General features: G+C 62.4%; 50 protein-coding genes and 3 riboswitches (1 of these 53 cut by a window edge). Of the genes, 13 read left to right on the top strand and 37 right to left on the bottom strand.

Annotation, left to right across the window (positions count from 1 at the left end):
- Positions 1-589 carry the 3' portion of an alpha/beta hydrolase gene (locus tag EPK99_RS23950; protein WP_128445616.1) on the top strand. Its footprint begins 332 nt before the window's first position, so the window shows 589 of its 921 coding nt (coding positions 333-921); its start codon lies beyond the left edge, outside the window; its stop codon occupies positions 587-589.
- Here the strand turns inward: EPK99_RS23950 and msrA are convergent.
- The 8 genes from msrA to cobA all read right to left on the bottom strand — a co-directional run bounded on the left by msrA (position 586) and on the right by cobA (position 10,959).
- Complete coding sequence (msrA, locus tag EPK99_RS23945; protein ID WP_128445615.1) at positions 586-1,281, bottom strand: peptide-methionine (S)-S-oxide reductase MsrA; 696 nt, start codon at positions 1,279-1,281, stop codon at positions 586-588. The two genes, EPK99_RS23950 and msrA, sit on opposite strands and share 4 nt — an antisense overlap.
- 77 nt (positions 1,282-1,358) lie before the next feature.
- A complete protein-coding gene (locus tag EPK99_RS23940; protein ID WP_128445614.1) occupies positions 1,359-3,359 on the bottom strand; it encodes a CocE/NonD family hydrolase in 2,001 nt (666 codons plus the stop codon).
- 25 nt (positions 3,360-3,384) lie between these two features.
- On the bottom strand, positions 3,385-5,028 hold the full coding sequence (locus EPK99_RS23935) for an ABC transporter ATP-binding protein (protein WP_128445613.1): 1,644 nt from the start codon (positions 5,026-5,028) through the stop codon (positions 3,385-3,387).
- Positions 5,021-5,848 (bottom strand): ABC transporter permease, encoded by an 828-nt coding sequence (locus EPK99_RS23930; RefSeq protein ID WP_128445612.1) that lies wholly within the window; start codon positions 5,846-5,848, stop codon positions 5,021-5,023. The genes EPK99_RS23935 and EPK99_RS23930 overlap by 8 nt, the downstream gene beginning before the upstream one ends.
- Entirely contained in the window at positions 5,845-6,867 is a 1,023-nt protein-coding gene (locus EPK99_RS23925; protein ID WP_128445611.1) for an ABC transporter permease, read from the bottom strand. Before EPK99_RS23925 ends, EPK99_RS23930 begins: the two co-directional genes overlap by 4 nt.
- A gap of 92 nt (positions 6,868-6,959) precedes the next feature.
- Positions 6,960-8,549, bottom strand: coding sequence for an ABC transporter substrate-binding protein (locus tag EPK99_RS23920; RefSeq protein ID WP_128445610.1), 1,590 nt, complete (start codon positions 8,547-8,549; stop codon positions 6,960-6,962).
- 314 nt (positions 8,550-8,863) lie between these two features.
- Positions 8,864-10,177, bottom strand: a complete 1,314-nt coding sequence (locus EPK99_RS23915; protein WP_128445609.1) for a cobyrinic acid a,c-diamide synthase CobB — start codon at positions 10,175-10,177, stop codon at positions 8,864-8,866.
- Positions 10,174-10,959 carry a uroporphyrinogen-III C-methyltransferase gene (gene cobA, locus EPK99_RS23910; protein WP_128445608.1) on the bottom strand — a complete coding sequence of 262 codons (786 nt, stop codon included), beginning with the start codon at positions 10,957-10,959 and terminating at the stop codon, positions 10,174-10,176. Before cobA ends, EPK99_RS23915 begins: the two co-directional genes overlap by 4 nt.
- Positions 10,960-11,018: 59 nt before the next feature.
- Here cobA and EPK99_RS23905 point away from each other — a divergent pair, with 59 nt between their 5' ends.
- Positions 11,019-12,140: a cobalt-precorrin-5B (C(1))-methyltransferase gene (locus EPK99_RS23905; RefSeq protein ID WP_164901885.1), complete on the top strand. Its 1,122-nt coding sequence runs from the start codon at positions 11,019-11,021 to the stop codon at positions 12,138-12,140.
- On the opposite strand, the gene cobM is transcribed toward EPK99_RS23905, so the two are convergent.
- The 3 genes from cobM to cbiE are packed head-to-tail and all read right to left on the bottom strand — an operon-like array spanning position 12,104 to position 14,546.
- The gene (gene cobM, locus EPK99_RS23900; protein ID WP_128445606.1) at positions 12,104-12,898 is read right to left on the bottom strand and encodes a precorrin-4 C(11)-methyltransferase; all 795 of its coding nucleotides are present in this window, start codon (positions 12,896-12,898) and stop codon (positions 12,104-12,106) included. The two genes, EPK99_RS23905 and cobM, sit on opposite strands and share 37 nt — an antisense overlap.
- Positions 12,895-13,281: a cobalamin biosynthesis protein gene (locus tag EPK99_RS23895; RefSeq protein WP_164901878.1), complete on the bottom strand. Its 387-nt coding sequence runs from the start codon at positions 13,279-13,281 to the stop codon at positions 12,895-12,897. Before EPK99_RS23895 ends, cobM begins: the two co-directional genes overlap by 4 nt.
- The gene (gene cbiE, locus EPK99_RS23890) at positions 13,278-14,546 is read right to left on the bottom strand and encodes a precorrin-6y C5,15-methyltransferase (decarboxylating) subunit CbiE (RefSeq protein ID WP_245582557.1); all 1,269 of its coding nucleotides are present in this window, start codon (positions 14,544-14,546) and stop codon (positions 13,278-13,280) included. Before cbiE ends, EPK99_RS23895 begins: the two co-directional genes overlap by 4 nt.
- A gap of 1 nt (position 14,547) precedes the next feature.
- On the opposite strand from cbiE, the gene EPK99_RS23885 reads away from it, so the two are divergent.
- Positions 14,548-15,336 (top strand): cobalt-precorrin-6A reductase, encoded by a 789-nt coding sequence (locus tag EPK99_RS23885; protein ID WP_128445603.1) that lies wholly within the window; start codon positions 14,548-14,550, stop codon positions 15,334-15,336.
- Here the strand turns inward: EPK99_RS23885 and EPK99_RS23880 are convergent.
- From EPK99_RS23880 to EPK99_RS23850, 7 genes are read right to left on the bottom strand one after another with little or no spacing between them, the layout of a single operon-like run.
- Positions 15,303-16,064: a precorrin-3B C(17)-methyltransferase gene (locus EPK99_RS23880; protein ID WP_128445602.1), complete on the bottom strand. Its 762-nt coding sequence runs from the start codon at positions 16,062-16,064 to the stop codon at positions 15,303-15,305. The genes EPK99_RS23885 and EPK99_RS23880 overlap by 34 nt on opposite strands.
- Entirely contained in the window at positions 16,061-16,900 is an 840-nt protein-coding gene (locus EPK99_RS23875) for a precorrin-2 C(20)-methyltransferase (RefSeq protein ID WP_128445601.1), read from the bottom strand. The genes EPK99_RS23880 and EPK99_RS23875 overlap by 4 nt, the downstream gene beginning before the upstream one ends.
- Positions 16,867-17,496: a precorrin-8X methylmutase gene (locus EPK99_RS23870; protein WP_128445600.1), complete on the bottom strand. Its 630-nt coding sequence runs from the start codon at positions 17,494-17,496 to the stop codon at positions 16,867-16,869. Before EPK99_RS23870 ends, EPK99_RS23875 begins: the two co-directional genes overlap by 34 nt.
- Positions 17,493-18,809: a precorrin-3B synthase gene (gene cobG / locus EPK99_RS23865; RefSeq protein WP_128445599.1), complete on the bottom strand. Its 1,317-nt coding sequence runs from the start codon at positions 18,807-18,809 to the stop codon at positions 17,493-17,495. Before cobG ends, EPK99_RS23870 begins: the two co-directional genes overlap by 4 nt.
- Positions 18,806-22,093, bottom strand: coding sequence for a cobaltochelatase subunit CobN (gene cobN, locus EPK99_RS23860; protein WP_128445598.1), 3,288 nt, complete (start codon positions 22,091-22,093; stop codon positions 18,806-18,808). The genes cobG and cobN overlap by 4 nt, the downstream gene beginning before the upstream one ends.
- A 13-nt stretch (positions 22,094-22,106) precedes the next feature.
- Positions 22,107-23,162, bottom strand: coding sequence for a cobalamin biosynthesis protein CobW (gene cobW / locus EPK99_RS23855; protein WP_128445597.1), 1,056 nt, complete (start codon positions 23,160-23,162; stop codon positions 22,107-22,109).
- Positions 23,159-23,560: a DUF1636 family protein gene (locus EPK99_RS23850; protein WP_164901877.1), complete on the bottom strand. Its 402-nt coding sequence runs from the start codon at positions 23,558-23,560 to the stop codon at positions 23,159-23,161. The genes cobW and EPK99_RS23850 overlap by 4 nt, the downstream gene beginning before the upstream one ends.
- A gap of 103 nt (positions 23,561-23,663) precedes the next feature.
- A riboswitch (cobalamin riboswitch) is annotated at positions 23,664-23,870 on the bottom strand.
- Positions 23,871-23,926: 56 nt separating this feature from the next.
- Positions 23,927-24,140, top strand: a riboswitch (cobalamin riboswitch).
- 34 nt (positions 24,141-24,174) lie between these two features.
- Here EPK99_RS23850 and EPK99_RS23845 point away from each other — a divergent pair.
- The 4 genes from EPK99_RS23845 to EPK99_RS23830 are packed head-to-tail and all read left to right on the top strand — an operon-like array spanning position 24,175 to position 27,209.
- Entirely contained in the window at positions 24,175-24,351 is a 177-nt protein-coding gene (locus tag EPK99_RS23845) for a CbtB domain-containing protein (RefSeq protein ID WP_128445595.1), read from the top strand.
- A gap of 13 nt (positions 24,352-24,364) precedes the next feature.
- Positions 24,365-25,138: a CbtA family protein gene (locus EPK99_RS23840; protein ID WP_128445594.1), complete on the top strand. Its 774-nt coding sequence runs from the start codon at positions 24,365-24,367 to the stop codon at positions 25,136-25,138.
- Positions 25,135-25,749 (top strand): cob(I)yrinic acid a,c-diamide adenosyltransferase, encoded by a 615-nt coding sequence (gene cobO, locus EPK99_RS23835; RefSeq protein ID WP_128445593.1) that lies wholly within the window; start codon positions 25,135-25,137, stop codon positions 25,747-25,749. Before EPK99_RS23840 ends, cobO begins: the two co-directional genes overlap by 4 nt.
- A 2-nt stretch (positions 25,750-25,751) precedes the next feature.
- Positions 25,752-27,209 (top strand): cobyric acid synthase, encoded by a 1,458-nt coding sequence (locus EPK99_RS23830; RefSeq protein WP_128445592.1) that lies wholly within the window; start codon positions 25,752-25,754, stop codon positions 27,207-27,209.
- Here the strand turns inward: EPK99_RS23830 and cbiB are convergent.
- The gene (cbiB, locus tag EPK99_RS23825; RefSeq protein ID WP_128445591.1) at positions 27,193-28,161 is read right to left on the bottom strand and encodes an adenosylcobinamide-phosphate synthase CbiB; all 969 of its coding nucleotides are present in this window, start codon (positions 28,159-28,161) and stop codon (positions 27,193-27,195) included. The two genes, EPK99_RS23830 and cbiB, sit on opposite strands and share 17 nt — an antisense overlap.
- A gap of 8 nt (positions 28,162-28,169) precedes the next feature.
- On the opposite strand from cbiB, the gene cobD reads away from it, so the two are divergent.
- Positions 28,170-29,204: a threonine-phosphate decarboxylase CobD gene (gene cobD, locus EPK99_RS23820; RefSeq protein WP_128445590.1), complete on the top strand. Its 1,035-nt coding sequence runs from the start codon at positions 28,170-28,172 to the stop codon at positions 29,202-29,204.
- Here the strand turns inward: cobD and EPK99_RS23815 are convergent.
- From EPK99_RS23815 to EPK99_RS23805, 3 genes are all read right to left on the bottom strand, one after another.
- Entirely contained in the window at positions 29,197-30,192 is a 996-nt protein-coding gene (locus EPK99_RS23815; protein WP_128445589.1) for a P1 family peptidase, read from the bottom strand. The two genes, cobD and EPK99_RS23815, sit on opposite strands and share 8 nt — an antisense overlap.
- A 10-nt stretch (positions 30,193-30,202) precedes the next feature.
- Positions 30,203-31,744 (bottom strand): L-piperidine-6-carboxylate dehydrogenase, encoded by a 1,542-nt coding sequence (gene amaB, locus EPK99_RS23810; RefSeq protein ID WP_128445588.1) that lies wholly within the window; start codon positions 31,742-31,744, stop codon positions 30,203-30,205.
- A 69-nt stretch (positions 31,745-31,813) separates the two neighbouring features.
- Positions 31,814-33,097 carry an NAD(P)/FAD-dependent oxidoreductase gene (locus tag EPK99_RS23805; protein WP_128445587.1) on the bottom strand — a complete coding sequence of 428 codons (1,284 nt, stop codon included), beginning with the start codon at positions 33,095-33,097 and terminating at the stop codon, positions 31,814-31,816.
- 98 nt (positions 33,098-33,195) lie between these two features.
- Here EPK99_RS23805 and EPK99_RS23800 point away from each other — a divergent pair, with 98 nt between their 5' ends.
- Both EPK99_RS23800 and EPK99_RS23795 read left to right on the top strand, forming a co-directional pair.
- Positions 33,196-34,104, top strand: a complete 909-nt coding sequence (locus EPK99_RS23800; protein ID WP_128445586.1) for a LysR family transcriptional regulator — start codon at positions 33,196-33,198, stop codon at positions 34,102-34,104.
- 66 nt (positions 34,105-34,170) lie between these two features.
- Positions 34,171-34,407 carry an Lrp/AsnC ligand binding domain-containing protein gene (locus EPK99_RS23795; protein ID WP_128445585.1) on the top strand — a complete coding sequence of 79 codons (237 nt, stop codon included), beginning with the start codon at positions 34,171-34,173 and terminating at the stop codon, positions 34,405-34,407.
- A 68-nt stretch (positions 34,408-34,475) separates the two neighbouring features.
- On the opposite strand, the gene EPK99_RS23790 is transcribed toward EPK99_RS23795, so the two are convergent.
- Positions 34,476-34,673, bottom strand: a complete 198-nt coding sequence (locus tag EPK99_RS23790; RefSeq protein ID WP_128445584.1) for a hypothetical protein — start codon at positions 34,671-34,673, stop codon at positions 34,476-34,478.
- Positions 34,674-35,187: 514 nt separating this feature from the next.
- Positions 35,188-36,072, bottom strand: a complete 885-nt coding sequence (purU, locus tag EPK99_RS23785) for a formyltetrahydrofolate deformylase (protein WP_128445716.1) — start codon at positions 36,070-36,072, stop codon at positions 35,188-35,190.
- A 345-nt stretch (positions 36,073-36,417) separates the two neighbouring features.
- On the opposite strand from purU, the gene EPK99_RS23780 reads away from it, so the two are divergent.
- The gene (locus EPK99_RS23780; RefSeq protein WP_128445583.1) at positions 36,418-37,425 is read left to right on the top strand and encodes a glycoside hydrolase family 5 protein; all 1,008 of its coding nucleotides are present in this window, start codon (positions 36,418-36,420) and stop codon (positions 37,423-37,425) included.
- Positions 37,426-37,430: 5 nt separating this feature from the next.
- On the opposite strand, the gene EPK99_RS23775 is transcribed toward EPK99_RS23780, so the two are convergent.
- From EPK99_RS23775 to EPK99_RS23755, 5 genes are read right to left on the bottom strand one after another with little or no spacing between them, the layout of a single operon-like run.
- Complete coding sequence (locus EPK99_RS23775) at positions 37,431-39,857, bottom strand: glycoside hydrolase family 2 protein (RefSeq protein WP_128445582.1); 2,427 nt, start codon at positions 39,855-39,857, stop codon at positions 37,431-37,433.
- Positions 39,854-40,849, bottom strand: coding sequence for a DUF1839 family protein (locus EPK99_RS23770; RefSeq protein WP_128445581.1), 996 nt, complete (start codon positions 40,847-40,849; stop codon positions 39,854-39,856). Before EPK99_RS23770 ends, EPK99_RS23775 begins: the two co-directional genes overlap by 4 nt.
- Before the next feature lie 4 nt (positions 40,850-40,853).
- Positions 40,854-41,765, bottom strand: coding sequence for an amino acid--[acyl-carrier-protein] ligase (locus EPK99_RS23765; protein WP_128445580.1), 912 nt, complete (start codon positions 41,763-41,765; stop codon positions 40,854-40,856).
- A 40-nt stretch (positions 41,766-41,805) separates the two neighbouring features.
- The gene (locus EPK99_RS23760) at positions 41,806-42,987 is read right to left on the bottom strand and encodes an acyl-CoA dehydrogenase family protein (protein ID WP_128445579.1); all 1,182 of its coding nucleotides are present in this window, start codon (positions 42,985-42,987) and stop codon (positions 41,806-41,808) included.
- The gene (locus EPK99_RS23755; protein ID WP_128445578.1) at positions 42,987-43,238 is read right to left on the bottom strand and encodes an acyl carrier protein; all 252 of its coding nucleotides are present in this window, start codon (positions 43,236-43,238) and stop codon (positions 42,987-42,989) included. The genes EPK99_RS23760 and EPK99_RS23755 overlap by 1 nt, the downstream gene beginning before the upstream one ends.
- Before the next feature lie 175 nt (positions 43,239-43,413).
- A riboswitch (TPP riboswitch) is annotated at positions 43,414-43,544 on the top strand.
- Positions 43,545-43,637: 93 nt separating this feature from the next.
- Here EPK99_RS23755 and thiC point away from each other — a divergent pair.
- Complete coding sequence (gene thiC, locus EPK99_RS23750) at positions 43,638-45,449, top strand: phosphomethylpyrimidine synthase ThiC (protein ID WP_128445577.1); 1,812 nt, start codon at positions 43,638-43,640, stop codon at positions 45,447-45,449.
- 195 nt (positions 45,450-45,644) lie between these two features.
- Here thiC and EPK99_RS23745 read toward each other — a convergent pair whose 3' ends face one another.
- Together EPK99_RS23745 and epmA are read right to left on the bottom strand one after the other, a co-directional pair.
- Positions 45,645-46,694, bottom strand: a complete 1,050-nt coding sequence (locus tag EPK99_RS23745) for a lysine-2,3-aminomutase-like protein (protein WP_128445576.1) — start codon at positions 46,692-46,694, stop codon at positions 45,645-45,647.
- Positions 46,691-47,761: an EF-P lysine aminoacylase EpmA gene (gene epmA, locus EPK99_RS23740; RefSeq protein ID WP_128445575.1), complete on the bottom strand. Its 1,071-nt coding sequence runs from the start codon at positions 47,759-47,761 to the stop codon at positions 46,691-46,693. The genes EPK99_RS23745 and epmA overlap by 4 nt, the downstream gene beginning before the upstream one ends.
- Positions 47,762-47,937: 176 nt before the next feature.
- Here epmA and efp point away from each other — a divergent pair, with 176 nt between their 5' ends.
- A complete protein-coding gene (gene efp, locus EPK99_RS23735; protein ID WP_128445574.1) occupies positions 47,938-48,507 on the top strand; it encodes an elongation factor P in 570 nt (189 codons plus the stop codon).
- A gap of 141 nt (positions 48,508-48,648) precedes the next feature.
- On the opposite strand, the gene EPK99_RS23730 is transcribed toward efp, so the two are convergent.
- From EPK99_RS23730 to EPK99_RS25545, 6 genes are all read right to left on the bottom strand, one after another.
- On the bottom strand, positions 48,649-50,094 hold the full coding sequence (locus tag EPK99_RS23730; protein ID WP_128445573.1) for an efflux transporter outer membrane subunit: 1,446 nt from the start codon (positions 50,092-50,094) through the stop codon (positions 48,649-48,651).
- 103 nt (positions 50,095-50,197) lie between these two features.
- Complete coding sequence (locus EPK99_RS23725) at positions 50,198-53,308, bottom strand: efflux RND transporter permease subunit (protein WP_128445572.1); 3,111 nt, start codon at positions 53,306-53,308, stop codon at positions 50,198-50,200.
- A 44-nt stretch (positions 53,309-53,352) separates the two neighbouring features.
- Positions 53,353-54,564 carry an efflux RND transporter periplasmic adaptor subunit gene (locus tag EPK99_RS23720; RefSeq protein WP_128445571.1) on the bottom strand — a complete coding sequence of 404 codons (1,212 nt, stop codon included), beginning with the start codon at positions 54,562-54,564 and terminating at the stop codon, positions 53,353-53,355.
- A 155-nt stretch (positions 54,565-54,719) separates the two neighbouring features.
- Complete coding sequence (locus tag EPK99_RS23715; RefSeq protein ID WP_164901876.1) at positions 54,720-55,322, bottom strand: TetR/AcrR family transcriptional regulator; 603 nt, start codon at positions 55,320-55,322, stop codon at positions 54,720-54,722.
- Positions 55,323-55,360: 38 nt separating this feature from the next.
- Positions 55,361-56,311: a phosphoribosylaminoimidazolesuccinocarboxamide synthase gene (locus EPK99_RS23710; RefSeq protein WP_128445569.1), complete on the bottom strand. Its 951-nt coding sequence runs from the start codon at positions 56,309-56,311 to the stop codon at positions 55,361-55,363.
- A gap of 276 nt (positions 56,312-56,587) precedes the next feature.
- Positions 56,588-56,818: hypothetical protein (locus tag EPK99_RS25545; protein WP_205909136.1), on the bottom strand; the 231-nt coding region annotated here is incomplete at its 5' end.

Here is a 56,818-nt window from a genome sequence, read left to right as displayed (position 1 = left end):
TGCTCGGCTTGTTGCGGTCGATTACCCGCTCGCGCCGGAGCATGTCTGGCCGGCCCAGACGAATGACTGCTTTGCCGTCCTCAAGCAGCTGCTGGCCGATGGAAGCAAGGTCGTGCTGGTCGGCGACAGTGCCGGTGGCAACCTGGCGGCCGGGCTTGCTCTGCGGGCGCGGGAGGAGGGACTTGAAGGCGTGGTGGGTCAGGTCCTCATCTATCCCCCGCTCGGCGGCGATCTGCGAACCGGGTCCTACCAGGAAATGGCGCATGCGCCGGGGCTTTCGACGGCCGATGTTGCCTATTACCGCGACATCCTCAAGGCGCCGGCGGACGAGCTGATTGCGCATCCGCTCATGGCAGCTACGCTCGATGGACTGCCACCCGCATACATCACTGTCGCGCATTTCGACCCCTTGCGCGACGACGGTCATCTCTATGCGCAGCGGTTGAGGCAGGCGGGTGTCGAAGTTAGCCTGCGCGAAGAGCCGCAAATGGTGCATGCCTGGCTGCGCGCCCGGCACATGAGCGACGGCGCGAGGGAAGCATTTGCCGTCCTCTGCGACGCCGTCCGTAGCTTCGCCAGAAAAGCCTAAGTCTTGGCCTTGGAGACCAGCACAGGCTGTGCCTTGAAATCGGATGGGAAGATCGCCTTGAGACTGTCGATCTTCGGCATGTCGTTATAGACGATATAAGGATAGTCCGGGTTGAGTGTCAGGAAATCCTGATGATAGGCCTCGGCCGGGTAAAAGCCGTGCAATGCCGAAATCTTCGTCACGATCGGTTCTGGAAAAGTCTTCGTGCCGTCGAGCTGAGCCAGATAGGCGTCTGCCACCTTTTTCTGTTCGTCGCTGGCAACGAAGATGGCCGAGCGATACTGCGTTCCGCGGTCGGGACCCTGATAGTTCAGCTGGGTCGGATTATGGGCCACAGAGAAGAAGATCTGCAAAAGGCGGCCGTAGGTCACTTCCTTCGGATCGAAGGTAACCTTCACCGACTCGGCATGTCCGGTCTTGCCGGAGCTCACCGTTTCGTAGCTTGCGGTCTCCTTTGCTCCACCGGCATAGCCGGAGACGGCGCTGGTCACGCCCCTGACGTGCTGAAAGACGCCCTGAACGCCCCAGAAGCAACCGCCGGCAAAAACGGCAGTTTCGGGGCCGGTATGCGCTGCTTCATCGACTGCCGGCGCGGGGATGCGGACCGCCCGCTCCGCCGCCAGCGCCAGTGGCGCAGATAAAAGCACTCCGCCCAAGGCAAAGCACAGTCCCAACCGCTTCGATATCGTCATGGCAAGTTCCTCCATTGCCATGACTGTCGTCCCGCAAGACGTTAGCGTCAATTCACATCGGCGTGGCGGGCCGCTTCTCACATCAGATCGCGAGCGATCGCCTTGTCGAAACTCTTCTCGAAGATCTGCCGTTCTCCGTCATAGGCTGTCACGTTGGCGCTGATCAGCCAGTCCGTTGCGGTGCAGGCGATGTTGGCAGTCGAAATCGTCCGTACAAACCAGTCGCCACGCTGCATGTCGCAGGTCCAAATGCTGGTTCCGGTCATGGAGAGCGGATCATCCGGCTTGATCGTCCAGGTTTCCTCACGTCGCTGCCGGGTTGCAAGACCCGTACCCGGATGCTCGGAAAGCCCTGTGTCTTCGACGACAATATAGCTTGTTGTGTTGGCGGCGAGATCGCGGGTCACGCTGCGGCGGGTCTCCGATGGCGCCAGCTCGTTATATTTCGGCAGAGGATCAGGATTGTCGGGCTGCTTCATCTCGAAGCGTTCGTGTTCGCCGAGTAGCGGCAGGGCAAGTCCCAGCGAGGAAATGTCGATGGTGACGCCCGGATCGACCGGCGGCGGCAGGACCATAGGCCAATAGGCGGTCGATAAGGACAGGCGCAGGCGGTGGCCTTCGCCGAAGCGATAGCCGCAGGCGTCGAGCTCCAGGCGGATGGACACGGTTTCTCCCGGCACGAGCGGTTGCGGATCGGCATTGCCATCGCGATGGGCAAGATTGATCACGCCGAAGGAAACCCGCGTTGCCGAGCCGTCCGGATGGATATCGACGATGCGGGCGCACAGATTGGCGAGTTCGGCATCCGCCCGCAGGGTCAGCGTCAGCTCAGGGCGTCCGAGGTAGGTCTTGGGTTCGGTCAGCGGAGGGGTCTGGAAGACGAGAGAGCCGCCATCGTCCCCGCGCTGGTCGCCCGCCAGCTCCGCATCCGGCTTCAGCGTGAACCATTCGCCTGCGGCTGTGCCGGTATCGAGCGGCGATTTGAGATAGATTTCGTGCGGCGGCGCATAGGGGGTCGGCATGCCGACCAGAAGCGCGCCGAACTGATCGACGTAGAAGCTTTCGCTTTGCGGCGGGCTCCAGCGGGTCTTGGAGACCCAGAAACCGGGATCGGTGTCGCGACGCAGAGCTGGCTTCGGTCCATCCAGGATGTAGGCTCGCACCTGAGGCAGGTTATCGATGCCGTTTTGCTCGTCGCGCAGCCAACGGTTCCAGAAGGCGATCGCCTCGCCCAGGAAATCGGCGCGCGGTTTTGGCCAGGCAAAATGCGGGTACTTGTGCACCCATGGGCCGATCAGAGCCTTTGCCTTGTCGCCCAAGCCTTCGGCGGTCAGCAGCGGTGTATTGCGGTAGCCGTCAGCCCAGCCGGCGATGACAAGCGCCGGAATCTCGATCGCCGAATAGTCCTCACAGATGGAACCGTGCTTCCAGAAATCGTCGCGGCGCTGGTGTGATAGCCATTCCTCCATGAAGAACGGTTCGGCTTCGAGCCGCTCCATCCACATGTCAATCCAGCGCTCGCCAACGATTTCGGGATACGGCGCCCGAGACTGGTAGGCGAGCATGGTTGCCGCCCAGGAGAGTTGGGCCGACAGGTGGCAGCCGTTCTTGTAGTGGATGTCGTCATTATAGCGGTCGGTGGTCGAGGCGATAGAGATCACCGCCTTCAGTGACGGCGGGCGGAGGGCCGCCACCTGCAGCGAATTGAACCCGCCCCAGGAAATGCCCATCATGCCGACCTTGCCGTTCGACCAGGGCTGCTCGGCAATCCAGGCGATCAACTCGTAGGCATTGGCGAGCTCGAGTTCCGTGTATTCACCGTCGATCACGCCGTCCGATTCGCCCGAGCCGCGAATGTCGACGCGGACGCCGGCAATGCCCGCCGCAGCAAAGGCGGGATAGGTGGATTCGTCACGGGGGCTCGTCCCGTCGCGCTTGCGATAGGGCAGGAACTCGAACACGGCCGGGACCGGATCAGTCTGCGCATCGTCCGGCATCCAGATGCGGGCGGCAAGCCGGGTGCCGTCCTTCAGCCTGATCCACTGGTTATCGATGACGGTGAAGGCGCGGTCGGTCATTTCAGATGCACTCTCGGTATGGATTTCAGTTTCCCGCACTTTCCATGCGGCGGGTGGTGAGGACCTGCTCCAGCCAGCCCAGCTTCATTTCCGGAACCGATTTGAGCAGCAGATCCGTGTAGTCGTCAAAGGGGGGAGATAGCGCCTGCGATTTCGGACCGAAGCGGACGAGCCGCCCACGGTGCATGACGGCGACCGAATCGGCGATAGCGCGGACAATGGCAATGTCGTGGGTGATGAAGACATAGGAGAGCTGCTGCTCTTCCTGCAGCCGTGCCAGCAGCTTGAGGATGCCCTCCGCCACCAGCGGGTCAAGCGCAGAGGTCGGTTCGTCGCAGAGGATCAGCTCGGGCCGGGCAGCCAGCGCCCGGGCAATCGCAACACGCTGCTTCTGACCGCCGGAAAGCTCGGCCGGGTAACGATTGACGAAGCCCGTACCCATCTCGATCTGCTCGAGAAGTTCCTTGACGCGGGCAGTCTTCGCCGCTCCACGTAGCCCGTCATAGAAGGTCAGTGGGCGGCCGATGATGTCGCGCACCGTCTGGCGCGGGTTCATGGCCGTGTCCGCCATCTGGTAGATCAGCTGGATGCGGCGCAACTCGTCGCGGCTGCGGTTCTTCAGCGCCGGTGTCAGCGGCTTCCCCTCGAAGGTGATCCTTCCATCGCTCGGTGGCAGAAGACCGGTGATGACGCGGGCGAGCGTGGATTTACCCGAGCCGGATTCGCCGACGATGGCCAGTGTCTGCCCCTTGCACAGGTGCAGGGAAACGTCATGCAGCACCTTGAAGCCGTTCGAATATTGCGCGCTGACATTCTCGACCTTCAGCAGCGCCTGGCTCTGATCAGGTGCTTCCTCGCGGATCGCCTGGCGCACATTGACGAGCGCCCGCGTGTATTCCTGCGTCGGGGCCTCGATGATCTGCTGGACCGGGCCGTATTCGATTGTCTTGCCGTAGCGCAGCACCATGATGTCATCGGAGATTTGCGCGACGACAGCCAGATCGTGCGTGATATAGAGCGCCGCCGTATGCGTCGCCTCGATCGCATGCTTGATGGCGGCCAGCACGTCGATCTGCGTGGTCACGTCCAGCGCGGTCGTCGGCTCATCGAAGACGATGAGTTCCGGATTGGAACACAGCGCCATGGCTGTCATTGCACGTTGCAGCTGACCGCCGGAGACTTGGTGCGGGAAGCGGTTGCCGAACGTTTCGGGGTTCGGCAGGCCCAATACGCCGAACAGATAGAGCGCCCGCTTGCGGGCCTCGTCCTTGGTCATCAGGCCGTGCTTGACCGAAGCCTCGATCACCTGGTCGCCCAGCTTGTGGGCCGGGTTGAATGCGGCGGCCGCCGATTGAGCCACATAGCAGACGCGGGCACCGCGGACCTTGCGGATGCCGCCCCTGTCGAGGGAAAGGATGTTGGTGCCGTTGAGGTTCACCTCGCCGCCGGTAATCTCGGCGCCGCCGCGACCGTAGGCGAGAGCTGAAAGGCCGATGGTGGACTTGCCGGCGCCGGATTCGCCGATCAGCCCGAGGACCTTGCCCTTTTCGAGATCGAAGGAAACGCCATCGACGATGGTGATGCGCTTCGGCGCTTCGCCGGGCGGATAGCTGGTGGCCTCGATCTTAAGATTGCGGACGGAGAGAAGGCCGGAAGAAAGATCAGGCATCGCCGCGCCCTCCCTTGAGGCTGGAGGTTCGCTTCAGCAACCAGTCGACCACCAGGTTCACGCAGATGCAGAGTGCGGCGATGGCGGTGCCGGGCACCAGGGCTGCTGCGATACCGAAGATGATGCCGTCCTTGTTGTCCTTGACCATGCCGCCCCAGTCTGCGGTCGGTGGTTGAATACCGAGGCCGAGGAAGGAAAGCGTGGACAGGAAGAGGATCGCGAAGGCGAAACGCAGGCCGAATTCCGCCAGCAGCGGCGAGAGCGTATTGGGCAGGATCTCGCGGAAGATGATCCAGGTCGTCCCTTCGCCGCGAAGCCTAGCCGCTTCGACGAATTCCATAACGGCGACATCGAGAGCCACTGCTCGTCCAAGGCGATAGACGCGGGTGGAATCCAGCACCGCCATGACGAGGATCAGGATCAGGATATGCTGCGGCAGGACGGCGAGCACGACGAGCGCGAAGATCAGCGTCGGGATCGACATCATCAGGTCGTTGAAGCGCGAAAACACCGTGTCGATCAGGCCGCCGGAGACGGCCGCAATAAAGCTCAGAACGATGCCAAGCGAAAAGGAGACGAGGGTCGCGGCAAATGCCACGAACAGCGTGGTCCGGGCGCCGAAGATCAGCCGCGACAGGATATCGCGTCCGAGATTGTCGAGGCCGAAGAAGAACTGCGCATCCGCTTCCTGCCAGACGCCCCCGACCACTTCCGTTTCCCCATAGGGTGCAACCCAGGGAGCGAAGAGCGCGCAGAAGATCGCAAGCAGGATGCCAAATATGCCGACCCAGGCGGTGATGGGGATATCTCTCAGCCTCATCTCGGATGCCTCAGGCGCGGGTTGGCGACAATGGCGAGGATGTCCGCCACCATGTTGAGGAGGATGTAGACCGCTGCGAAGATGAGGCCGCAGGCCTGAACCACCGGCATGTCGCGCACGGTGACGGCGTCCACCATGTATTGACCCATGCCGGGATAGACGAAGACGACTTCGACCACCACAACGCCCACCACGAGATAAGCGAGATTGAGTGCCACCACGTTGATAATGGGAGCGAGCGCATTGGGTGCCGCATGCTTGACGATGGCGCGAGCGGCGGAGAGGCCCTTGAGTTCGGCTGTCTCCATATAGGCGGAAGACATGACGGAGAGGATGGCGGCGCGGGTCATTCGCATCATGTGGGCGAGCACGACGAGAACGAGGGTCGCCGTCGGCAGGGCAATGGTCTGGATACGCTCGGCCAAGCCCATTCCGTCGTAAACCGTCGCCGGAAAGGTGGCGATGCCGAAATCGACCGCGAAATAGAGGATCAGCAGGTAGCCGATGAAGAATTCCGGCAGAGAAATCGCGGCCAGCGACAGGACGTTGATGATCTTGTCCGGCATGCGGTTGCGGAAATGCACCGACAGCATGCCGAGCCCCACCGCCAGCGGCACGGCGATGATCGCCGCGAAGCCCGCCAGGAAGAGCGAATTTCCAAGCCGCTTGCCGACCTGTTCGGAGACCGAATTACGGCTTGCCCAGGATGTGCCGAAATCGCCTTGTAGCGCGCCGCCTAGCCAGGAGACGTACCGGGTGACGAGAGGTCGATCGAGGCCAAGCTCGCTGCGGATGTTCGCTACGGCCTGGGGTGTCGCCGACTGCCCGAGATAGGTGGTCGCAAAATCGCCGGGCAGGGCTTCCACGCCTCCGAAGATCAGCACGGAAACGGCAAAAAGCAGCAGGACCGATAGCAGCAGGCGCTCGGCGATCAGGGCGAGAAGCGGAAAACGCGCCTTCAACCTGAGGCCGGACGGGCTAGGGGCTTCCGCGGGCTTTATCTCTGTCGGATTGGACATTGGGGCATGATCCACCTGTCTGAACGGAGAGACGGACCGCGGACGTATGATCCGCGGTCCAGTTCATCGGGAGCTGTGCTCCTGTTCAGGCGTCAGGCGTCCAGCCAGACGCGGGTGGCGACATAGCCGTTCGACATGTCGTTGCCGATATCGCTGACGTAACCCTTCAGCTTCTTGGTGCCGGCGTTCACGAAGTCGTTGAACATGGGCAGGATGGTGCCGCCTTCGTCACGCACCAGTATCGCCATGTCGCGATACATGTCCTTGCGCTTCTTCTCGTCCAGCTCGCCGCGGGCAGAGATCAGAAGCTTGTCGAACTTCTCGTTCTTGAACTTCGTGTCGTTCCAGTCGGCGGTGGAGAGATAAGCACCCGAATAGAACTGGTCTTGGGTCGCCCGGCTGCCCCAGTAGGAAGCGGAGAAGGGCTGTACGTTCCAGACGTTCGACCAATAGCCGTCGCCCGGCTCGCGCTTGATCTCGATTTCGATGCCGGCTTTCTTGGCACTCTGCTGGAAGAGCACGGAGGCGTCCACGGCGCCCGGGAAGGCGACTTCCGAGGTGCGTAGCAGGACGGAGCCGCTATGGCCGGACTTCTTGTAGTGGAACTTCGCCTTTTCAGGATCGTATTTGCGCTGCTCGAGGCCTTCGGGGAAGAGCGCATAGGTGTCGTTGATGGGGAAGTCGTTGCCGACCTTACCGTAACCACCCAGGATGCGCTTGACCATTTCTTCGCGGTCGATGGCGTATTTCAGGGCCATGCGCAGATCGTTATTGTCGAACGGCGCCTTGTCACAGTGCATGATGAAGACATAGTGGCCGCCGCCGGCCGTCGTCAGCAACTGGACGTTGGGAGAGCGCGTCAGCAGCGGAACGGTCTTCGGATCGACGCGGTTGATGAAGTGTACCTGGCCGGAGGACAGGGCGGCAATGCGCGCCGTGGCATCGTTCATGGTGACGATCTCGACCGTATCCACGAAGCCGCGATCGGAGCGCCAGTCGTTCGGGTTCTTCTCGAAGGTCATGCGAACGCCGGGCTCGAAGCTTTTGACCTTGTAGGCGCCCGTGCCGACGCCGGCTGTCGGCTTGTCGACGCCGCCGTTCGGCTGGATGACGAGGTGATAGTCGGTGAAGATCGCGGGAAGATCGGCATTGCCCGAGTCAAGCGTCACGACGAGGTCGCCGCCCTTGTTCTCGATCGAGGTGATCGACTTCAGAACGCCGGCGGCGCCGGATTCGGTCTTGCTGTCGCTGTGGCGCTTCAGGGTCGCAACCACGTCGTCCGTGGTCATTTCCTTGCCGTCGTGGAACTGCACACCCTTGCGGATCTTGAATGTCCAGATCTTGGCGTCGGGCGAGGTGGCCCAGGATTCGGCCAGCGCCGGCATTGGAGCGCGGGTCTGCGGATGGGTCTCGACCAGCGTATCGCCCCAGGTGCGCACAGCGGCAAACATGACCTGCGAGGTGGCCTTGGCCGGATCGATTGAATCGGTTGCCGCGCCGCCTTCGAGGCCAAGCTTGAGCGCGCCGCCCTTTTTGGGCGTCTGCGCTGCTGCGCTGGTGGCGAAAAGTTCGCCCGCTGCCGAGATGGTTACGCCTGCGGCCACTGCGCGGCCCATGAACTCGCGCCGGTTCATGCCGCCCGCGGTCACCTTGCCGGCTAGATATTTCGTGAAATCGTTCATTCCCCTGTTCCTTATCGTTGAATGTCATTGCGTTTTTCGAGCGCCGGGCGGTTTCCTCTTCCGCTTGTCCGTTGCTCGCCTGTCATACGGGAATGCCCCGGTTGCTGCCGGTTCTCCGTCCTTTCAAGACGCGATAGGGCCATCCGCTCTCAGGCGTTTTCTTTTGAAACGGCCGTCTCTGATATCTTCAAGGATTAGGGGTCGGATCGTCAACAGGCGCTGCATCCTGAGCGACATAAAGTGATACCTATGCGACGGTTTTCGAATCATCTCCCCAGGCAGCCTCTTTGCGGCCACCGTATTATCGGCTTCGTTCAGTCGCGGGCGATCGCGTGAAAGAAGCTGCCGCTGACAAGGTCACGGCGCCCGCCCGAGGGACCTATATCACGACCGGCTCCATCCGCGATCATGGCGACCGGCTCGTCCCAGCCAAGTGACACGATACTGGCATAGTGGAATTCATGGCCGCGGATGATCTCGCCAGCACTGCCCAGTCCGCAGTGGGCTTGAAGTGTCACTCGACGGTAGCCGAGGTTCATCCGGCGCTTGGCAAAGCTGGTGGCGTGAGAGAGGAGGCCGGTCATGGCATGGGTCACGCCCTCGGCGTCCTCCAGGCTTTCGCCCAGCACCATGTAGCCGCCGCATTCCCCATGAACCGGTTTCGTCCGCGAGAAAGCCTCTAGCCCTGCCTTGAAGTTTTGAGCCGCCGCCAGCTTTCCGGCGTGCAGTTCGGGATAGCCGCCCGGCAGCCAGCAGACATCGCAGTCGGCCGGCGGCGCTTCGTCCGCAAGTGGCGAGAAGGGTACAAGTTCAGCCCCCATCTCCCGCCATTGGCGCTTGAGATGCGGGTAGAGGAAGGTGAAAGCGGAATCCTCGGCCAGCGCGATCCGCTGGCCAGGCGGCGGCAGCGCCTTTTCCAGCGAGCCTGCCTGAAGGTCGAAGGGCTGTGCGGCGGCAAGGATAGCATCGAGGTCGAGCGAGCGCTCCATGGCATCCGCAAGCCTTTCAATATGGGCATCCATTTCCGGATGCTCGCTGGCCTGGACGAGTCCGAGATGGCGTTCCGGCAAACCGAGCGAAGGATCGCGCAGAACTGTGCCGACCACCGGCAAACCGATCGCCTCTATGGCATCGCCGGAAAGCTTGCGGTGCCGTTCGCTGCCGGCCCGGTTGAGGATGCAAGCGGCGATCTTGACGCCCGGATCGTAGTGCATGAAGCCGCAGGCGACAGCGGCGGCCGTCTGGCTCTGCCCCGATACATCGAGCACGAGCAGCACCGGCACGCCGAAAAGGCGCGCGAGATCGGATGCTGCGCCAGACCGGTTCGGCTCCCCCAGGATGCCGTCGAACAGGCCCATGGCGCTTTCGATCAGCACCAGATCCGCATCCTGCGCCTGCTCGCGTGCCATGTGCCGCAAAAGGTCCGGCGCCATGGCCCAGCTGTCGAGGTTGATCCCTGGAAGCCCGGCGGCGACCTCGTGGAAGCCGGGGTCGATATAGTCCGGGCCTGTCTTGATGCCGCGCACCTTCACGCCGCGCCGCCGAAATGCTCGCAGCAGGCCGATGGTCACGCTCGTCTTGCCGGAGCCGGAGCGCGGCGCGCCGATGATGAGGGCGCGGGCGCTCATGCGCCGGTTCCGGAAAGAATGGCCTGCATTGAAACGATCCTGCCGATCACGATCAGCGCCGGTGCTGTGAAATTCTGACGCGTGACTTCAGCCTCGACTGTGTCGAGCGTGGCCGTCATCGACCGCTCCTGGGGCGTGCTGGCCGCCATCAGGACTGCGACAGGCGTGCTGGGCGGGAGGCCACCCTCCATCAAGAGGCCCGCAATCGTTCCGATCGTGCTGACGCCCATATAGACGATGATGGGCTCACCGGTCTTCGCCAGGGCCTTCCAGTCGAGATCGTTGGGCGTGCCGGCGGCATGGCCTGTCGCGAAGGTGACGGAGCGACTGAGCCCCCGCATAGTGGCGGGAATATTGGCAGCTGCAAGGGCCGCCAGCGCCGAGGTCATGCCCGGCAGGGCGCGGAAGGGGATGCTAGCCTTGACGAGTGCCTCTGCCTCTTCGCCGCCGCGGCCGAAGATAAAGGGGTCGCCGCCTTTCAGCCGCAGAACCCGCTTTCCAGCCCGCGCCAGCTCGATCAGCTTGGCGGTAATATCCTCCTGCGCCACTGAAGGTCGGCCGCCCCGCTTGCCGACGAAGACGAGGTCACTGGTCGCGGCAAGCGACAGGACCGAGTCCGAGACCAGCGCGTCATGGACGATGACGTCAGCCTTGGTCAGCGCGTCCACCACTTCAAGCGTCAGATACCGTGGATGACCGGGGCCGGCGCCGGCAAGCCAGACATGACCCGGTTCAAAGGAAGGGGCATCGACGAGGGCATGGAGAGTATCGGTCAACTGCATACGCAAACCTTTTGCCGACCGTAGCCGGCCGGGCTATAGAGACCGCCATGGAAGCGGCCATCGAACAAGAAAGCAAGACCCTGCGCCGTGGCTGGACCACGGGAACCTGTGCTGCGGCGGCCAGCAAAGCGGCCTGCCTGGCGCTCCTTTCCGGCAGATTTCCTTCCATGGTCGAGGTGACGCTGCCCGGTGGGCAGCGTCCGGCTTTTGCGCTTGCCATGGAAGAGATGGGCGAGGGTTACGCCACGGCAGGCATCGTCAAGGATGCTGGAGACGACCCCGACGTGACCCATGGGGCGCTGATCATGAGCCGCGTTCAACGCGGCGTGCCGGGAAGCGGCATCGTCTTCAAGGCCGGTCTCGGCGTCGGCACGGTCACGCGGCCGGGGTTGCCGCTGCCGCCGGGCGAACCGGCAATCAATCCGGTGCCGCGCAAGATGATTGCGCAGGCCATCGCAGAGGTTGCTGGCAGCGAGTATGATTTCGAGGTGGAGATTTCCGTCGCGGACGGCGAGAAGATCGCCGAAAAGACACTCAACGGCCGGCTCGGCATCATGGGTGGCATTTCTATCCTCGGCACGACCGGCATCGTCATCCCGTTTTCCTGCGCTGCCTGGATCCACTCCATCTGGCGCGGCATCGATGTCGCCCGTGCAGCAGGTCTCATCCATATTGCCGGTTCCACCGGCAGCACCTCGGAAACAGCCGTCGAACTGCATCATGGTTTGCCGGAAATCGCCCTCATCGACATGGGCGATTTCGTCGGCGGCATGCTCAAATATCTGCGCGACCACCCCATACCAAAGGTCACGATTGCGGGCGGCGTCGCCAAGATGACCAAGCTCGCCCAGGGCATGCTCGACGTCCATTCCAAGCGCGGGCTTGCCGACCTCGATGCCTTGGCCAGGCTTGCGGCGGAAGCCGGCGCCGGGCCGGATTTGGTTCAGCGGATCGCGGCTGCAAACACGGTCATGGAAGCCTTCGGGATCGCTCATGAGGATGGTCTGGCGCTGGGCGATCGCATTGCGGCGCTTGCCTGGCAGACGGCGGCCAAGGTGCTTTCGGACCCACTGATCGCACTGGAGATCCTCGTCTTCGACCGCGAGGGCCGGCTCATCGGTCGTACCGAATTTACGCCGTCCAGTCATTCTGGATCCTTGCCCGGGTCAGATGTCATCTGATCGTAGCCGGGCCGGAAGCGGCGAACATAGTCGGCATTGTATAGCTGGCTTTCCACAAAATCCGAGACGCCGAGCCCCTTGCCGACAAAGATCAGCGCCGTACGCTCGACGGGCTCCTCGGCAAGCTTCGCTTCGATTGTCTCAAGCGTGCCGCGGATGATGCGCTCTTCCGGCCAGGAGGCGCGCACGACGATCGCGACGGGGCAGTCCGCTCCGTAAAGCGGCGTCAGTTCCTCCACGATGCGGCCCAGCGCATGGATCGCCAGGTGGATTGCAAGCGTCGCGCCGGTTCGGCCGAAAGCCGTCAGCGTCTCCCCATCCGGCATCTTGGAGGCCCGGCCGGACACCCGGGTCAGGATCAGGCTTTGCGCGACCTCGGGAATGGTCAGTTCGCGCCTAAGCGCAGCTGCGGCAGCGGCAAAGGAAGGCACGCCCGGCGTCAGGGTGTAATCGATACCGTGCTTTTCCAGGCGGCGGATTTGTTCTGCCACTGCGCTCCAGACGGAAAGATCGCCTGAATGCAGACGCGCCACATCCTTGCCAGCCTGATGAGCTGTGACATATTCCGCCTCGATCTCGTCCAGGGACAGGGAACCGGTATCAATGATGCAGGCATCGGGCGGGCAATAGTCCAGCAACTCCTTCGGCATGATCGAGCCCGCATAGAGGCAGACCGGCGAGCGGGCGAGGATATCGCGTCCGCGCACGGTGATCAGGTCCGCCGCCCCCGGCCCGGCGCCGATGAAGTGAACGGTCATGGCTGCTGCCTGGCTTGAGCCAGGGCGCAGGTTGCCCCCTGGCTGATCAGCCGCGGCACGATGATTTCCGAGTTTTCGCCGGCGGCGGCCAATGCTGCGGCTTCCGAGAGGCTGGAGGAAAGCGTCTTTGCCAGGCTGTGCCGGGAGACGGTCTTGGTCCGGGGCTCCGCTTGCATCAGGGCATCATCGCTGATGATGTGAAGCGCCAGTTCCAGCTTGTCGGCCAGTTGAAGAATGCCTGGCTCCTCCCGCTTGATTTCCCCGGTCGCGAGTGCGGCAATGGATTCACGTGAAATACGGGCCGCATCGCAGGCGGCGTCGAGCGCGGAAAGAAGCTCCTTCAGCGTGCTGCCCTTGCGGCATCCAAGGCCTGCAATAATCATGATGTCTGTCCCTCTTTTACCCAATTCCATTGTGTCACCGGCATGGCCGGTCGCCAGCCCTGCATCGTCCCGACGGGTGCTGCCCGGGAGATGTCGATGCGGACAAGGTTGCCGCCAAGCTTCGCCTGTGCAGCCAGTAGAACTGCTTCCATGTCCAGCGTGACGGCGTTGGCGACAAGACGCCCGCCGGGCGTCAGCGCCCGTATTGCCGCGTCGAGCACGCCCGTTTCGCTGCCGCCGCCGCCGATAAAGATCGCATCCGGCTGCGGCAGGCCGATCAGCGCTGTCGGGGCCTGCCCTTGCACCAGAACGAGGCCCGGCACGCCGAAGGCTGCCGCATTGCGGCGGATACGGGCGGCGCGCTCGCGATTGGCCTCGATCGCAATCGCCTTCATCGAAGGGTCGGATAGCATCCATTCGATCCCTATCGAGCCCGAACCTGCGCCGATATCCCACAGCAGTTTGCCGCGGCGCGGGCTGAGCGAGGAGAGCGTCAGGGCGCGGATCTCGCGCTTGGTGATCTGCCCGTCATGCTCGAAGAGGGCATCGTCCAGGCCGAACCCACGCGGGACGATGCGGGCTCCGGCTCCGGCCATGACTTCGACGGCGACGAGGTTCACCACATGAATATCCGGCAGTGCAAATTCTTCCGCCGTTCCCGACCGGATGCGCTCGGCATTACCGCCCAGCGCTTCCAGCACCGTTAGGCGCGAGGACCCGAAGCCGATCGACGCCAGAAGTGCCGCCAGCTCCGCCGGCCCTTTTTCATCCGAGGTCAATGCAAGGATGCGCCGACCCGGATGCAGGAGTGGGCGGATGAGATCGAGCGGCCGGCCATGCAGTGACACGGTCTCGATATCCTGCAGGGGCCAGCCCAGCCTCGATGCCGCCAGCGAGAAGGCCGAGGGCGCCGGATAGGCAGTAAATTCGTTGGACGTAACATGTCGAGAGAGCGTAACGCCGACGCCGAAGAAGAAGGGGTCGCCCGAGGCAAGAACGCAGACCCTTCTTCCGCGCAGCGCCACGACGTCGTTCATGGCGGAATCAAACGGTGTCGGCCAGGGCCTCGCCTCGCCTCTTATCAGTGGCGCTGCCAGTTCCAGGTGCCTTTTGCCGCCGAAGACGAACGAAGCGGCGGAAATGGCCTCCCGCGCGTTCTCGCCCAATCCCGCCATGCCATCTTCGCCCAATCCGACAATGGACAGCCAGCGGCTTTCCGCTACACCTTTGGCGTTTGATTCAGGAGGCCCAACGTCAGGAGACATTGTGAAACACTCCATTCTCATTCTGGGCGGTACGGCCGAGGCCCGCGTTCTGGCGGGACGGCTGGCCGACGATACCCGCTTCGCGACGGAGCTTTCGCTTGCCGGCCGTACGAAGGCGCCGGCCGAGCAGCCCGTGCCCGTTCGCGTAGGGGGCTTTGGTGGCGTCGAAGGACTGGCACGTTATCTCAAGAAGAAGGCAATCTCGCTGCTGATCGACGCCACCCACCCCTATGCGGCGCAGATGTCGCGCAATGCCGCCGAGGCAGCGAGGGCTGCTGGCGTTCCGCTGCTGGCGCTGCGCCGTCGCCCATGGGTACGGCAGGAGGGGGACCGCTGGACCGAAGTGGATAACGTTGCAGAGGCGGTTACAGCTGTGGGTCCGTATCCTCGGAATGTCTTCCTGACGCTCGGGCGGCAGGAATTGCTGCCTTTCGAGGCCGCGCCGCATCATCATTACCTGATCCGCAGCGTCGATCCCGTCTTCCCGCCGCTCGAAGTGCCGCATGCCATATACCTGACGGCGCGCGGTCCATTTGCCGAAGCTGACGAAAGCCGGCTGCTGCAGGAGTACGGCATCGAGGTCATCGTCGCAAAGAACAGCGGCGGGCCGGCGAGCTATGGCAAGATCGCCGCCGCCCGCGCGCTCGGCATCGAGGTGGTGCTGATCAGCCGACCGGCTCTGCCCGAGGTGCACTCTGCCGAGACTGTCGATGATCTGCTCGTTATGCTCGACCTTGAGCTTGACGATTGGCTCCATCATGAGTCGCCCTTGAAGGAGCGCGGCGAATAGACGATCGGCCGCTGGCCGGGATGTTCCACCAGGCGGGTTTCCGCGGTTCCGACAATGACGCAGGTCGCCATATCGGCCATGTCTCCCTGCGCTTCGGCCAGGAGAACCACCCGGATCGACTCATCGGGACGTCCGGCCGCGCGGCCAAAAATCACCGGCACCGTAGCTGGCAGGTGCTTGCGCAGCAGGTCGAATGCTTCGCCCAGCTGATGCGGCCGCGCCTTGCTGATCGGGTTGTAGAAAGCCATGACGAAACCGGCTTCGGCAGCGGCCACCAGCCGTTTTTCGATCACAGCCCACGGCTTCAGATTATTGGAAAGGGAAATGGCGCAGAAATCATGGCCGAGAGGCGCGCCCGCTTTGGCGGCGACGGCCAGCATGGCCGTCACGCCCGGAACCACCGAGAGCTCGATATCGCGCCATTCTGCCGGGCCTTCATCGATCGCCTCGCACACGGCCGCAGCCATGGCGAAGATGCCAGGATCGCCGCCGGAGACGACGCAGACCTTGCCGCCTTTTGCAGCCATGTCCAATGCCGCTCTGGCGCGCGCCAGTTCCTCACGGTTGTCGGAGGCATGGCGGCGCTGGTCCGGCCTGAGGTTAAGCCGGTCTATATACGGGAAATAGCCGAAGAAGTCCTCTGCAGCCGTAACTGCGGCCATCGCCTCGGGCGTTATCTGGTCGGGATTGCCGGGGCCAAGGCCGACGACGGTCAGCGACCCGGTCATTTCCCAAGTTCCAGTTCAGTCGGCTCGACCTGTTTTCCAAGCGCCGGCCTGTCCGCATCGATCTCAGGCGGCCGTGTTTTCCAGCCGGGAACAAGCACGAGAGAGAAGTAGGGTGCCGGGCTTTCGTCGCGCTCCTCCAGCTTCAGCGCGGCGCCATTCGCCATGGTGCCACGCTCCACGTAGAGCGCGCCTGACAGTTTGCCGACGGCTGTAAGCGCACGGCGGATCTTCGGCAGGTTGCGGCCGACCTTCATGATGACGGCACCGTCTGTGTTTGACAGCCGCTCGACGAGCTTGTCCTCCGGCAGCGTGCCGGGCAGGACACTTAATATATCGTCGCCTTGCACCAGCGGCAGGCCGGTCATCGACCAGCAACCGGACATGGCGGTGACGCCGGCAATGACTTCGGCCTGGTAGCGGTTGGCGAGGCGCACATGCAGGTGCATGTATGAGCCGTAGAAGAGGGGATCGCCCTCGCTCAGCACGGCGACATTCCTGCCTGCGTCGAGATGTGCAGCGATCTCGTCGGCCGAACGGTCGAAGAAGTCCGCGATCGGACCCTTGTAGTCCGGCTCGTCCTTCTGCATCTCCACCGTCACCGGATAGACCAGCGGCAGTTCCGCCGTCCCTGGTCTGACATGCGCCTCGACTATGGTGCGGCCGTTGCCGCGGGAGCCTTTCTTGCAGAAGAAGGCGATGACGTCCGCCTCCTGGACGGCGCGCACGGCCTTCAGCGTCAGCAGTTCCGGATCGCCCGGTCCCGTGCCGACGCCCATGAGCTTGCCCTTGACGATCGACGTGTTCAAAGCCCCGCCCTCGCCACCGCGTTGATGCATGCTGCCGTCATGGCCGAGCCGCCCATGCGGCCGCATACCACCGCATAGGGAATGCCATGCGCAGATTCCATCAGCGCTTCCTTGGATTCGGCAGCGCCCACGAACCCGACGGGCATGCCGATGATTGCAGCCGGCCGCGGCGCTCCTGCATCAAGCATTTCCAGAAGGCGAAAGAGAGCTGTCGGTGCATTGCCGATTGCCACCAGAGAGCCCTCCATTTCGTCCCACAGATCGAGTGCTGCGGCGGAGCGCGTGTTGCCGATCGTCTTTGCCAGCTCGAATGTGCGGCTGTCGCGAAGGGTGCAGATGACCTTGTTGGCTGTCGGCAGCCGTGCATGGGTCACGCCGTGCGCCACCATCTGGGCATCGCAATAGATCGGCTTGCCGGCATGCAGCGCGCCACGCGCCTTGGCAACGAAATCCTTTGAAAAGCGGAAATGCTGTGCCGCCTTCACAAGGCCGCAAGCATGGATCATGCGGATGGCGAGGTCGGCCTGCTCATCGGAGAAGGACGACAGGTCTGCCTCCTCGCGGATGATGGCGAAAGATTTCCGGTAGATGGAGTCGCCGTCATGGATGTAGTCGTAAGCGGTCATGATTGTCCTGTAGCGGCTGCCAGCCGAGTCGGCCCGAGCCGGGCTATGCAGGCAGCAGAGGTTTCGCCCGCGCGTTTTTCCGATGTTACAAGATCGGAAAGGCGGCGAAGCATGGCGTTGGTATCGGCAAACGTAATGGAAGCAAAGGGCGCGTCGCCGGCTTTTCCCTGGGTGACGAGCGAGATGCTATCGACTGTGCCGCAGAGGGCCAGCGCAGAGGACTGCGGGTGAGCGCAGCCCTTGGGGCAGCCGGAAACGTGAAGCTTGAACGAGCCGTCCAGCAGGCCGGCGCAGTCAGCGGCTGTTGTTTCGGCGATTGCATGGGTCTCGATCATTCCGGAGCGGCAGGCCGGGCTGCCGGGGCAGGCGGCGATATGACTGCGCGGATCCTGAGGAGCCGTGATGAAGCCGCGGCCGGCGGCAAATTCCAGCAGGGCCCGGCAGCCGTGCTCCGAGCCGAGGAAGAGCAGCGAATGGTCGAGCGAAGGCCTGACGGACGGGATGCCGTTCCGTACAGCTTCCTGGCACAGCGCGATCATTTGCTCCGCCCTGACTTGGCTGAAGGCTGGGCCGATGCCGGCCGCGAACAGATCTTCCGAAACATCTAAGAAGCCGAAAGGCGATATGGGCGGCGGTTCCAGCCCGTTCGTGGCCAGGCCGTCTGTCAGATCCCGCCCGCGCACGGTCGGCCCCAGGCTGCCAAGTCGGCGCAGCACGACAAGGGTCTCTAAAACCGCCTGTCGTGCAGGGAGGCTGCCCAGCACAAAACCGGACCGCTCTGTGCCACCCAAGAGGATTTTCCACCATCCGGCCAAGTCGTCGGGAACAAGCCTTATGTCGGCGAGAAGCTCGGACAAGCGTAGGCGACCATGGCCATCGACGACGACGGACATTTTCGGGGCAAGGCCCGCAATCGGCTTCACGCCATGACGGATCGCTTCGGCGAGCGGCCGCGGATCGGCAATCTCTGTTTCGTCCAGCCCGGCAAAAGGCGGCACCTCGACGGCAAGGCCGTCGCGCAAGGGCAGGTTCAGCGCCCGGACATCCGCTTCCAGCAAGGGCGCGGTCACGTTCATCAGGCCGCGGACCTGAAGATTGCCGCGGGCGGAAATGTCCACCATCCCGTTGCCGTGCTTCAGTGCCAGCCGGCATATTTCCGCCAGTTGGAGTGGCGTTACGGCATCCGTCAGGGCTATGCGGGCGAGCAGTCCGTCGCCGGTCATCATCGGTTCGGAGAGGGCAGGGCAGGCACCCCGGCGCATGCCTTCGACGGAAGGGGCAGGCAAAACGCGTCCGATGGAGCGGGTCGTCATGCGGCCTCCTTCCCGAGCATTTCCAGCTCGGCATGGATGGCGTTGCGGCGCGGGTGCCAAAGCCCTCGGCGGAGCGCGGAGCGGAAGCGCTCGCCCATATAGCGCGCGCCCTCCGGGTTCTGTGACAGCAGGAAGTCGCGCACTGCCTCGTTGCCAAGATAGGCATCGTAGGTGGCTTCGATCAGCGATTGAGGAATCGTATGGGTGGTCTCGGCAAAGCCAATCAGCCGATCGACCGCCTCCACCAGTTCGGCTGCGCCGCGCGGCCCATGGCGCATCTGGCCCGCGATAAAACGCGGATTGACCGCTCTGGCCCGCACGACACGGGTCACGGCTTCCGAAATGGAACGCGCCTTCGGCTTTTGCGGATCGGTCGTGTCGAGCGCGATCAGGTCCGCCTTGCCGCCAAGTGCTGCAAGTGCCGCCGAAAAGCCGCCGATGAAGCCCACATCGGCCGAACCATCCAGCAGGTCGCGACCGGGGTCGTCGCCGGTGTGGACGAGGAGATCCGCGTCGCCGACCCGATCGGCAAAGGCGCCGGGAAGATGGCTCGCCTCGCCGTCAGCGCCGCCGAAGGCATGGCTTGTCGCATTCAGATAAAGACGGCCGAGTTCCTCGCGTTCCCCCCAGCTACCATCGGCAAGCTTATCCTCTATGCCGGAGCCATAGGTGCCCGGTGCAGACCCGAAGATGCGGGCAGGCACATGGCCGAGGTCGCGTGCCTGCTCGGCCAGTGGATTGTCTCCGGCTGCTTCCTCGCGCGCGGCAATGGCGCGCATGGCGGCGTCGAGGAGCGCGATCAGCGCCGGGAACATGTCGCGGAAGAGGCCGGAGATCCTCAATGTCACGTCGATGCGCGGGCGTCCAAGCGTGGCCGGAGCCAAGACCTCGACGCCGGTGACGCGGCCCGTCGCCATGTCCTGAATGGGCCTTGCGCCTATCAGCGCCAAAACCTGCGCCACTTCCTCACCGCCGCTGCGAAGCGAGGCGCTGCCCCAGAGATCGAAGACAAGGCTTTTCGGCCAGTCGCCGTGATCCTGCAGATAGCGGCGGAGGATTTCATCGGCGGCTTTCCGGCCAAGCTCGTAGGCGGTCGGCGTCGGCAGGCTTCGCGGGTCGCTGGCGAAGAGATTGCGCCCGGTCGGCATGACGTCGCGGCGTCCGCGGGCGGGCGCACCGGAGGGGCCGGGCCTGATGTGGTGTCCGTCGAGCGCGTCGAGCAGGGCGCGTCTCTCGGTCTCTGCGCTTGCGACGCGCAGCGGATCGTCATCGCCTTCAGCGATCTCGCCGAACACATGTTGCCCGTCCTTGATGGCGAAATCCTTGAGGTCGCAGAGGAAAGCGTCGATGCGCGCTAGCGCCGTATCGGGATCGTCTTGCGTGGAAATGCCCGCCTCCGATGCTAACTCCGTATCGCGAGCCGTTTCGACAATGAGCTTTGCCAGCCGGTCGCGGCGCCGGCGATCCAGCCCGTCGGCCTGCGCATACTCATCGACCAGCAGTTCCAGCTTCTTCTGATCGTCGGACAGGCCTGCACCCACCAGGACAGGCGGCAGGTGGCCGATAGTCACCGCAGAAATGCGCCGCTTGGCGACGGCCGCTTCGCCGGGATTGGAGACGATGAAGGGATAGATGACCGGCAGGCAACCGGTGACGATTTCCGGGAAGCAGTCCTTCGACAGCGCCACAGTCTTTCCCGGCAGCCATTCCAGGGTTCCGTGTGCCCCGACATGGACGATTGCATGCGCTCCAATTGTTCGGTGCATCCATTGACCGAAAGCTGCCAGCGCGTGGCGCGGCGGCAGATCCGGGCTGTGGTAATCGGCGCGGCGGTCGGCATTGCGGCCACGATCCGGGGCAAGCGCGACCGTCACATTGCCGAAATGCCCTGCGCGGAAGTGAAAGACGTCGTTTTCTGCGTCATCGTCGTCCCCGGCCGGACCCCAGGCTTCGTCTATGCCGGCAGGCGCCGTATAGCCGGAAAGAGGTAGGCAGGCGTGCCTTGCAAGGCGGTCTAGAAGTTCTCTGGGCGTCTGCGGAATAGCTTCAATGCTATAGCCGGCTATCGACAGCTCCCTGAGCATGGAGAGAACGCTTTGGGGAACGTCCAGCCCCACGGCGTAGCCGGTGCGACCCGGTGCGCCGGGATAATCGGGTAGCAGGATGACGATCCGGCGCTCGGCGCGTGGTGTCGCCTTCAGCCGCAGGAAAGCCGCAACCCGTTCCGCCGCCTGTTCGACCCGGTCTGCCTCCGGCCGGTTGACAAGGGCAGCGGATTGATCACCCGACTTGAAGGAGATCGCGCCGCCCAATATGCGTCCGTCCAGTTCCGGCAGGACGACGTGCATGGCAAGGTCGGAAGGATTGAGACCGCGCCGGCCCTCCGCCCAGCCTTCGCGCCTGGTTGTGGCTATAACGATCTGGAACACCGGCACGCCGGTGCGATCGAAGAGTGTGTCGCCTGCATCATCAACAGCGCTGCCGAAGGCTGTCGTTGCGATGATCGCCGGCGCGCTGAGCTGCCGGGTCGTTTCTTCGACAAGCGCAATGGCTGGAGCGTCCTTCAGGCTGCTGACGAAGATTGGAACCGGTGCAAAGCCCCGTTCCGTCATCGCATAAAACAGCTCATCGATGGGTGCCGCGTCATTGGCCAGAAGCAGAGACCGATAGAACAGGATGGGTAGGCAGGATGTTTCGGCAGGAACATTTGACAGGAGGCTGTCCAGCGCAACGATGCCATGGCCCGGGCGATAGAAGCCCGATTTAGGCATGGGCGCGGCCTGCGGCAGGGGCGTCGTGTCGCCACCGGCAATTCCGGCAAGCTGGCGCGCCAAAAGGCGTAGATTGTCCGGGCCGCCCTCGCGAAAGCAGCCGAGCAGACCGTCCAGAGTCTCGCGGGACAGGGTGGAGGCTGCAGCCAATCGCTCGTCGCTGATGCTGCATTCGCCGGGGAGCATGGCCAGGGCGATTTTCCTGTGTCGCACCATTCTGGCAAGCTGCTCTACGCCATAGGCCCAGCGGTCGTAACCGCCGAGAATGCGGACCAGGATCACCTTGGCCTGCGCCGCCGTCTTCTCGATCCAGAGATCCACCGACATGGGGTGGCGCAGGTCCGAAAGATTGGTGAGGCAGAGGCTCAGGTCCGCTTTACCCCAGGCTGCCGCGATACCGTTCAGGTCGCTGGCGGAAAAAGATAACACCACCACATCGGCCGGAGACTGGTCAAGGTCTACCGGCTCGATCAGGTCGTCCAGAGACGACGATGTGGTGGCAAGTATGTGCATATTTCCTTGTGGCCTATGCGGCCAGCATCCTCTCGATCGCAGCGCGGTCAATGCCCTTCTCACCGATCACGACGAGGCGGCTTTGCCGGGTTTCTCCGGGCGCCCAGGCGCGGTCGAAATAATGGTTCACGCGAGATCCTACTGCCTGCACCTGCAGGCGCATCGGCTTATCCGCGACTTCGACAAAGCCTTTTATGCGCAGCACGTTCTGTGCTTCGGCGGTGGCCGAGATGCGCGCAGCCAGTTCGTCCGCATTACTAACGGCCGCCAGATCGACCACGAAGCTGTCGAACTCATCGTGATCATGGTCCTCTTCGTCGTCGTGATGCGTCTTGCGGTTCTCGATGTCGTCTTCCACGGCAAGCCCCAGGCCGATCAGGACTGCCGGATCCACGACACCATTGGCGGCGGGCACGATCTTCACCGCCCGCGGCAGATGTGCCTGTATGCGTCCCTTGGCGGCAGCAAGCCCCGCCTGGTCCAGAAGATCGGTCTTGGTGAGCACGATCATGTCCGCGCAGGCGACCTGATCCTCGAAGACCTCTTCGACCGGATCGTCGTGATCGATGGAGCCGTCCGCCTGGCGCTGGGCATCCAGCGCGTCGTGGTCGTCGGCAACACGACCCTCTGACAGCGCAAGGCCGTCCACAACTGCGATCACACCGTCCACCGTCACGCGAGCCTTCACATCCGGCCACTGAAAGGCCTGGACCAGCGGCTTCGGCAGGGCAAGGCCCGAAGTCTCGATCAGGATGTGATCGACCCGCGGCTCTATGGCGAGGATCCGGTCGATAGCGGGTACGAAGTCATCGGCCACGGTGCAGCAGATGCAGCCATTGGCAAGCTCGATGATGTTGTCTTCCGGGCAGCTTTCAATGCCGCAGCCCTTCAGCACGTCGCCGTCGATGCCGACATCGCCGAATTCGTTGACGATGATCGCCAGCCGCTTGCCTTTCAGGTTCTCGATCAGGTTGCGGATCAGCGTCGTCTTGCCGGCACCTAGAAAGCCGGTGACGACGGTGCAGGGGACGCGGCCAAAATCGGTAGCCGGTGCGAAATCGACGCTCATGAAGGCATGTCCTCGTGATGGTGAAAAGGTGGAATGCGCGCCGTCATGCCCTTGCCGCGCAGGCAGGCGGGACGGCCGCGAAGGGGAAGGAAGCCGCGTTGGTCCTCGGCCAGCATCATGGCACCGGTGACGATGTCATCGACATTGTCCAGTGACAGATGGCCAAAGACATAGGACCAGCCGGAGCGGTGATTGAAGGCGGCGCTGGGGCTTTTTTCGCAGTTGGCGAGACAGGATACCGGCTTGATTGCAATCGGCTTGCCGGCCGACGCCAGCTTGAGCGCTTCGATCATTGCGATCCCAGGACGCACCGTCGAATCACCTTCGTCACGGCAGTTCGTGCAGACGAAGATCGTCACATCGGCCCTGTCACGGATATCGTTTGAATCGTCACTCATCATCAGGCCGCATAACCGCATATCGTCTTATGGGGGTGCGGCACAGAAGGCGGAACGGGCCTCTGCAGTGGATGAACGGCCCTTCCGGAGCACCCCGCCCGGCAAAGCTTTGTGTTGTACGGCAGGTCTCCTGGCTTACGGGTCGTCGCCCCATGCCTGCCTTCCCGGATGTCTCCAGTGGCATCTCGGCATACGGCTCACCGCCTACAGTTGCGGGGGCAGCCGCGGCATTGGGCTGATCTAGGCCCGCACCGCATTCTCTCTTAGCCCCCTCCGTTGCCGGAAGGGGACCGTTACATTCAACTAAGCCCTGGGGCGGCGAACTGTCAATGTCGCAAAGGCGATTGCCCGTGCGGCGATTTTGTCTATAGTGACCCAGCCTATGGTGCCTGAAAGGGCTTTCGAGGGAATGCGGTGCGACGGTTCTTCCCGTCAAACCCGCGGCTGCCCCCGCAACTGTAAGCGGAAAGTCTTCGTCCAAAGCAGTCGCTTGACTGCCAAGCCACTGGAGAAATCTGGGAAGGCGGATGAAGGCATCTGATCCGCGAGCCAGGAGACCTGTCATAGGCACGGATACTCGAACAGCCCTCGGGTGGAGGGCGGAAGGACGACCAATGGTTACGAAATCTGCAGCAGCTACAGTCAGCGTCACGACCTCCAAGGTCATTCCCCTCGGCATGAGCGCCATTCTCGGCCTGTTCATCGTCGGCTTTGTCGGCTTCTCCCATCTGGAAGTCGTTCACAACGCCGCCCACGATACGCGCCATTCTCTCGCGTTTCCCTGCCACTAAGAGGAAGTCTTCCATGTCGTTGTTTCGCAACATCGTCTTCACGGCGGTGATCGCCGGGCTATTGTCCGGATTGCTGCTCACCCTGATGCAAAGTTTCTCCACGATACCGCTGATCGCGCAGGCCGAAGTCTATGAGAAGGCGGAGGCCGCACCGGCTCATAGCCACGATCATGACGCGGCGGCTGCGGGCACTGCATCTGCTCCGGCCACCGGCCATCATCACGATGAAGAGGCGCAGGCCTGGGAGCCCGCCGACGGCGCCGAGCGCTTCGTCTACACGCTGGCTGCGGATATGCTCTCGGCCATTGGCTTTGCCCTGGTGCTGATTGCCGGCTCCGAAGCACTCGGCGGCTTCAAGGGCTGGCGCGGTGGCCTGATGTTCGGCATCGCGGGCTTCCTGACGGTCATTCTGGCCCCCGGCCTCGGCCTGCCGCCGGAACTGCCCGGCATGCCGGCCGCGGAGCTCGGTCCCCGGCAGGTCTGGTGGATCGCGACGGCGGCCAGCACCGCGGTCAGCCTCGGACTGCTTGCCTATACGCGGTCCGCGGCGCTTGCGGCGCTCGCAATCGTGCTGCTGATCGCGCCGCATCTGATTGGCGCGCCGCTGCCGCCGAGCCATGAAACGGCTGTGCCGATGGATCTCTATGCGCGCTTCGTCAACGCGGTTTATGCCACCAATCTTGTGTTCTGGGCCTTCCTCGGCGCAGTTTGTGGCGTCGTACGCGAACGATTCCGGGCCGGCGAGGACGTGTCTTCCGGCGCACCGGCAAAGCTGGCCTCCCGGTGAAGGCGATCGATCAGGCCGCCGAGGAACGCCATCGGGCCAAGATGGCGAACCGCAAGGCTGTGCAGGATGCGGAAGTGGGTGAGAAGGTCCTCGAAAAGGGCCTTCTCATGGTTCATACCGGGTCCGGCAAGGGTAAATCCACCGCCGCCTTCGGTCTCGCGCTGCGGATGCTCGGCACCAATCGCCGCGTCGGCGTGGTGCAGTTCATCAAGGGTGCGTGGTCGACGGGCGAACAGCCGGCGCTGGCCCTCTTCGGTGATCGCGTCGTCTGGCACACGATGGGCGAGGGCTTCACCTGGGAAACGCAGGACCTGAAGCGGGATATCGCCGCTGCGGAAAAGGCCTGGGCCAAAGTCCAGGAGCTGATGGCGGACGAGACGATCGCCCTCCTCATCCTCGATGAGCTCAACATCGCACTTCGTTATGATTATCTCGATCTGGAGACGGTGATCGCGCAGCTTAAGGCCCGCCGAGCGGACCTGCATGTGGTCGTGACCGGCCGCAACGCCAAGCCGGCGCTGATCGAGGCGGCTGATCTGGTGACGGAGATGACGCTGGTCAAGCACCACTTCAAGGCCGGGGTGAAGGCCCAGGCAGGCATCGAGTTCTAGACATGCCAGCTCGCGCGCTCATGTTCCAGGGAACGGGCTCGGATGTGGGCAAGTCCCTGGTCGTTGCAGGTCTTGCCCGCGCCTTCACGTTGCGTGGCCTGAAAATCATGCCCTTCAAGCCGCAGAACATGTCGAACAACGCGGCGATAACCGCGGATGGCGGCGAAATCGGTCGTGCGCAGGCTCTGCAGGCGCGGGCGGCAGGCGTTCCGACTAGCGTTCACATGAACCCGGTTCTGTTGAAACCGCAGAGCGATGTCGGGGCGCAGGTGGTGGTGCAGGGTAAGGTGGAGGGCAATGCCAAGGCCGCCGATTACCAGCACCTCAAGCCGCAATTGATGCCAAGGGTGATGGAGAGCTTCAACCTGCTGCGGGCTAAGGCCGACCTCGTTCTTGTCGAGGGGGCCGGCAGCGCGTCCGAGATCAACCTACGTCGCAACGATATCGCCAATATGGGCTTTGCCCGCGCTGCGAACGTACCCGTCGTGCTGATTGGGGATATCGATCGCGGCGGCGTCATCGCGAGCCTTGCCGGCACGAAACTGGTGCTGGCCCCGGAGGATGCCGCGATGATCGGCGGCTTCATCGTCAACCGGTTTCGCGGCGATCCCGCGCTGTTCGCCGATGGCATGCGGATGATCGCCGAGCATACCGGCTGGCAGTCCATTGGCCTGCTGCCACATTTTCCAGATGCTGTGCGTTTGCCGGCGGAGGATGCGCTGGGGATCGAAGGCGCCGGATCGCGTAAGACAGGGGCGAAGATCAGAATCGCGGTGCCGATCCTGCCGCATATTTCCAATTTCGACGATCTCGATCCGCTGGAAGCGGAACCGCAAGTGGAAGTCGTTCGTGTCCGCCGCGGCCAGGCCATTCCCGGGGACTGCGATCTGGTACTGTTGGTCGGCTCGAAGGCCACCATCGCCGATCTTGCCGCGCTCCGGGAAGCCGGTTTCGATGTGGATATCGCCGCGCATATTCGCCGAGGCGGCAGCGTGCTCGGGCTCTGCGGTGGCTACCAGATGCTGGGCAGGCGAATAAGCGATCCCGACGGCATGGAAGGGGCGCCAGCTTCCGTCCAAGGCCTGGGCCTGCTCGACGTGGAGACGGTTCTGACAGGGGACAAGCGGCTGGAAGCGGTGCGCGGTACGAGTTTCGACGGCATGTCGCTCGCCGGCTATGAAATGCACGTGGGCCGCACTCAAGGCGCCGACTGCGTTCGGCCTTTCTCCATGGCGGGTGGCAATCCGGATGGTGCCATTTCTGCCAATGGGCGCGTCTTTGGCACTTATCTGCATGGGCTGTTTTCGGACGACGGGCAGCGTTCTGCCTGGCTGACGCGGTTGGGCGGCGGGGCGTCGGCATTCGATTACGAGGCGGGAGTGGACGAGGTGCTCGACCGGCTGGCCGCCCATATGGAACGGCATCTCGATCTCGACGGCCTCCTCAGATTAGCCAGATGACCAGGGCCAGAAATCCGAACAGGCCGATCAGCATTGCGTTGGCCACCCGCGCAAGCTTCAGGGCAATGTGAATATGCCAGACGGTCAAATGCGGATTGCCGCCTTCGCCCATAAAGCGTGCTTCGATCATCCGGCCGCCATAGCTGCGCGGTCCGGCAAGGGCGATGCCAAGCGCGCCTGCCATGGCGGCTTCCGGCCAGCCAGCATTCGGCGAGCGGTGGTGCCTGGCATCCTGGAACACCGCACGCATGGCGTCTCGGGGCGAAGCGCCTTCGATGAAGAAGGCAGCCACCGCAAACAGCAGGGCTGTCAGACGAGAGGCCGGCAGGTTGACGAGGTCATCGAACCGGGCGGACGCCCAGCCGAATGCTTCGAAGCGGGCATTGCGGTGACCGATCATGCTGTCGGCAGTGTTTACCGCCTTGTATGCGGCGGCGCCGGCAAGGCCGCCGACACCCATCCACAGGGCCGGCGCCACGACGCCGTCGGAGAAGTTTTCGGCCAGGCTTTCGATTGCCGCCCGGCAGACCGCGGCTTCGTCCAGATGTTGGGGGTCGCGGCCGACGATCATGGACACGGCCTTGCGACCGGCTTCGAGCCCGCCGGTTTCCAGCGCCGTCGCGACGGAATCGACATGGCTGTCCAGGCTTTTCTGCGCCGGCAGGCTGGCCGCAACAAGGACCAGCAGGAGTGGCCCTGCGAGCGGGATGGACAGCAGAACAGATTCCACCCCCAGGGCGATTGTGATCGTCGCGCCAAGCAGCACGATCAGGGTCAGAATGCCATAGCGCCTGCGCGTGGCAAAACTGTCGGTCTCCCTGTTCCACTGCTGATCCATCCGCGTTATCAGCCAGCCGATCCAGGTCACGGGGTGACCGATGCGCCGGAAAAGCCAGTCCGGATATCCGACAATGCGCTCGAGGATCAGGGCTGCAAAAGCAAGAAGGAACATAAGCGGTAATGAGCCCGGCAGGAAGAGATGAGGAAGGTCGGCATGACGTTGGCAGTCCAATCGCGCACGGCGGCAATCTTTCCCATGCCCGTGCGCTGTTTCCTAAAGCGCCCGAACCCTGGATCGATCTTTCCACCGGCATCAGCCCCTATTCCTATCCGTACTCGCCCATTCCCGGCAATGCCTTTGCGCGACTGCCGGAGCCGGTATTGGCGGAGGAGCTGAAGGTGATTGCCGCGCAGGCTTACGGAGCCCCGTCCGCCGTACATGTGGCTGCTGGACCCGGCACGCAAATCCTGCTGCCGATCATTGCTAGCTTGACCTCCAAGCGGGGGCGAGCCGTCGTCTTGTCTCCAACCTATGCCGAACATGCCCGGGCAGCCCGGCTGGCAGGGCTCGACGTGACTGAAACGGACGATCTCAGCCGACTGGCAGAGGCGGATCTGGCGGTGATCGTCAATCCCAACAATCCGACCGGCCGCATCGTACCGAAGAGCGACCTTCGGGCGCTTGCAGCCAAGATGCGCGCCAAAGGCGGGCTGCTGGTGGTAGACGAAGCCTTCCATGATGTCTCCGAGGCGGAAAGCGTTGCCAATGCGGTGGAAGAGGGAGGACTTGTCGTGCTCAAGTCCTTCGGCAAGTTCTATGGCATGGCTGGCCTGCGGCTGGGTTTTGCACTGGCGCATCCCGATCTTGTGGGATTGCTGGAGGATCGACTCGGTCCCTGGGCCGTGTCCGGTCCGGCTTTACATGTGGCGAGCGAAGCGCTCGCCGACGAGGCCTGGCGCCAGGCGATGCGTGTGAGATTGGCAAGCGATGCGACGAGGCTGGACAGCCTGCTGGCAGCGGCGGGCATTTCCGTCTTCGGCGGAACGTCGCTGTTCCGCCTCATCCGCGATGCGAAGGCGGATGCGCTGTTCCACCATCTGGGCGAGCGGGGCATCCTCACGCGTCGGTTCGAGGAACGGCCGGAGGATCTGCGGATCGGCCTTCCCGGCCCAAATGACTGGACTCGCATGGAAGCGGCCATGGCATCTATTTAGCCGGCAAAGGAAATTTGTCGCGCCATGCGGGCTGTGCGTTTTGCACAGGCAGCGCCGTTGCCTCATATACTCCGCGCGCGACGGCGCGGGCAGTCACGATCGTCGCGAGATGGCACAGGTCCAGGAAATCCGCGGGATCATCCAAGGGCCTTGCGCCGGTGGAGGCGGAAAACAGGGTGTCGCCGTCAAGCGGCAGATGCGCTGGCAGGATTGCGCGGGCGAGCCCGTCATGCGCCATGATGGACAGGCGATGCACCTGCGCCTTGCTTAGCGCCGCATCCGTCACAAGCACACCAATGGTCGTGGATGTGATCGTCCGCCCCTTGAGCCTCATCTGGGTGTCGAAAGTCGGCGGCATGCCCAAGCCGCCGAACTCGTCATCCTCCTCGAAGGGAGCGGCCCAGAAATGCGGACCATCGCCGATTGTCGTCGAGCCCAGCGCATTGGCGGCAACCAGGGCGGCCACGGTATGGCCTGAAGCGGACCGCGCGCTGGCAGACCCCAATCCGCCCTTGAAGGTTGCGGTGGTGGCGCCGGTTCCGGCACCGACCGTGCCCAATGCAAACGCGCCTTTGCCTGCGGCGGCGAAGGCATCATAGCCCATGTCGCGATAAGGCGAGTGCCGCCCCCAATCCTTGTTGCCGCCATTGAGCAGGTCCATGAGGATCGCCTGCGGCACGATCGGAACACGCGCCGGACCGACTTCGAAGCCGCGGCCGATCTCGCGAAGCCCAGCCTGTACGCCACCGGCAGCATCCAGCCCGAAGGCCGATCCGCCGGAGAGAACGAAGGCATCCACCGCCTGCACCGTCATGGCCGGGTCGAGCAGAGCTGTATCGCGACCGCCCGGCGCGCCGCCAAGCACGGAGCCGGATGCGGTGGCCGGCTGGTCGAAGACGATTGCGGTGACGCCGGAACCCAGCGCAAGATCGGTGGCATGGCCAACAGCCACGCCGTCGATATCGGTCAAGAGGTTCAGCGGCGTCATCGCCTGTACTTTAGATCACGTCGAACTTGACGCCCTGCGCCAGCGGCAAGGTGCGGCCATAGTTCAGCGTGTTGGTGGCACGGCGCATATAGGCCTTCCAGGCGTCGGAACCCGATTCGCGGCCGCCGCCCGTTTCCTTTTCGCCGCCGAAAGCGCCGCCGATCTCGGCACCGGACGGACCGAGATTGACATTGGCGATGCCGCAGTCGGAACCCCTGTCGGAGACGAAGGCTTCCGCTTCGCGCATGTCATTGGTGAAGATGGAGGAGGAGAGGCCCTGCGGCACGTCGTTGTGCAAATGGAGCGCTTCGTCGAACTCCGAATACTTCATCACGTAAAGGATGGGCGCGAAGGTTTCGTCCTTCACCGGACCCGCCTGGGCCGGCATTTCCACGATAGCCGGGCGCACATAATAGGCGTCCGATGCTTCCTCGCCATGAACGCGTTCGCCGCCGGTCACCTTACCGCCCTCGGCTTTGGCGAGGTCCAGCGCCTTCTGCATTTTTTCGAACGAGCCCTTGTCGATCAGCGGGCCGACGAGATTGCCATCCTGCAGCGGAGAGCCGATCGTGACCGACTGGTAGGCCTTGATCAGACGGGGCACGAGCGCGCCGTAAACGCTGTCATGCACGAAGAGCCGGCGCAGCGTGGTGCAGCGCTGGCCTGCTGTTCCCATCGCGGAAAAGGCGACGCCGCGCAATGTCAGGTCGAGATCGGCGGTCGGGGTGACGATTGCGGCGTTATTGCCACCGAGTTCCAGGATGGAGCGGGCAAAACGCTGTGCCAGACGCGGGCCTACGGCGCGGCCCATTGCCGTGGAACCGGTGGCCGAAACCAACGGCACCTTCTCGTGGTCCACCAGCACTTCGCCGACCTCGCGGCCGCCGATCAGCAGTGTCGAGAGGTTCTGCGGTGCGCTGTTGCCCTCGGCGATATAGCGGGAGAGCGCCTTTTCGAAGATGGCCTGGGTGGCAAGCGCCGTCAGTGGCGTCTTTTCGGACGGTTTCCAGATGGTGGAATTGCCGCAGACGATGGCAAGCGCCGCATTCCAGGACCAGACGGCGACCGGGAAGTTGAAGGCGGAGATGATGCCCACAGGACCAAGCGGATGCCAGGTCTCCATCATCCGGTGCTCGGAGCGTTCCGTGGCGATGGTCAGGCCGTAGAGCTGGCGGGACAGGCCGACCGCGAAATCGCAGATGTCGATCATTTCCTGCACTTCGCCAAGACCTTCGGAGGTGATCTTGCCGACTTCGATAGAGACAAGACGCCCGAGCGCCGTCTTTGCGGCGCGCAGTTCCTCGCCGAGCAGCCGGACGAGCTCTCCGCGTTTCGGTGCCGGCACAAGACGCCATTCCAGGAAGGCGTGGTGGGCGGCATCGATCGCCTGCTTTGCATCGGCGGCGGTGACTTCCGGAAGGAGGCCGATCTGCTTGCCGGTGATCGGTGAACGGACGGCAAGCGTGCCGCCGGTGAAGCGGTCAGCAGCCACGCCGAGGTCGCTGAGAATGGTGTTCACTTCGGCGGCGAGATCAAGTTGGACAAGCGTCATGTCAGTCTCCGGTATCGAATGGGCGTCAATCTACAAGTCGGCTGCGTTTTCGCAATCCGTCGAATGGTGTCAGAAGCGCTCACCGGCCAAGTGGGCAAGCTGCGCGCCGGCCTCGTAATAGGCTTCCTTGATCGGCCGGAAGCCGGGCTCCTCGATCTGCGTCAGCGGCAGCGGCAGATCGGCCTCGGTGATCTCTCCCAGGATATGGCGGGCGAGAACCTTGCCGAAGCTGGTGCCCGGCGAAATACCTCTGCCGTTATAGCCGGAAAAGCCGATCACGTTGCGGCCGAATGTATGGAAGCGCGGCAGGGCATTGTCGGTCATGCCGATCTTGCCATACCATTCGGCCTCGAATTCCACCTCCGCCAGCTGCGGAAAGAGCCGCTTCAGCGAGCGCCTTGCCCAATTCTTGTGAACGGAGAGCCCGGTGCCGCGCAAGGCGCCGACCGAACCGAAGACGAGACGGCCGGCTTGGTCCATGCGGAAGGAGGAAAGCACGTCCTTCGTATCCCAACATCCTTCCCGGGAGGCCAGGATGGAGCGGCGCAAATTATCGCTGAGCGGTGCGGTGGCAAGGTTGAAATAGGGCAGGTGCACCTGTTCCCGCCGGACAGCTTCCCATGGCCCGGTGCTGTAGGCGTCGGTCGCGACGATGATCCAATCAGCCTTCACTTCGCCCGTCGCCGTACGGACGATTTTCCTGCCTTCGGCCTCGCTCGTTTCGGTGACGGCGCTGCCGGTATGAAGCTTCGCGCCAGCTTCGATGGCAGCCGCGGCAAGCCCGCGGGCATAGGCGAGCGGTTGAAGCGTGCCGGCGCGCATGTCGAGAAGAGCGCCGGAATAGGCCGACGAGCCAACACGGCGTTCCGTTTCCGCTGCATCCAATATGGTGACGGGGGCGCCGCGCTTCTGCCATTGGCGAGCCCGTTCTTCCAGTTCCTTCACACCCTGCGGCCCCACGGCCAGATGCAGCGTTCCGCTCTTTTCGAACTCGCAGGCGATACCGTGCTTCTCGATGAGCTCGCGCACGAGGTAGGGGCCGTTGCCGAGCAGGTCCAGCGCTCGCTCGCCGTAGAGATCGCCAAGATGTTTCGGAAAATCGTCCGGCATGACCCACATGCCGGCATTGATCAGGCCGACATTGCGGCCAGCGCCGCCGAAGCCGATTTCGGCCGCCTCGAGAAGGCGCACGTCCACACCGGCTTCCGCGAGATGAAGTGCTGCCGAAAGGCCGGTATAGCCGCCGCCCACGATCACCACATCGGCAGAGACGCTGTCCTCCAGGCGCCGGGTCAAAGGCGCAGGCGGGGCAGTCTTTTCCCAGAGGCCGTGGGAGCGAGCGTCGTTCAGCATATGCGATTGTCCGGAACATTGCGTCTCAACTCTTTACAAGTCGCCGTTCCCCGTGAATATCGACTTGTTCTCAACAGGTCATTCACTGGAGGAATGACATGCTGCCTCCGCGGCGCTTCCTGCCTTCCTTTTCCCTGCTTGCGGCCTTCGAAGCGGCGGCCCGAACGGGCAGCGTCACCGCGGCTGCCAACGAACTTGGCCTCACCCAAAGCGCCGTCAGCCGTCAGATCTCGGCGCTGGAGCGGCAGCTTGGCGTGGGGCTCTTCCTGCGCGAGCGGCAGACCATCCGCCTTACGCCGGCTGGCGACACTTATGCCCGTGAAGTTCGCGAAGCATTGCGACGCATCTCCAATGCCTCGCTGAACCTACGAGCCAATCCGGCTGGCGGTACGCTCAACCTGGGCGTCCTACCGTTTTTCGGCACGCGCTGGCTGACGCCGCGCATTGGTCGCTTCCTCCATGCGCATCCGGATGTGGTCCTCAACCTCGTCACCCGGCTGGAGCCGTTCGATTTTCGCTTCGACACGCTGGATGCCGCCATTCATTTCGGCGCGGCCCGATGGCCGGGTGCTTCGATGGATTTCCTCATGGACGAGGAGGTCGTGCCGGCCTGTAGTCCAGCCTTCAAGGAGAGGCATGGACTTGCGGCTGCAACCGATCTGCGCCGGGCGCCGCTCCTGCATCTCAACACACGGCCGGATGCCTGGGAACTATGGTTCGCCAGGCAGGATGTGCCCGTGGAAGCGCTGCACGGCATGCTGTTCGATCAATTCGGGACCATGGTCGAGGGGGCCGCGGCGGGCCTTGGCGCGGCGCTGCTCCCGCGTTTTCTGATCGGTCGGGAACTGCAGCAGGGCCTCCTCGTGCCGGCGGTTCAAGCCGAGGTCATGCAGACGGGGCAATATCACTTGGTCTATCCACCGGATCGGGTGACATATTCGCCGCTCGCAGCCTTTCGCGGGTGGATGGCTGGCGAGTTCGAATCGGAGCGGCTTGCGCAAGCCTGACGCTTGGGCCAATAGTCGCTCGTCACCCTCCCGATCGCCAGTGCGGTCTATTGGCGGAAGAGATCCATGAAGCCCATTTTCCTGCAATTGCGGTGCAAACCCGGCCAGACCTATGAGGTTGCGGACGCGATCTATAAGACCGAGCTCGTCTCCGAGATTTATTCCACCAGTGGTGAGTGGGACCTGCTTCTCAAGGTCTATATCAGCGAGGGTGAGGAAATCGGCCGCTTCGTCAACGAGAAGATCGCCTGCATTCCGGGCATAGAGCGCTCGCTCACGACCATCACTTTCACCGCTTTCTGACCAGCTTCAAGCATGAAAAAGCCGCCCGAATGAAGCCGGACGGCTCTTCTTAAGGTTTCGGATCGTGACTATACGTGTGTGCTGGGCGCGGTGTTGCGCGCCCGCACGAGATCGCGAATGGCAAGACGCACCTCGTCGGGCGTGTCGAAACGCTGCTCGTCGAGATCGATCACGTGGAACTTCACGGCAATGAATTTCAACCGGTCTTGATCTGGAACGACGATACCGACGGGCTCGCCGCCGAATTCGATAACTTGCTTCTGCATGGCAGACTCCCGCTATGGCTGCTGTGCAGCTCTGGCGAATGAATTTCAGGAACGTGAACTGAAGGGTTACATTCGACAGCACGGAAGGGAGCAGCGATCCGTGCCGATCATTGCAATCGCGCTCGCGTATCGGGCGGAGACGATAAATTCATCAGACATGTCACTCTCCCTGTTGGCGTTGCGCGGCACCGGCCAAATGGGCTCGGCGGAACGATGATGGTCTCTATGTGATTCCAGCAAATGGATCAACGAATATCCATCTATATGGAATTTTTTTCTGACTGATGACAGGAAGGCGGCAGAAATGTGAAATTTCATTCGCCTATGCCTGTCTTGCAGCCGAGCCAGATATTGGGTGGCGATCGGCCCCGAACAAGACGCCGGATGTGAAGTTTTCGTGACTTCAGCGCAGCCAGGATTGCCCCTGCGTTCGAGGGGAGGATTGCCGTCTGATGAAGCAAACAGAAAAGCCGGGGTGTTCCCCGGCTTCAGGTTATCGACCTTTTCTTTATCCTCAGCCCATGCGTTCAGAGGCATAGCTGCCTGGGCTTGGCGGGAAAACCACGGTGCGGTTGCCGTTGATGAAGGTGCGATGATGGATGTGGGCATGAATGGCGCGGGCCAATACCTGGCTCTCCACGTCGCGGCCAAGTGAAACGTAGTCGTCCGGCGATTGAGCATGGGTGATGCGAACCGTATCCTGCTCGATGATCGGGCCTTCGTCCAGATCGCCCGTCACATAGTGCGCCGTCGCGCCGATCAGCTTCACGCCGCGCTGATAGGCCTGCTTGTAGGGGTTGGCGCCCTTGAAGCTCGGCAGGAAGGAATGGTGGATATTGATGATCTTGCCCGACATTTTCGAGCAGAGCTGGTCCGACAGCACCTGCATGTAGCGAGCGAGCACGATCAGTTCGGCACCGCTCGATTCGACCACTTCCAGCAGTTGTGCCTCGGCCTGGGGCTTGTTGTCCTTCGTCACCTTGATGTGGTGGAAGGGAATGTCGTCGTTGACCACCAGTTTCTGGTACTCGAAATGGTTGGAAACGACGCCGACGATGTCAATCGGCAACGCGCCGATTCGCCAGCGGTAGAGCAGATCGTTCAGGCAGTGGCCGAAGCGCGAGACCATCAGCAGCACCTTCATCCGGTCCTGCCCGTCGAAGATGTCCCACTCCATGGAAAACTTTTCGGCGATCGCCGCGAAGCCTTCGGTCAACAGGGCGCGATCGGCGGTCTCCTCGGAGATGAAGCTGACGCGCATGAAGAATTTGCCGGTGTCGAGGTCATCGAACTGCGAACTGTCGATGATGTTGCAGCCCTTTTCCGCAAGGAAGCCAGAAATGGCGGCCACGATCCCACGGGTCGACCTGCATGTCACCGTCAGCACATAGTTCTTCATCTCTCGCCCTTTCGGCATGAACTGCGTCTTGTATACATGGTGGAGCTATTGCAGCGTATTCAGCATCTGAATAACGCAACAAATCGGCATTCCACTCATCTCATCAAAATTATGTGTACAGAGCCTGCTCCGCAACTCCGTTTTCTGCTCAGAGTTTGATGGCAAGCTTAGGGATGACTTGACAAAATTCCGTTCCCTTTGCGTCTTTCATGCGTTTATCACCGCCGCAACAGCGATCATGCAGGGGTAGGAGTTTTTTGTCGGCATCTGTTACAGCTTGGAGCGGTGATTGTGGAGGAAGAGGTGAAGAAACATCATGGATGGGGTTCCGTCATCAGGAGACAAATGTTGACGGCGCTTGGCGCGGCAACCTTGATGGCGCAACCCGTCATGGCCGATCAGGCATGCCTGCGCGGCATCAATCTTGCCGGGGCGGAATTCGGCAAGCCGGGCCAGGCCTATGGGAAGGGCTACACCTACCCCAGCGCCCAGACGGTGGCCTACTTCATCGACAAAGGATTTAAATCCGCGCGCCTGCCCTTTCTCTGGGAGAGATTGCAACCCAGGCTCTACAAGGATTTCAATGCGGCGGAAGCGAAGCGGCTCGTCCAGTCGGTGGATGGGATGCGCACGAAAGGCATGGTGGTCATTCTCGATCCCCATAATTATGCCCGCTACAATGACAACCTGATCGGATCGGATGAGGTGCCGCAGAGCGCTTTCACCGATTTCTGGCGCAGGCTGGCCAGCCTTTTCGCGGGCCGCAACGACGTCATTTTCGGCCTCATGAACGAACCTTACGAGATTGGCGCAGAAGACTGGCTGTCGGCGGCCAACAGTGCGATTGCGGCTATTCGGCAGACGGGTGCTCGGAACCTCGTCCTCGTGCCGGGGACGGCTTGGACCGGAGCGCATAGCTGGTTCAAGGGAGATTACGGAACGCCCAATGCGTCGGTGATGCTCGATGTGGCCGACCCTGCGGGTAATTTTGCCTATGAAGTTCACCAGTATCTGGATACGGATTTTTCCGGCAAGAATGACGAATGCTCGCGGGCTGCTGATGCGGTGAAGGCGATCGGCGATTTTTCCGACTGGCTTCGCAGCAACGGACGTCGGGCATTCCTTGGAGAATTCGCGGTGCCCATGGCAGCCGCCTGCCAGCCTGCCTTGGCGCAAATGGTGTCAGCCGTAGAGCAGGCGCCCGATGTCTGGCTCGGCTGGTCCTATTGGGCGGCCGGAGACTGGTGGAAGCCGGACGAACCGCTTAATATCCAGCCCGTCAAGGGTGGGGACCGTCCCCAGATGCAGACGCTTTCGCAGATCTTCGGCGAACATGCGACCTGCGGCCGCTGACCGGCTCAGAAAGCCGCTGGTTGCTTGCTGCCAATCGCACGAATGGAACCTGCGGGCCTGGGCGGCGTGCCGGTCAAGGGTGCGAGGCAGATCATCTTCGTGATGCCGGGCGCGAGGTGGAAGCTATTGTCCGATGGGCGATAGCCGGGGCAGTCGATGCTGACGGATTGCGCGAACACGTCCGTTGAAAGCTCCAGCCAGGTGCCGTCTTCGCTTTCGCGCCGCATCACTCTGATGTTCGGGTCATGGGTGGCCTGGGTGCGCCCCAGCGGGAAATGGAAAGCTTCCGCCAGGATGCTCCCGCCATCGGCGCTCATCAATCGGGCAACCGTCACGTCATGGGAAGGCGGACCGAAGCGATAGGCGTAATTGGTGTCGAAGAAGGCGCCGAACAGTTCCACGCTGGCGATGCTTTCGCTGCTCCGGGGCGCGAGCACCAGGTCGCGTTGTCCGCTCACCACCGGCATGCGGCCCTGACGGAGGCAGACGAGTTCAAGGCGCACCGGCACCGCCTCCGATGTCTCGTTCAGCAGGTGGATGTCGAGCCCATTGGTGCCTTCATCGGCAAGCACGACCTGTAGCGGGCGGAAGGCACGCTTCAGGGCGTACCAGGCAGGCTTGGGCCGCCCGTCAACGTCCACCACGCCCCAGCCCGGTCCAGGCATGACATCCTGAAAAGTGAATGTCAGCGCACCGTTGCAGGTCGAACCGGGCCGTCGCCATTCGGCAAAGGTCGCTTCCATGACCTCGCCGGTGACGGCGCGGGATAGCGCCAGATAGCGCTTGAAATCAGTATTGCGGAGATGCGAGGGGTCCACCCCATAAAGCTCGCGGAGATAGTGGTCGCGCACATCCTCGAAATCCCAGTCTGCGCCTGGGTCGCGAGGAATGCTGGCCTTGCCTCCGGCAAGCGTGTCCGCATCGGAGAGGTTGGAAAAGGCAAGGCATTCGGCGGCGAAGCGGATGTTGGCGCGGCGCGCATCGTCCAGGGAACGCATATAGCCGCCAACGCCGTAGTAATGGGCCACGCCCGCATTGGGGTAGAAGGGCAGGTGTCCGCCGGATGGGGAATTGGCGACATAAGGGAGGTCCGGCCGATGCTCCTGCGCCAGGCCGCGCAGCAGTTCCTCGCAGAGTGGTCCTTTCCAGATGCCTTCCGGCAGGCCAAGCATGGCGCCCTGCTGATAGATTTCGCTGCCGCCACACAGGATCGCCAGCGATGGCGAGACCTGCGTCTTCTGCAAGAACTGAGCGACTTCCGATTTCACGTGAATCACGAAGCCGGGGTCGGCGACCGGGTAATCGAAATTGGCGAACATGAAGTCCTGCCAGACCATGATGCCCAGCTCGTCGCAGAGTGCGAAGAAGTCGGGGCTTTCGTAGACGCCGATCCCTGGCACACGGATCATGTTCATGCCCGCGTCTTTCGCGAGTTCTAGCCAAGGCTTGTAGTCGGCACGGTCGCCGGGCAGCCCCGCAATGTCGGCGCTTGTCCAGACGGCGCCGCGACAGAAGATTTTTTCGCCGTTGACGATGACGGCAAAATCGTTGCCGTCGGCTCCCCGATCTACCGAGAGGCTGCGGAAGCCGGTGCGGGCGAGAGGAAAATCCTCCCCGTCCACGCGTAGCGTCACCTCGTAGAGGTCCGGCGCGCCATGGGTATGTGGCCACCAGGGTTTTACATCCGGCAGCCGAAGCTCGGCCGAATGGATGCCGTCGCTTGCGCTGAAACCTGCCTCGATCCCGCCGCAGGCAAGTCGCAGGCTGCTTGCGGAGCCTTCATAGGCAAACCGCACGGCAAGCCGACCCGTGCCGCCCTCGAGATGGGCGGACAGGGAAAGATCGCAGAGCGTGTGCTTGCGCGGTCGGATCAGGGTGATGGGTCGCCAGGGACCGCCGGCTTGGATTTCCGGCGCCCATCCCGGCATGAAGCCAAGCGCCGTCATGCGGATCAGGCGAATGCCCTGGTTGTTCATCAGCCGCGGCCGCCAACGCGCACGCGGTCCGCTTCGCTCCAGATGCGGCTTCAGGGCCCGAAAGCAGATCGACAGGGTCCCGCTGCCCGTCAATGCAACCGGTATGTCATGAGCCTCGAACATGCTGTCCGACGAGAGGATCAGCGCATCGTCCAGGAAGATTTCCGCAATCGTCGCCAGCCCCTCCAGCCGAAGGATAGCTGGACCAGGCGTTTCGTCCGATAGCGATCGTTCGTACCAGATATCCTTGTCGATCAGCGGCACGGGAGCATCGCGGTCGAACAGGCCTGCCGCCTGCAGTGCAGATGCTGCCGTACCGGGCACGAGCGCCGGAATCGAGCCTGCCTCGGCCGGTAGCGCGCTTGGGAGTGCGTAGGCATCCGGTTCGCACACGAGCAGGGACCAGCCTCCGTCGAGCCGGAGGGTCTCTGCGCCAAGGTAGTGCTTGGCGCTCACGCGGCCTCGCGTGAAAGGTCGAGCGTTTGCGAAAGATCGGCCATCAGCAGGTCCCAGGCTTCGGCCGCCGGATCGAGGGCCGCCATCAGCGGCTCGAACTTCTTGCGGCTGACGGCGCGGGCAAGCTGGAACTGCGTCGATTTCGCGACCTCCGAGATCCGCAGCGCCTGCCGTTCCGGCTCGGCAAAAGCCGCATTGTTGAGCCAGGCCAAATGGCTTCCCAGCAGTTCGAAATTGGCGCCGAGCTGGCGCAGCGTGTTGAAGGCATATTTATGGAAGAAGCCGAAATCCCGTTCGGCCAGCGCCCGCACCTGATCGGGGAAAACCGATGAGAAGGCCCGGAGGGGATTGTCCGTCGGCCGACGCGCAAAATGGTGCCGCAGCAGCTTCCAGGCGGTCTCGCGGATCATTTTAGCTGCCGGATATTCCACTGGAAATTTTGCGAATTCCGCATAGGGCAGGAAGGGAAGCGACTCCAGGCTGGCGTCCAGCTGGAACAGGCCCTCCAGATCCTCGCCCGAGAGGGTGAAGAAGCCGCCATTGTGGAAGTAGTCGAGTTCGCGCGCGTCAAGGTCGAGGCGGTTGATCGCCACCGTCGTCTTGCCGTGTTCCTTGCCATAGGTCAGTCCGCGCGTATCGGGCAGGTAGAAGCTGTCCAGCTCCAGCAGAGCCAGGCGGCCGCGGCTTATCTGCTCGATCACATGCCGCTCCGGCCGGTCGAAGATGGCGAGTTCCGTTACCCGAATGCCGTAGAGAGCTTCCAGATCCTCCAGCGGCACCTTGAAGAAGGTGAACTGGTCGCCTTCGAAATCCTGCGTCAGCGTGAAGCCGAGCATGGCCTCTGGCGCAAGGCCCTGGGCCGACAGCACCTCGATCCAGAGATCGAGGTAGCAGTTGGTCTCGGGCCACATACGCTCCATCGAATGCAGCGCATGGGGTGCGTAGCGCGCCGGATCGAGTGCCGGGAATACAGTGGGCTTGCGGGTCGTCATTGCGTCAGCCCCAGAGGGTCGCCCGGACGCTTTCCGGCCAAGTCTTCACGTCCAGCCCATGCGTGTGGAACAGCGCCAGCGCAATTCGTTCCAGGCCGAAACCGACACAGGCTGTGTGGGCGACGCTGCCGTCTTCCAGGTTCAGGCCCCATTTCTGGCCGAACGAATCCTGATGGTAATTGAAGCTCATGCAGGCGGTCGGATTGGCAGTCGAGGTGATGGGGATCAGCAGCTCGAATTTCAGGTTCTGGTCGCGCTGGTTGTTGACTAGCATCTTGCCGGCGCGCCCGAAGAAGGGGTCGTTGGCGATGTCGATCGTCACCTCGAGGCCGACCGACGTCATCATCTCGACGCCGCGGTCCATCCACAGCTGGCGGAAATCGGTGACGTGGCTCTCGGTGCCCATGCAAACATATTCGCGCATGCGAAAAAGCTGCTGGCGGGCCGGGTCCTTGGACGGCTCGTGGCGGAAACAGTAGCTCTGCAGGTCGAAGAGGGCGCCGCTGCTCGGCAGCTTGCCGCGGCGTGCCACCGTCGGGTAGAGCGGGTAGCAGGCGGCAGGCGTCAGCACGATATCCGTCGCTTTCTGACCCTCGGTCCAGTCTTGCTCGCCCACTTCCATGCACTTCAGCAGGCTCATATGGTCGAGCTCGCTGCCGCAGAAGGAGTGCACGGTGCCGGCGAGCTGCGGAAAGCTCTTCATATAGCCGCTCTTTTCGAAGAAGGCGCGGTTCATGCCCGGCGGAAAGCGCATGGCCTCCGCATCGTCGGGGCCGCCGACACGATCGATCAGCCGCTCGAAGGCGGCGATCACCTCTTCGAACTGTCCGCTGCGGCCGTAAAGGCCATCGACGCCGGTGTCGATCAGCAGACCTGCATCGAACAGTCGGTCGAGAAAGGAAACTTGCATGTCCATGGCTTCACCTCATTGTCTATGGTTGGCCTGAAGGATGGCGTCAGCCGACCAGGCTGGTATCGGGTTTCTGCACGAGCAGCATGGTCGATGTATTGCTCAGGATACGGTCGTTGGAGATCATCAGCTGCGCCGAATGAGCATCTCGTAGGTGCCGGCCGAGGCTGTAGGGCGTGCCGTTCTTGTAGCCCATGATGCCGCAGACGATCATCGCCTGATTGATGATGGTGAGGATTGTCTCCGAGGAGGCGAGCTTGATGTTGTTCATGGCAATCGAGAAGGCCATGGAAGACAGTTGGTCCGGATCGGCCTTGGCGTCTTCATAGGTCTTGAGACCGCACAGGATATTGGATTTCAGGAGCTGCAGAAGGCTTGTGGCTTCCGCTAGCCTCAGCGTGCCGGGCGGCGTGGTGCCGCCGCTCTTGCGGGCGGCTGCCCGTACGAAAGCCTGGGCGCGGGACACAGCATCGGCGGCAATGCCGAACCAGACGCCGCTCCACAGCAGATGGGAATTTGCTAGCATGGACTGTGCCGCGATTTCGGCAAAAGGCTTGGGGAAGATCTGCACAGAAGGCGCTTCGCCCTTGAAGAGGAAGCCGTCGGAGCAGGTGCCGCGCATACCGAGCGTATCCCAGGTCGCGGTTTTTTCCAGGCTGTACTGGCCCTGGCGGAACACCGTCATCACCTGGTCGCTCGGAGCCGCCTTTTCATGGGCGCGGGAGGTGATCATGATGGCATCCGCATGGGCGCCATAGGAAATCACGGTCGAGTCCTTGGTTAGCCGGCAGGTCTCGCCATCCACGTCGATGGCGCAGATCGAGTTGCGCAGGTTGCCGCCTATGCCGCCTTCCGTGGTCGCCGAGGCGACAAGCAGCTGGCGTGCGCCAAGCTCGCGCATGAAGTCCACGTGCCAGGCGCTTTCCGCGCCGTGCTCCACCAGGCTCGATACCTTGATCTGGTGCATGGCAAAGACCATGGCGGCCGCAGCGCAAGCCTGGCCGAGGATAGAGCAGACCTCCGCCAGTTCACGGGTGGTGGCCCCTTCGCCCCCGAGGCGGCTCGGTATCTGAAGACCAAGCAGGCGCTCGGTCTTCATGGCGCTGACGGCTTCCTGGGGAAAACGTGCCTCGCGGTCCACCGCGTCGGCAAATTGCGCCGCGACCGCAGCGACGCGATGGGCGCGCGCGCCCAGGCTCATGTCGGTTGCAAGTGCGGCGAGGCTCATCAAGCGGCCTCTTTGCTTTTCAGGATATGGGTCAGCGTCTGCTCGATCGCGGCAATACTGGCAAAGGATTTGCGGTTCAGCAGGCTGTCTGGAAATTCTATGTCGAAGGCTTCTTCCAGGCCCAGCATCAGCTGAACGGAGGCAAAGGACGACAGTCCTACCGCATAAAGGTCCGCGTCATCGGCCAGTTCGGCCACAGGCACCGGCAGTCCGCCTACCTTGCCCAAGAGTTCGCGAATGGTCTCGTTCATCTCGACGTCTCCGGATCGTTCGTTTCGCTCTCATCGCTGCCAAACTTCTATGATGGAAAGCATAAAATTCCGGTAAGCAACGTGGTGAATATCGGGATGCGGGATTCAATAAAATCCAAGTAAATCCGGGCCAATGTTCCAGCTTGACAGATCCCACTCGTAGGGTTCTGATGCAGGCATTCACCAGGGGGGTCCCGCAAGGGGCTGAGATTCTGCTGGGCATTACGGCTTTGCCGTTTGCGGCGCAGTGACCCGTTGAACCTGATCCAGTTCATACTGGCGTAGGGACGGTGCGAGCGCTGCGTGGCCAAAGGACGCCCATAGTCCGTTGGCGCCAGGCGTTTTTTCATCTTTCCAGCACGGGAACTGGGTCTCCACATCAAAACTGGAGCCTCACCCATGACCATAGCAACCCCCACACCCGTTCCTGCCGTGACGACAGGCCCGCTGCCCGCCTCACAAAAAGTGTTCAAGGCCGGGACGATCCATCCGCAAATCCGGGTGCCGATGCGTGAGATCGCGCTTCATCCGACAGCAGGCGAACCGCCCGTTACGGTTTACGATTCATCCGGTTCCTACACGGATCCGCGTGTGCCAATCCGGATCGAATCAGGCCTGCCGCGCGTGCGCACAACATGGGCAGAGGCGCGCGGCGACGTGGAAAGCTATCAGGGCCGGATCGTCCAACCGGAGGACAATGGCTTCGTTTCCGGCGATCGCCTGACGCCGGAGTTTCCGCTGTGCAACAGCCCGCTCAGGGCCAGGGAAGGTCAGGCCGTCACCCAGCTTGCCTATGCCCGCGCCGGCATCATCACGCCGGAGATGGAGTTCATCGCCATCCGCGAAAACCTCGGGCGACAGGCACCAGCCAAGGCGCTGCAGCGCGACGGCGAAAGCTTCGGCGCCCATATCCCGGATTTCGTCACGCCGGAATTTGTACGGCGCGAAGTGGCCGAGGGACGCGCCATTATTCCCGCCAATATCAACCACCCGGAACTGGAGCCGATGGTGATCGGCCGTAACTTCCTGGTCAAGATCAATGCCAATATCGGCAATTCCGCCGTCACATCCTCGATGGAGGAGGAAGTGGAGAAGATGGTCTGGGCCATTCGCTGGGGCGCCGATACCGTGATGGACCTCTCTACCGGCCGGAATATTCACAATATCCGCGAATGGATCATCCGCAATTCACCAGTGCCGATCGGCACGGTGCCGCTCTATCAGGCACTGGAAAAGGTGGGCGGCATTGCCGAGGATCTCAGCTGGGAGGTCTACCGCGACACGCTGATCGAGCAGGCGGAACAGGGGGTGGATTATTTCACCATCCATGCGGGCCTGCGCCTGCATTACATCCCGCTTACCGTCAACCGCGTCACGGGCATCGTCTCGCGCGGCGGTTCGATCATGGCGAAGTGGTGCCTGCATCACCACAGGGAGAGCTTCCTCTACGAGCATTTCGACGAGATCTGCGACATCGCGCGCGCCTACGACGTGTCCTTCTCGCTTGGCGATGGCCTGCGCCCGGGTTCGATCGCCGATGCCAATGATGCGGCGCAGTTCGCGGAACTCGAGACGCTGGGCGAACTCACGAAGATCGCCTGGGCGAAGGACTGCCAGGTGATGATCGAGGGTCCCGGCCATGTCCCCATGCACAAGATCAAGGAGAACATAGACAAGCAGTTGGCCGTGTGCGGCGAAGCGCCCTTCTATACGCTCGGACCGCTGACGACAGATATCGCCCCCGGCTACGATCATATCACGTCCGGTATCGGGGCGGCGATGATCGGCTGGTTCGGTACAGCTATGCTTTGTTACGTCACGCCCAAGGAACATCTCGGCCTGCCGGATCGCGATGACGTAAAAACCGGCGTCATCACGTACAAGATCGCCGCCCATGCGGCGGATCTGGCCAAGGGGCATCCGGCCGCTCAGCTTCGAGACGATGCGCTCAGCCGCGCCCGCTTCGAGTTCCGCTGGGAAGACCAGTTCAACCTCTCGCTCGACCCGGAGACGGCACGGAGCTTCCACGACGAGACCCTGCCGAAGGAGGCCCATAAGGTGGCGCATTTCTGCTCCATGTGCGGGCCGAAATTCTGCTCTATGCGGATTTCGCACGATATCCGCGCCGAGGCGCAAAAGGAGGGTTTCAAGGCCATGGCCGCAAAGTACCGCGACGGGGGCAATCTCTACATGCCGGCCGAAAAGGGCTGACCGCCACAACGGGATTTGTGCAAGCCGAGGGAGGAGAAATGAGCCGGGACTTCTCCTCCCTTCAATGACTTGACCTCATCGTCATCCCCGCCCGTCATGAGCATGCCTACAATCATCCCGCTTCCATCTAAACCGTAACGTGCGGCCAGGTGGAAGAGGTGAAAGCCATGGCAGCAGGACGGGTAGCAGCTCTATTCACGCCTGCGGAGGATATCGGTGCTCGCCGCCGCGGAAGTCGGCAACCGAGTAGCAGCCGTCCCCGTAGCGGATGGCATTCTCGCCGATCACCGCCTTGCCGTGGCCGCCCGGAATATCCAGTACATAGGTGGGTTGGCAGAGCCCGGAGATCGTGCCACGCAGGGCCGAGACGATCTTCTGGCCCTCGGCGATCTCCATGCGGAAATGGCTAGTGCCTGGGGCGAGGTCGGGATGGTGCAGGTAATAGGGCTTGATCCGGGTTTCGACGAACCCTTTCATCAACGCGCCAAGGATCGCCGGATCGTCGTTGACGCCGCGAAGCAGCACCGTCTGGCTGACCATGGCAATGCCCGCGTCGATCAGGCGGGCGCAGGCCGCCCGGGCGGCGTCGGTCAGCTCGCGGGGATGGTTGGCGTGGAGTGCGACATAGGTCGTCTTGCCGCTCGCCTTCAATGCGGCGATGAGCGCACCATCGATATGGTCCGGATCGACCACGGGAACACGGGTGTGGAAGCGGACGATCTTGACATGAGGTATCGCCCCGAGTGCTTCCATGATTGCCGCCAGCCGCCGCGGGGACAGCACCAGCGGGTCGCCGCCCGTCAGGATGACTTCCCAGATGTCGGTATCGGCCCGGATATAGTCCATGGCAGCCGCCATCTCGTCTGGACCGAGCGTGCCCTCCCCCTGCGGCCCCACCATTTCGCGGCGGAAGCAGAAGCGGCAATAGACGGGGCAGACATGCACCGCCTTCAGCAGCACGCGGTCGGGGTAGCGGTGAACGATTCCCTTGACCGGGCTGTGGGCGGCATCGCCGATCGGGTCTGCCCGTTCTTCCGGGAGGGTCAGCAATTCGGCCGGATCAGGAAGAAATTGCCGGGCGATCGGATCGGCGGGGTCGTTCCGGTTGATCAGGCCGGCAATGGCCGGCGTGACCGCGATGGCATAGCGATCGGCGACCGTCTGGATCTCCGCCAGACGGTCGCGGTCCAGCAGTCCGGCATCGGCCAGGTCCTGCGGTGTCTTCAGGGTGCGAGCGGCCGTCACGAAAAGGCCTCCGCGACCGGCGCCCACATGACCTGCTCGATGCGGCTGGCGCCGGTTGCCAGCATGGCGAGGCGATCGAAGCCGAGCGCCGCACCGCTGGCTTCAGGCATGATAGTCAATGCGTCCAGAAAATCCTCGTCCAGCGGATAGGTCTCGCCGTAGATGCGCGCCTTTTCCGCCATGTCGTGCTCGAAGCGGCGGCGCTGTTCGCCGGCATCGGTCAGTTCGCCAAAGGCATTGGCCAGTTCGACGCCGCAGGCATAGAGCTCGAAGCGTTCGGCAACGCGCGGATCCCGTGGCGAGGGGCGGGCAAGGGCTGCTTCGGAAATGGGGTATTCGCAGAGGATCGTCGCGCGGCCCTGACCGAGATGGGGCTCGATCCTGTCCACCAGCACCTTGCTGAACAGGTCGGGCCAGGTGTCGTCCTCCGACACCCGCATGCCGGCAGCGACCAGGGCTGCTGCCAGCCCGTCGCGGTCGGTCTCGCCGGAGGCGGCGACGGAGGAGAGGAGGTCGATGCCTGCATAACGGTCGAAAGCGTCGGCCAGCGTCAGGCGCTCCGGCTCGGCGAATGGATCGGCCTGCATGCCGCGATAGGCGAAATGGCGGATGCCTGTGGTTTCGGCCGCCAGCCGCAGGATATCGGCACAGTCGGCCATCAGCCGGTCATAGGGCTCGCCGACGCGATACCATTCAAGCATGGTGAATTCCGGATGGTGGATCGGCCCGCGCTCTCTGTTGCGGTAGACATGCGCAAAGGTGAAGATACGGCTCTCGCCGGCGGCAAGCAGTTTCTTGGCTGCAAATTCCGGCGAGGTGTGGAGGTATAGCGGCGCCCGGCCGCCATCCATGGCCACCGCCTCCGTCGCGAAGGCATGCAGATGGGTTTCATTGCCGGGCGAGACCTGAAGCGTCGCCGTGTCCACCTCGACGAAATCGGAGGCGCCGAAGAAGCCGCGCAACGCCGTCTGCACGGCATTGCGGCCCATCAGGAAGGGGCGCCGGTCGGCATGATTGGCGGGCTCCCACCAGGCGGAGCGGGCCGAGATCGGGTCTGGCAGCGTCATTTGCGGCTTTCTTTGCCGGTCCCTGCCGGCAAGGCTTCCACTTTGCACGGTTTTGCGGTAATTCCGCCCGGAAAACAGACGATCCGTTGCTTGCCGCTCCGAGGAGCCGGCTGTCGATTGGTCCTCTACGACGCATCTTCGGCCGTTACAAGCCGGTTGGCACGATAAGGAATCCCATGGTCAAGGTCATCGCCTCTTCCGTCCGCAAGGGCAACGTCATCGATGTCGACGGCAAGCTCTACGTCATCCTCACTGCGGAAAACTTTCATCCGGGTAAGGGCACGCCCGTCACGCAGGTCAATATGCGCCGCATCGTCGATGGCGTGAAGGTGTCCGAGCGCTGGCGCACGACCGAGCAGGTCGAGCGGGCCTTCGTGGAAGACGTGAACTTCCAGTTCCTCTACGAGGATGGCGAAGGGTTCCATTTCATGAACCCGGAAAGCTATGACCAGGTTGTCGTGGACGTCGACACGATGGGTGACCAGAAGGCCTATCTCCAGGAAGGCATGACTTGCATCCTGTCCATGCACGAAGGCGTGGCTCTTGCCATCCAGCTGCCGCGTCACGTCACGCTGGAGATCGTCGAGACGGAACCGGTGACCAAGGGCCAGACGGCGTCTTCGTCCTACAAGCCGGCCATGCTTTCCAACGGTATCCGCACCAACGTTCCGCCGCATATCGATGCCGGCACCCGCGTCGTCATCGCGACCGAAGACAATTCCTACGTGGAACGTGCCAAGAACTGATTGGCTGGCGGCGGTTTGACCACGGTCTGATCGTCCACGCTCCTGATGTTCATGATAAAAAACCTCCGAAGTCTGACTTCGGAGGTTTTTCGTGTGGGAATATGTAAAGCGGGCCGGCGAACCGGCCCTTGGCAGATGGGCTTAGTTTTTCGTCACCAAAGCGACCTTGGATGAAGCCACCGTTGTGCCGACTGCATAGCCGCCACCGACAGCGACGTTGAGCGAGACGTAATCCTGGGCCATCTGCTGAACCGCTGCGGCAAGGCTGGCCTGAGCCGTCGATACCTGACGCTGTGCGTCGAGGACGTCGAGCAGCGAAGAGGCGCCGTCGCGGTAGCTGGCGGTCGCAAGCTGCAGAGCTTCCTGGTAGGATTTGACGGTTGCCTGCAGTGCCGAGACGGTACGGCCGTCGCGGGAAACGGCGGCCAGTCCGTTCTCGACTTCCTCAACGGCTCTCAGCACCGTCTGCTTCCAGCTCAGATAGGATTCGCGCGCCTGGGATTCGGTCGAGGACAGATTTGCCCTGAGCGCGCCGCCATCAAAGATCGGCAGGCTGAGCGAGGGTCCGAACGACCAGGACAGAAGGCCTGCCTCTCTGGAACCGGACTTGAGGTAAGACGGCGTGATCGAGCCGCCGAGCGTGATCGACGGATAGAGCTGCGCCTCGGCGACGCCGACATTGGCAACCGCGGCGGCAAGCGTCCGTTCGGCGGCGCGAATATCCGGACGGTTGCGGATGAGGTCGGCCGGGATGCCGGCTTTCGGGTTGAAGCGCGCCACCGGCTGATGGGTCTGTTTCTGCAATTCGGCCACAAGAGTCGATGCCGGGAGGCCGAGCAGGGTTGCGACGCGATGGGCTGCGCTGCGGAAAGAGGTTTCGAAGCCTGGAATATCGCTCAGCGTGGAATTCACCAGACCTTCTGCCTGAACCACGTCGAGGCGCGAAGCGGCACCGGCTTCCAGCTGAAGCTTGGTAAGGTTCAGGGTCTCGCGGCGGGACCGCAGGTTCTCCTGCGCGATCGCGATGCGCTCCTGGTAGTAGCGAACATCGATATAGGCAGCGACGACGTTGGACAGAAGCGTCAGGCGTGCCGTGTCGACGCTGGAATAGGCGACGTCGAGATTGGCGAGCGCTGCTTCCTTTGACCGGCGATAGAGGCCGAAGAGATCGAGGAACCAGGAGGCGCTCAAGCCGCCGTTGACGCTGGTTTGCGGTGCGCTCGCTGCCAATGCGCCGCCATTGCCGCCGATGTCCTTGCTGCCGCTGCGTTGCGCCTGCGAGGAGAGGTCGAGCGAGGGAAGCGAACCCGCGCCGGCACTGACCACATTGGCCTGCGCTTGATTAATGCGCTCAAGCGCCTGGAGAATGTCGAGGTTCTGAGCGAGGCCCTGATCGACATAGCCGTTCAAGCGACGATCGCTGAAGGCAGTCCACCAGGCATTTTTGGCAATGTCGCCATTGCTCATCTTCGACCCCTCGCCGAATTTCGCCGGTAAGGCGATTTGCGGAGGCGTGTGGTCGGGGCCGACGACGCAGCCGGATAAGAGAAGCAGGACGAGAGGAGCGGCTACGCGAATGGATGTCATGACTTGGTCCCAAAGGCTTACTGATGACTTCGCGTATGCGAAGCATCTAACTGCGGCCGCCGACTCACCCGCCGGCGGCTCGGGCTAGCAATCCGTTAACAGATCACACTGTCTTCTCTTTTTTTTCACGATTTGATAACCGCCGAATTACAACAAAGAAGGATGGAACGAAGAAAATTCCGAGTAGTGTTGCAGAAAGCATACCACCCAGCACGCCAACGCCGATTGCATTCTGCGCGGCGGACCCGGCACCGGTCGCAACCGCCAGTGGTACGACGCCCAAAATGAAGGCAAGCGAGGTCATGATGATGGGGCGCAGACGCAGCCGGGCTGCTTCGAGCGTCGCCTCCACAATGCCCAGGCCATGCTCCTGCCTTTCCTTTGCAAACTCGACGATCAGGATGGCGTTTTTGGCTGCAAGACCGATTGTGGTGAGCAAGCCGACCTTGAAGTAGACGTCGTTCGACTGACCCAGCAAGGTCGCCGCGGCGACGGCACCCAGCACGCCCACCGGAACCGCCATGATCACGGAGAACGGGATGGACCAGCTTTCGTAAAGAGCCGAGAGGCACAGGAACACGATCAGCAGCGACAGCGCGTAAAGCAGAGGCGCCTGCGAACCGGACAACCTTTCCTGGTAGGAGATGCCCTGCCAGGCAACGGTGTAGCCGCCATCCATCTGCGAGACCAGCCGTTCGACCTCGTTCATCGCATCACCGGAGCTGACGCCTGGCGCCGAGGCACCTTCCAGGGAATAGGCGCTGACGGCGTTGAATGCGGAAAGCGAAGGCAGTCCGTTTTCCCACTTCGCTTCCGTAAACGACGAGAAAGGCACCATTTCATTGCTGGAGTTTCGCGCATTCCAGAACTTCAGGTCTTCAGACTGCATGCGATAGGGCGCATCGGCCTGAACATAGACCCTCTTGATCTTGTTGTTGAGCGTGAAGTCGTTGACGCGGCTGCCGGCGAAGATGGTCGTCAGCATGGAGTTCGCGTCGGAAATTCCAACCCCCATGGCGCTCAGCTTCTCCTGGTCGAGGATGAGCTTGACCTGGCTTTCCTCGTCGCGGTCATTGGCGCGCATGGCGGTGATCTTGCCGCTGCCGTTGGCAGCCTGGATCAGCTGCTTGGCGACCGTAGCGAGTGCGTCGGCGCCCCGATTGCCGGTATCCACGAGGTACATGGAGAAGCCGCTGGAGTTGCCCATGCCCTGGATGGCAGGCGGCAGGATCGGGAAGACCTGGGCTTCGCGAATGGTGAAGAAGTAGCCCATGGCGCGCTTGACGATGGAAGCCGCAGCCTCCTTCTCGTCGCTGCGCTCGTCGAAGGGCTTTAGGCTGGCGAAGACGAGAGCGTTGTTCTGGCCCTGTCCGTTGAAGCTGAAGCCGTTGACGGCAAAGACCGAATCTACGCCGTCCTTCTCCTTGTCAAGATAGTAGCTCTCTACCTTCTTGAGCACTTCTGCGGTCTGGGCCGCCGTCGCGCCGTTGGGAAGCTGAATGATGGTCATCAGGGCTCCCTGGTCTTCCTGGGGAAGGAAGGAGGAGGGGAGCCGGGCGAAGAACCATGCGCATCCGCCGACCACGACTGCAAACAGGAGCATGATTCGGAAGGGACGTTTCAGCAGATACCCGATGGTTCCGACATAGCCATTGGTGGTCTTGTCGAAGCCGCGGTTGAACCAGGCGCCGACACCCTTGCCCTTCTTGTGGTGATCGATCGGCTTCAGGATCGTCGCGCAGAGCGCCGGTGTCAGAACGAGTGCGACCAATGCGGAAAGGAGCATGGCCGATACGATGGTGACGGAGAACTGCCGGTAGATGATGCCGGTCGAGCCGCCGAAGAAGGCCATGGGAATAAAGACGGCGGTCAGCACCAGGGCGATGCCGACAATGGCCCCGGTAATCTCGCCCATCGACTTCTCGGTCGCCTCCAAGGGGCCCAGACCTTCCTCGGCCATGATGCGTTCGACGTTTTCCACGACGACGATGGCGTCATCGACGAGGAGGCCGATCGCCAGAACCATGGCGAACATGGTGAGCGTATTGATGGAGTAGCCGGTCAGCGACAGTATGCCGAACGTGCCAAGAAGAACCACGGGTACGGCGATCATCGGAATGAAGGTCGCGCGCAGGTTCTGCAGGAAGACGAGGAGCACGACGAAGACGAGGACGATAGCCTCGATCAGCGTGTGGATCACCTTTTCGATGGACAGCGATACGAAAGGCGTCGTGTCGTAAGGATAGATGACCTTGACGTTCTGTGGCAGGCTCGGCGCGATCTGGGCGAGCTTGCCTTTCACGACCGCGGCGGTATCCAGCGCATTGGCGCCGGTGGCCAGGTTGACGGCAAAGCCCGAGGCCGGTTGGCGGTTGGAGCGGGAAGTGGTCGTATAGGCTTCAAGCCCGATTTCGACACGCGCTACATCGCTGAGGCGGACATTGGCGCCGCTGGTATTGACCTTGAGGATGATGCGTTCGAAATCCGACACGGTGGTGAGCTGGCTCTGGGCCGTCATGGTGACGTTGAGCTGCTGGCCTTCCACGGCGGGCAGTCCGCCGACCGAGCCGACCGACACCTGGGTGTTCTGGGCCTGGATGGCCGAGGTGACGTCCGCAGGCGTCAGCTGGAACTTCTTCAGCTTGAAAGGATCCAGCCAGACGCGCATGGCATAGGCCGAACCGAAGGAATTGATGCTGCCGACGCCCTCCAGGCGCTTCACCTGATCCTCGATCTGGGTCGAGAAAATATCTCCGAGATCGGCGGAAGAGCGCTTGCCGTCCGTCGAGACCAAGGCGCCCACGAGCAGGATGCTCGACGTTGATTTGGTGACTTCGACGCCGAGATCCTGGACGATCGAGGGCAGCTGCGAGCTGACCAGCTGGAGCTTGTTCTGCACCTGGACCTGGGCGATATCCGCATTGACGCTATTGTCGAAGGTCAATGTTACCGTGACCTGGCCGGTCGTGGAGGACGAAGTCATGTAGGTGAGACCGTCAAGGCCGGTCATGCCGTCCTCGATGATCTGCGTGACGGTCTTTCGGACCGTATCGGCGCTGGCGCCGGTATAGCTTGCGCTGATGCGCACCGTAGGCGGCGCCACTTCGGGATATTGGGAGATGGATAGCGTGTTGATCGCCAACAGGCCGCCCAGCATGATGACGATAGCGATGACCCATGCAAAGATCGGTCGCCGGATGAAGAACTTGGCCATGGTTTAGATCCTGATCACGATGTTGCCGAGTTGGTCATGGGACATCATGATTTCGGCGCCGGGGCTTTGGCGTTGGGGTCTGCGGGCTTCTCGATAATGAACCCCTTTTCGTCCACCTCTGCCGGAATCGGGTTCACGACCGCATTGTCGGTGATACCCTGGAACCCATCGAGGATCAGCCTGTCGCCATCTGCGACATTGTCGCTGACCAGCCAGTTGTTCCCGGACAGTCGGCTCGAGCGGAAGGTCCGTGTTTCCACCTTGTTGTCGGCAGTCACGAATTTCGCCGTCAGCTCGCCGTTGGCGTTGCGCCCCGCGGCGCGCTGGGGAATGGGGAAGCCCGCTTCCTTGCCAACCGTGATCGTTGCCCGGACGTACATGCCGGGCAGGATGAGATTGTCGGGATTGTCGAACAGGGTGCGGATGGAAACGGTGCCGGTTGTGGTGCTGACCGCCATTTCGGACATATCCAGCTTGCCGCTATGAGGGTATTCGGAGCCGTCCTCCAGCGTCAGGCGAATGTCGGTTCCTTCCGTCTTCTCCTTCTGCGACAGAGTTCCAGAAGCGATTGCCTTCTGAAGACGCAGCAGGTTGACGCTCGATTCGTTGAGCTGGATGTAGATGGGATTGATCTGCCGCAGCGTCATCAGCGCATCGGTCTGACTGGCCGTCACGACGTTGCCAACGGAAAAGGCGGTGGCGGAGGTCACGCCGTCGAAGGGCGCGCGCACTTCCGTCAAGCGCACATTGATCTGGGCGGTCAGAAGCGTGGCCTTGGCCTGCGACACCGATGCCTTTGCCTGGAGCAGGGTGGTCTGCGCGTCCTCGAATTCCTTCTGGGAGGCGCCGCTATTGGCTAGCCGCTGGTAACGCTGCAGGTTGGCCTCGGCTGCCGGCACGCTCACCTGTGCCTTTTCCAGTTCCGCCTGGGCTTCCGCCAGCGAAGCGAGATAGGTCTCGTCATCGATCTTGTACAGGAGGTCGCCCGCCTTGACGAAGCTGCCTTCCTTGACCGGAATATCCTTGATGATACCGCCGACGCGTGGGCGTACGGAGGCCGTCTGGAAGGCTTCCGCGCGACCCGACAAAACAGTCGTGACCGGCTCTTCGGCTTTCTTTATGACCAGAACGCTGACGGGGCTTGGCGGCTTCTGCTGCCCGCCGGGAGTTCCCCCTGCCGCCTTCTGGTCGGAATCGCTGCAGCCTGCCAGAAACGCGGCGACAAGGAGGGGGAGAATAAGTTTGCGTCCGGTCATGGCGTTATCCGAGAGCGAGGGTTTGCGCGATGCCGATCAACGACAAGGCGTTTGGCGGCAGCGGGAATGGTAGCGTTTATCCGGCGGTCGGAACAGTGATGGAAGACAAGAGTTTCCGATGCGGCGATTTCTCAAGTGACGTAAGTGAAAAATCGTCACTTCGCAAGGGGGTTTTGCAACGCAGCATTCACAAGCGCGGCAAGGCCGTCACACCGTTCGCGTAACTCCGCCTCATCGGCCCGCATTAGGAAGACGGGGTGCAGGACGCTGGCGAAGGCGGATCCGACATTGCGGGTGATCGCGCTGTCCTCGGTGCATTTGTAGACGCCAGTCTCGATTCCGTGGCGGACAAGGTTTGCGAAAAGGTTCTCGATGAGCTGTTTATAGTGCCGGCCACTGGGCAGATCTGCCTCGGAGACGACGACCAGCATCTCGAAGAGATAAGGGTTCTCTTTAATATCGGCCAGATGGGTTTCCATCAGCCTTCGAACCGCAATGACCAGCCGTTCCGGCGCCGCAATCGGTTCGTCGAAAGCCTGGAAGCGGCCGATCATCTGGACGACATGGCGTTCGCAAATCGCGTCGGCGAGCGCTGTCTTGGAGTGAAAGTGTTTGAAGACGTTCGCAGGCGACATCTTTAACTCGGCGGCAAGATTGGCGATGGAGAAGGCAGTCAGGCCCTTCTTGCGCAGCAGGATCTCCGCGGCGGCCAGAATGTCATCCCGCGTTTCTTCGGCCTTGCGCCTTGGTCTTCGCACGCCATCCTCACGACGGCCGGTGCCCCGGCCCAGATTTGTCACTTAGCTGTAAAGAAGGACTGGAGGTTCTTGCGAATGCGGTCAAGCACCGAAGAAGTGCCTGTATCGGGCGTGAAACTCTGTCCCGTAATCGTCTGATAGGCGGTTCGGTAGACGTCCGCCGTTTCCTCAATAAGGGCGTCGGGGATTTGCGGGATCTCGTCCTTGTAAGGATCGCAGCGTTCCACCACCCAGGCCCGGATGAAGTCCTTGTCGAAGCTTTTCGGGCGGCTGCCCGTGCGAAATGCCTCCGCATAGCTGTCGGCAATCCAGTAACGACTGCTGTCGGGAGTGTGAATTTCGTCAGCCAGGATGATCCGGCCGGTTTCGTCCGTGCCGAACTCGTATTTGGTATCGACGAGGATCAGCCCCCGTTTCGAAGCAAGTTCCTGGCCGCGGGCGAAGAGGGCAAGGGCGTAGCGCGATACGGTGTCCCACTGTTCATGAGTGAGGAGACCTCCTTCGACGATCTGGCTTGGCGATAGCGGCTCGTCGTGGCCTCCGTCGAAAGCCTTGCTCGTGGGCGTGATCACGGGAGCGGGCAGGATTTCGTTGTCCTTCAGCCCGTCGGGGAGGTGCAGCCCGTACATGTCACGCATGCCCTTGCGGTAGAGTGTCAGCAGCGATGTGCCGGTGGTGCCGGCCAGATAGCCGCGAACGACGATTTCGACCGGCAGGATATCGAGCCGTTTGCCAATGACGACATTCGGATCCGGATAAGAGATGACATGGTTGGGGCAGATATCCGACGTGGCCTCGAACCAGTAGCGCGCCGTCTGCGTCAGCACCTGGCCCTTATCAGGAATGGAGGCCAGGATTCTGTCGAAGGCGCTAAGCCTGTCGGTGGCGATGATGATGCGGCGTCCATCGGGCAGATCGTAGTTCTCGCGCACCTTGCCGCGGTAGTAATTGGGCAGTTCCGGGATATAGGCTTCGCTGAGGCTACGCACGGGCAGGAGCTTTCGGATAAGATGATGATGGCTTCGCTATCGCATGGTTTGCCGGACCGATACAAGGATGGGAGGTCGCCGTGCTCATTCACGGGCCTTGGTCCAGATCTTATCGCCCGTATAATGTTCGCGCGCGTAGCAACCCCTGATCCGGTTTGAACGGCGCGCGCAGATACCCATTTCGCTCCTATAAGACCCCGGAGGTTTTTCACCGCCTTGTTGAGTGTTCTTTCGCGTCTTCTGGGAGTGTTTTAGGCTCGACGTTTCTGAATACCGTTATGAATCAAACGCTTGTTGATTTTCTTGGAATTTTTTCAGGACCTGTGTTGACTTGTTTGGTGTGATGGATTTATAACGCCGCTCACTGACGAGGGCGGCGTCGCTGCTAGCGACGAAGTTCTTCGTTCTGAAGAAATCCAAGAGAGATTGGCATTTTGCTGATGGGCCGGTTTTAACGGTTGGGTCCTGGATTGAAGACGTGTCTGTCATAGTTTGACGATGTGTCGG

It is taken from the genome of Neorhizobium lilium (genome assembly GCF_004053875.1).
GTDB classification, from domain to species: Bacteria; Pseudomonadota; Alphaproteobacteria; order Rhizobiales; family Rhizobiaceae; genus Neorhizobium; species Neorhizobium lilii.
Note: the sequence above shows the minus strand (reverse complement) of the source record. Positions and strands in the feature narration are given on the sequence as shown.

Excerpts from the sequence above, each read along its gene's own strand:
- EPK99_RS23930 (WP_128445612.1), bottom strand. The coding sequence starts at position 5,848 with ATGAGGCTGAGAGATATCCCCATCACCGCCTGGGTCGGCATATTTGGC.
- cobM (WP_128445606.1), bottom strand. The coding sequence starts at position 12,898 with ATGACCGTTCACTTCATCGGCGCCGGGCCGGGGGCGGCGGACCTGATC.
- cobG (WP_128445599.1), bottom strand. The coding sequence starts at position 18,809 with ATGACGACCCGCTCCATCGGACGCGTTTTGCCTGCCCCTTCCGTCGAA.
- EPK99_RS23725 (WP_128445572.1), bottom strand. The coding sequence starts at position 53,308 with ATGGCCAAGTTCTTCATCCGGCGACCGATCTTTGCATGGGTCATCGCT.
- EPK99_RS23895 (WP_164901878.1), bottom strand. The coding sequence starts at position 13,281 with ATGATTATTGCAGGCCTTGGATGCCGCAAGGGCAGCACGCTGAAGGAG.
- cbiB (WP_128445591.1), bottom strand. The coding sequence starts at position 28,161 with ATGTTCCTTCTTGCTTTTGCAGCCCTGATCCTCGAGCGCATTGTCGGA.
- EPK99_RS23815 (WP_128445589.1), bottom strand. The coding sequence starts at position 30,192 with ATGACGCCGCTGAACCTCTTGACCGATATCGACGGCGTGGCTGTTGGC.
- cobD (WP_128445590.1), top strand. The coding sequence starts at position 28,170 with ATGAGCCCGGCAGGAAGAGATGAGGAAGGTCGGCATGACGTTGGCAGT.
- cobN (WP_128445598.1), bottom strand. The coding sequence starts at position 22,093 with ATGCACATACTTGCCACCACATCGTCGTCTCTGGACGACCTGATCGAG.
- EPK99_RS23830 (WP_128445592.1), top strand. The coding sequence starts at position 25,752 with ATGCCAGCTCGCGCGCTCATGTTCCAGGGAACGGGCTCGGATGTGGGC.
- EPK99_RS23770 (WP_128445581.1), bottom strand. The coding sequence starts at position 40,849 with ATGACGACCCGCAAGCCCACTGTATTCCCGGCACTCGATCCGGCGCGC.
- EPK99_RS23880 (WP_128445602.1), bottom strand. The coding sequence starts at position 16,064 with ATGACCGGGTCGCTGACCGTCGTCGGCCTTGGCCCCGGCAATCCCGAC.
- EPK99_RS23800 (WP_128445586.1), top strand. The coding sequence starts at position 33,196 with ATGCTGCCTCCGCGGCGCTTCCTGCCTTCCTTTTCCCTGCTTGCGGCC.
- amaB (WP_128445588.1), bottom strand. The coding sequence starts at position 31,744 with ATGACGCTTGTCCAACTTGATCTCGCCGCCGAAGTGAACACCATTCTC.
- epmA (WP_128445575.1), bottom strand. The coding sequence starts at position 47,761 with ATGACGCTGCCAGACCCGATCTCGGCCCGCTCCGCCTGGTGGGAGCCC.
- EPK99_RS23920 (WP_128445610.1), bottom strand. The coding sequence starts at position 8,549 with ATGAACGATTTCACGAAATATCTAGCCGGCAAGGTGACCGCGGGCGGC.
- EPK99_RS23760 (WP_128445579.1), bottom strand. The coding sequence starts at position 42,987 with ATGAGCCTCGCCGCACTTGCAACCGACATGAGCCTGGGCGCGCGCGCC.
- EPK99_RS23840 (WP_128445594.1), top strand. The coding sequence starts at position 24,365 with ATGTCGTTGTTTCGCAACATCGTCTTCACGGCGGTGATCGCCGGGCTA.
- efp (WP_128445574.1), top strand. The coding sequence starts at position 47,938 with ATGGTCAAGGTCATCGCCTCTTCCGTCCGCAAGGGCAACGTCATCGAT.
- EPK99_RS23935 (WP_128445613.1), bottom strand. The coding sequence starts at position 5,028 with ATGCCTGATCTTTCTTCCGGCCTTCTCTCCGTCCGCAATCTTAAGATC.
- EPK99_RS23765 (WP_128445580.1), bottom strand. The coding sequence starts at position 41,765 with ATGGACATGCAAGTTTCCTTTCTCGACCGACTGTTCGATGCAGGTCTG.
- msrA (WP_128445615.1), bottom strand. The coding sequence starts at position 1,281 with ATGACGATATCGAAGCGGTTGGGACTGTGCTTTGCCTTGGGCGGAGTG.
- EPK99_RS23720 (WP_128445571.1), bottom strand. The coding sequence starts at position 54,564 with ATGACCGGACGCAAACTTATTCTCCCCCTCCTTGTCGCCGCGTTTCTG.
- cbiE (WP_245582557.1), bottom strand. The coding sequence starts at position 14,546 with ATGTCTCCTGACGTTGGGCCTCCTGAATCAAACGCCAAAGGTGTAGCG.
- cobW (WP_128445597.1), bottom strand. The coding sequence starts at position 23,162 with ATGAGCGTCGATTTCGCACCGGCTACCGATTTTGGCCGCGTCCCCTGC.
- EPK99_RS23730 (WP_128445573.1), bottom strand. The coding sequence starts at position 50,094 with ATGACATCCATTCGCGTAGCCGCTCCTCTCGTCCTGCTTCTCTTATCC.
- EPK99_RS23805 (WP_128445587.1), bottom strand. The coding sequence starts at position 33,097 with ATGCTGAACGACGCTCGCTCCCACGGCCTCTGGGAAAAGACTGCCCCG.
- purU (WP_128445716.1), bottom strand. The coding sequence starts at position 36,072 with ATGAAGAACTATGTGCTGACGGTGACATGCAGGTCGACCCGTGGGATC.
- EPK99_RS23850 (WP_164901877.1), bottom strand. The coding sequence starts at position 23,560 with ATGAGTGACGATTCAAACGATATCCGTGACAGGGCCGATGTGACGATC.
- EPK99_RS23915 (WP_128445609.1), bottom strand. The coding sequence starts at position 10,177 with ATGAGCGCCCGCGCCCTCATCATCGGCGCGCCGCGCTCCGGCTCCGGC.
- EPK99_RS23870 (WP_128445600.1), bottom strand. The coding sequence starts at position 17,496 with ATGACCGCTTACGACTACATCCATGACGGCGACTCCATCTACCGGAAA.
- EPK99_RS23795 (WP_128445585.1), top strand. The coding sequence starts at position 34,171 with ATGAAGCCCATTTTCCTGCAATTGCGGTGCAAACCCGGCCAGACCTAT.
- cobA (WP_128445608.1), bottom strand. The coding sequence starts at position 10,959 with ATGCAGTTGACCGATACTCTCCATGCCCTCGTCGATGCCCCTTCCTTT.
- EPK99_RS23940 (WP_128445614.1), bottom strand. The coding sequence starts at position 3,359 with ATGACCGACCGCGCCTTCACCGTCATCGATAACCAGTGGATCAGGCTG.
- EPK99_RS23755 (WP_128445578.1), bottom strand. The coding sequence starts at position 43,238 with ATGAACGAGACCATTCGCGAACTCTTGGGCAAGGTAGGCGGACTGCCG.
- EPK99_RS23780 (WP_128445583.1), top strand. The coding sequence starts at position 36,418 with ATGTTGACGGCGCTTGGCGCGGCAACCTTGATGGCGCAACCCGTCATG.
- EPK99_RS23845 (WP_128445595.1), top strand. The coding sequence starts at position 24,175 with ATGGTTACGAAATCTGCAGCAGCTACAGTCAGCGTCACGACCTCCAAG.
- thiC (WP_128445577.1), top strand. The coding sequence starts at position 43,638 with ATGACCATAGCAACCCCCACACCCGTTCCTGCCGTGACGACAGGCCCG.
- EPK99_RS23790 (WP_128445584.1), bottom strand. The coding sequence starts at position 34,673 with ATGCAGAAGCAAGTTATCGAATTCGGCGGCGAGCCCGTCGGTATCGTC.
- EPK99_RS23875 (WP_128445601.1), bottom strand. The coding sequence starts at position 16,900 with ATGCATCAACGCGGTGGCGAGGGCGGGGCTTTGAACACGTCGATCGTC.
- EPK99_RS23925 (WP_128445611.1), bottom strand. The coding sequence starts at position 6,867 with ATGTCCAATCCGACAGAGATAAAGCCCGCGGAAGCCCCTAGCCCGTCC.